This is a genomic window from Pseudomonas fluorescens group sp. (assembly GCF_020093335.1).
GTDB classification, from domain to species: Bacteria; Pseudomonadota; Gammaproteobacteria; order Pseudomonadales; family Pseudomonadaceae; genus Aquipseudomonas; species Aquipseudomonas petroselini.
Genome location: NZ_JAIOKW010000008.1, coordinates 1 through 57671 on the forward strand (window position 1 = coordinate 1; position 57671 = coordinate 57671).

The following is a 57671-nucleotide window of genomic DNA, read 5'->3' on the forward strand; positions in this document are numbered from 1 at the left end:
GCCCTGTCCCGCCCGCTGTATGAGTGCATCCTGACCGGCGTGCCTCCCATCCAGAGCGGCATCGTCCACAACAACGTCTCGCGCCTGTCCAACCAGCGCAGCATCTTCCATTACGCCACCGACGCCGGCCTTACCACGGCAGCGGCGGCCTACCATTGGGTCAGCGAGTTGTATAACCGCACGCCCTTTCTCGCCGCCCGCGACCGTCACACCGACGACACGGCGCTGGCGATCCAGCACGGGCATTTCTACTGGAATGACCACTACCCGGATTCCCACCTGTTTGCCGACGCCGAAAGCCTGCGCCTCAAGCACGCGCCGAACTTCCTGGTGGTGCACCCGATGAACATCGACGACGCCGGCCACAAGCACGGCCTCGATACGGCGCAATACCGCAACAGCGCACGCTCGGCCGACATCATCCTGGCCGATTACCTGCAAGCCTGGCTCGACGCCGGTTACCAAGTGCTGGTGACCGCCGACCACGGCATGAACAACGACCGCTCCCACAATGGCCTGCTGCCGGAAGAACGCGAAGTGCCGCTGTTTGTGCTCGGCGATGCCTTCAGCCTGGACACCCACGCTGCGCCGAAACAGACCGAGCTGTGCGGCACCGTCTGCGAACTGCTGGGCGCGCCCCACGACAAACCTGTGTGCCGGGAGCTGTTGAAATGATCCGTGGTAAATGGCTGGCACTGCTGTGCCTGGTGCCTTTCGCACTGTTCTTTATCGTGTTCGAAATCGCCCCGTTGGTGTGGGTACTGATCAACAGCCTGCAGACCGAGGAAGCCGGCTGGGGCCTGGAAAACTTCACGCGGATCTTCAGCTCGAAGTTCTACCTGCAAGCGATCCAGTTCAGCCTCGAGATCAGTTTCTACTCGAGTGTCTTCGGCATCATCATCGCCACCCTGGGCAGTTACTCCCTGCGCCGGGTGGATTCGCCGCTGCGCAATTTCGTCACCGCCTTCGCCAACATGACCAGCAACTTTGCCGGTGTGCCCCTGGCCTTTGCGTTCATCATCCTGCTGGGGTTCAACGGCAGCATCACCCTCATGCTCAAGCAGGCGGGGATCATCCAGGACTTCAACCTCTACTCCAAGACCGGGTTGATCATCCTTTACACCTACTTCCAGATTCCATTGGGCGTGCTGCTGCTGTACCCGGCCTTCGACGCGCTGCGCGAAGACTGGCGTGAGTCGGCGTCCCTGCTGGGTGCCAACGGCTGGCAGTTCTGGCGGCATATCGGCCTGCCGGTGCTCACCCCCGCCCTGCTCGGTACCTTCGTGATACTGCTGGCCAATGCCCTCGGCGCCTATGCCACCGTCTACGCCTTGACCACCGGCAACTTCAACGTGTTGCCGATCCGCATTGCCGGGCTGGTGTCCGGTGATGTGTCGCTCGACCCGAACCTGGCCAGCGCCCTGGCCGTGGTGCTGGTGGCGTTGATGACCGTGGTCACCGTGGTCCATCAACTGCTGCTCAAGAGGAGCTACCATGTCTCGCGCTGAAGCCGGCCCGGCCTCCCTCTACCACCGCGTGGTGGTGTACCTGCTGTTTGCGATCCTGGTGTTGCCGCTGATCGGCACCTTTGTCTATTCCATTGCCAGCAGTTGGTCGGCGACGATCCTGCCCGCCGGTTTCACCGTGAAATGGTACGTGCAGCTGTGGAGCGACCCGCGCTTCCTGATGGCCTTCGGGCAGTCATTGCTGGTGTGCGTGGGCGCGCTGATCCTCTCGGTAGTGTTGATTTTGCCGCTGCTGTTCGTGGTGCATTACCACTTCCCTCGGCTCGACGCGCTGATGAACATCCTCATCCTGCTGCCCTTCGCGGTGCCGCCGGTGGTGTCGTCGGTGGGCTTGCTGCAACTGTATGGCTCCGGGCCGATGGCGATGGTCGGCACGCCGTGGATCCTGATCGGCTGTTACTTCACCGTCGCACTGCCGTTCATGTACCGGGCGATCACTAACAACCTGCAGGCGATCAACCTGCGCGACCTGATGGACGCCTCGCAACTGCTCGGTGCCAGTACCTGGCAGGCGGCGATCCTGGTGGTGCTGCCGAACCTGCGCAAAGGCCTGATGGTGGCGCTGTTGCTGTCGTTCTCGTTCCTGTTCGGCGAGTTCGTGTTCGCCAACATCCTGGTGGGTACCCGCTACGAAACCCTGCAGGTGTACCTGAACAACATGCGCAACAGCAGCGGCCACTTCACCAGCGCCGTCGTGATTTCTTATTTCTTCTTTGTGCTGGTGCTGACCTGGGCCGCCAATATCTTGAACAAGGACAAAAGCCAATGAGCTTCGTCAGCGTCCAACACCTGCAAAAAGGCTACGCCGGCACCCCGGTGTTCAGTGATATCAACTGCGAGATCGCCAAGGGCGAATTCGTCACCTTGCTCGGCCCGTCCGGTTGCGGCAAGTCCACGCTGCTGCGCTGCATCGCCGGGCTGACCTCGGTCGACAGCGGGCAAATCCTGCTCGACGGCCAGGACATCGTCCCGCTGAGCCCGCAGAAACGCCATATCGGCATGGTGTTCCAGAGTTATGCGCTGTTTCCCAACATGACCGTGGAACAGAACGTCGCCTTTGGCCTGCGCATGCAAAAGGTCAACGCCGACGACAGCCACAAGCGCGTGCAGGAAGTGCTGCAATTGGTCGAACTCAAGGACCTCGCCGGCCGCTACCCGCACCAGATGTCCGGCGGCCAGTGCCAGCGCGTGGCCCTCGCGCGCTCCCTGGTGACCCGCCCGCGCCTGTTGCTGCTGGATGAGCCGCTGTCGGCGCTGGATGCACGGATCCGCAAGCACCTGCGCGAACAGATCCGCCAGATCCAGCGCGAACTAGGCCTGACCACCATCTTCGTGACCCACGATCAGGAAGAAGCCTTGACCATGTCCGACCGGATCTTCCTGATGAACCAAGGCAAGATCGTGCAAAGCGGCGATGCCGAGACCCTCTACACCGCACCGGTGGATGTATTCGCCGCCGGGTTTATCGGCAACTACAACCTGCTGGACGCCGACAAGGCCACCCAACTGCTGCAACGCCCGATCAACAGCCGTATCGCCATTCGCCCGGAGGCCATCGAGCTGAGCCGCAATGGCGAACTCGACGCCCTGGTGCGCAGCCACAGCCTGTTGGGCAACGTCATTCGCTACCGCATCGAAGCGCGCGGCGTGGAACTGGTGGTCGACGTGCTCAACCGCTCGGCCGACGACCTGCACCCGGACGGACAACGCCTGGCACTTTCCATCGACCCCAGTGCCCTGTGTGAAGTAGCCTGATGCAACGTTTTATTTGAGAGAGCATGACGGATGGCATTGGTAATTTTTGATCTGGACGACACCCTCATCCACGGCGACTGCGCCACCCTGTGGAGCGAGCAGATGGGCCGGCTGGGCTGGGTCGATCCCGAGTCGTTCATGCGCAAGAACCACGAATTGATGGATGCCTACAGCCGGGGCGAGCTGAAGATGGAAGACTTCATGGACTTCAGCCTGGAGCCGATGATCGGCCGCACACCGGCAGAAATCGAGCACTTGGTGGAGCCGTGGGTCGAGGATGTGATCGAGCCGTTGATCTACAGCGACGCCACCAAGACCATCGCCCGCCACCGTGCGAATGGCGACCGGATTCTGGTGATCTCCGCCTCGGGCACGCACTTGGTCACGCCGATTGCGGCGCGAATCGGCATCGATGAAGTGCTGGGGATTGAACTGGACGTCAGCCATGGCGTGTACAGCGGGCGTACCGTGGGTGTCCTGACGTATCGTGAAGGCAAGATCACGCGGTTGCTGGAATGGCTGGAGCAAGAAGGGGAAACATTGGAGGGCGCGTATTTCTATTCGGACTCGCGCAATGATTTGCCGTTGCTGAGTAAGGTGGAGTTTGCGCAAGTCGTTAACCCTGACCCGGTGCTACGCGCCCACGCCGAACAGGCAGGCTGGCCAATCCACCATTGGATCTGACTCTCTTGAAGTGAAATGCAATCAAATGCGGGAGGGGGCTTGCCCCCGATGGCGGTCTGTCAGATGAAACATTCTTCACTGACACACCGCTATCGGGGCAAGCCCCCTCCCACATTGTTCACCGCATCCCCATTCAGCTCAGGCTTTCGTCAATCACCAACACCAGCTTCCCGGAAATCTGATTCGTCGCCAGCGCTTCAAACGCCGCCTCAGCGTCCTGGATCGAGAAGGTCTTGGCCAATTGCGGGCTCAAGCGGCCCTCAACAAACAACGGCCACACGTGTTGGCTCAAATCACTGAACAGGTCCGCCTTGAACGAGTCGTCACGACTGCGCAGGGTCGAACCCAACAATTGAATGCGCTTGCCCAGCACCTGGGCCAAGTCCAACTGCGCGTCACGACCGCCCATCAAGCCGATCAATACCCAACGCCCATCCAGGGCCAGCAGCTTGAGGTCCAGCGCCGCATAGTTGCCGCCCACCGGGTCAAGAATCACATCGAACGGCCCGAAATCCCGTAGCCCTTCGATCCCGTCGGTCCGCACCACGCCGCCCTGGGCGCCGAGTTCCTCACAATAGGCCAGGCGCTCCGCCGAGCCGACACTGACCCAGCACGGGCTGCCAAATGCCTTGCACAACTGGATCGCCGCGGAACCCACGCCGCTGGCGCCAGCGTGCAACAGCACTTTTTCACCGGGTTTGAGGCCCGCCAGCTGGAACAGATTGAGCCACGCCGTGCTGTACACCTCAGGCAACGCGGCCGCTTCGATCAGCGACAGGCCTTCCGGTACCGGCAATACGTGGCGCGCATCCACCACCACTTCTTCGGCCATGCCGCCACCGGCGAGCAACGCGCAGACGCGGTCGCCGACTTGCCAGGATGAGCCCGCGCCCACTTCACTGATCACCCCGGAACACTCAAGGCCCAACACGTGACTGGCGCCCGGTGGCGGTGGATAGAGCCCCGCACGCTGTAATAAGTCGGCGCGATTGAGGCCCGCTGCCGCCACACGAATGCGAACTTGCCCTACATCGCAGGTAGGACTGGGTTCTTCCAACCACTCCACATGACCGTCAACGCCTTGCAATGCTTTCACAGTGCCTCCATAGTGAGTCTGGACTGAGCCCGTAGCTGTATCGCCGGGCTTTTTGCATTATGCGACCGGACCATATGGAACCGGCTCCCTCAAAGACGGCCTAATATGCGTTATCAATTGCCCCCGCGTCGAATCAGCATGAAGCATTTGTTCCCCAGCACCGCCCTCGCTCTTTTCATTGGTCTCGGCTTCGCGTCGATGTCGACCAATACGTTCGCAGCCAACAGCTGGGACAACCTTCAGCCGGATCGCGATGAGGTGATTGCGAGCCTTAACGTCGTCGAACTGCTCAAGCGTCATCACTACAGCAAGCCGCCGCTGGACGACGCTCGCTCGGTGATCATCTATGACAGCTACCTCAAGCTGCTGGATCCGTCGCGCAGCTACTTCCTGGCCAGCGATATCGCTGAGTTCGACAAGTGGAAAACCCAGTTCGACGACTTCCTCAAGAGCGGCGACCTGCAGCCCGGCTTCACCATTTACAAGCGTTACCTGGACCGCGTCAAAGCGCGTCTGGACTTCGCCTTGGCCGAGCTGAACAAGGGTGTCGACAAACTCGACTTCACCCAGAAGGAATCCCTTCTGGTGGACCGCAAGGACGCCCCTTGGCTGACCAGCACCGCCGCACTCGACGACCTGTGGCGCAAACGCGTCAAGGACGAAGTGCTGCGTTTGAAGATCGCCGGCAAAGACCCCAAGGCTATCCAGGAGCTGTTGACCAAGCGCTATAAGAATCAGCTGGCACGTCTGGACCAGACCCGTGCCGAAGATATCTTCCAGGCTTACATCAACACCTTTGCGATGTCCTACGATCCGCACACCAATTATCTGTCGCCAGATAACGCGGAAAATTTCGATATCAATATGAGTCTGTCGCTGGAAGGCATCGGTGCCGTCCTGCAAAGCGACAACGACCAGGTCAAGATCGTGCGCCTGGTGCCGGCGGGTCCGGCGGACAAGACCAAGCAAGTGGCGCCTGCCGACAAGATCATCGGTGTGGCCCAAGCCGACAAAGAGATGGTTGATGTCGTCGGCTGGCGCCTGGACGAAGTGGTCAAGCTGATCCGTGGGCCGAAAGGCAGCGTGGTGCGCCTGGAAGTGATTCCGCACACCAATGCACCGAACGACCAGACCAGCAAGATCGTGTCCATCACCCGTGAAGCGGTGAAGCTCGAAGACCAGGCCGTGCAGAAGAAAGTCCTCAACCTCAAGCAGGATGGCAAGGACTACAAGCTGGGCGTGATCGAGATTCCGGCCTTCTACCTGGACTTCAAGGCGTTCCGTGCCGGTGATCCGGACTACAAGTCCACCACCCGCGACGTTAAGAAAATCCTCACCGAGCTGCAGAAGGAAAAAGTCGACGGCGTGGTCATCGACCTGCGTAACAACGGCGGTGGTTCCCTTCAGGAAGCCACCGAGCTGACCAGCCTGTTTATCGACAAAGGCCCGACGGTGTTGGTACGCAACGCTGACGGCCGCGTGGATGTGCTGGAAGACGAGAACCCGGGCGCCTTCTACAAAGGCCCGATGGCATTGCTGGTCAACCGCCTCTCGGCCTCGGCTTCGGAGATTTTCGCCGGTGCCATGCAGGACTACCACCGCGCCTTGATCATCGGCGGCCAGACCTTCGGTAAAGGCACCGTGCAGACCATTCAGCCGCTGAACCATGGTGAACTGAAGCTGACGCTGGCCAAGTTCTACCGGGTTTCCGGGCAGAGCACCCAGCATCAGGGCGTACTGCCGGACATCGATTTCCCGTCGATCATCGACACCAAGGAAATCGGCGAAAGCGCCCTGCCGGAAGCCATGCCGTGGGACACCATCCGCCCTGCGATCAAGCCGGCGTCGGATCCGTTCAAGCCGTTCCTGGCGCAGTTGAAGGCTGATCACGACACCCGCTCCGCCAAGGACGCCGAGTTCGTGTTTATCCGCGACAAGCTGGCCCTGGCCAAGAAGCTGATGGAAGAAAAAACCGTCAGCCTCAACGAAGTCGACCGCCGCGCGCAGCACAGCGACATCGAAAACAAGCAACTTGCACTGGAAAACATCCGCCGCAAGGCCAAGGGTGAAGATCCACTCAAGGAGCTGAAGAAAGAAGATGAAGATGCGCTGCCGACCGAGGCCGACAAAACCAAGCCGGAAGACGACGCCTACTTGGCCGAGACTGGCCGGATTTTGCTGGACTACCTGAAAATCACCAAGCAGGTGGCCAAGCAGTAAATGATGGCGATTTAATGTGGTCGCTCCTCGGAGTGTCATCATATAGACATCATTCTGTCGTGAAATGAAGGACCGCTGGCTTCTCGCCTGCGGTCCTTTTTTTTCGATCGAGATCGCCATGACCATGACCGAACAGCTGAATGCACTGGGCTCTATCTTGGCTCAAGGCAGTTTGCACAGCCTGTTCCAACCGATCATCTGCCTCTCCGAACGACGAATCCTTGGCTACGAAGCCCTGAGCCGCGGCCCCTCCAACAGCCCCCTGCACTCCCCCGTCGCCCTCTTCTCGGTGGCCAGCCATGCGGGACGTCTCAGCGAACTGGAAATAGCTTGCCGCGAAAGCGCCTGCCGACGCTTCAGCGAACAGAAGCTGCCGGGCAAGCTGTTTCTGAACATCTCGCCGGAATCCTTGATGGAAACGGCGCACCAGCCGGGACGCACGCTGCAACTGCTGCGCGACTATGGCATTCCACCCAGCCAGGTCGTGATCGAACTCACCGAGCAAACACCCACTGACGACTTCGACCTGCTGCAAACCGCCCTGCATCACTACCGCGACATGGGCTTTGCCATCGCCCTCGATGACCTGGGCGCCGGCTATTCCAGCCTGCGGCTGTGGTCGGAGTTACGCCCGGATTACGTAAAGATCGACCGGCACTTCATCGACGGCATTCATCAGGATGCGCTCAAGCGCGAGTTTGTCGGCTCCATCCTGCAGATCGCCAAGGCTTCGCGTGCCCAGGTGATCGCCGAAGGCATCGAGTTGCCGGAGGAGTTGGCGGTGCTGACGGAGATGGGCGTGGACCTGGTCCAGGGCTACCTGCTCTGCCGCCCGCAGGAACACCCACCACAAGAAGCACGCAAGATGCTGCCCAAGCCCGACACAGCCAACATTACCCTCACGGAGGAAGGCAGCGACCTCAGCGCCTTGCTCAGCGAACACCCGGCGGTGGACCAGGACACCGCCACCGCCCAAGTGCTCGAAGCGTTTCGTCGACAGGCCAACCTCAACTCCCTGGCCGTGCTGGACGGACGCGGGCAGCCGATCGGTATCGTCCATCGGCACTTATTGTCGGATGCGCTGCTCAAGCCGTTCGCCACCGACCTGTTTGCGCGCAAGCCCATCAGCCGCCTGATGAGCACCGACTTCCTGGCGGTGGAGTTGAGCCAGTCGCTGCAACAAGTCAGCCGCCTGCTCACCAGCCGCGCGCGGCAACGTATCGAAGAAGATTTCATCATCACGCTCAATGGCGACTACCTGGGCCTGGGCCGGGTGATCGACGTGCTCAAGCTGATCACCGAGCTGAAGATCCAGCAGGCGCGCTACGCTAACCCGCTGACCCTGCTGCCGGGCAACGTGCCGATCCAGCAGTGCCTCACACGCCTGCTGCAACAACAACGGGAGTCGGTGATCTGCTACGTGGATATCGACAGTTTCAAGCCGTTCAATGACATCTACGGCTACGGGCGTGGGGATGAGGTGTTGCTGTGCCTGGCGCAGTGCCTGAATGACCGCGTCGATCCCACCCGTGACTTTGTCGGGCATATCGGTGGCGATGACTTTTTGTTGGTGCTGGGTCCGCAGGATTGGCGCAAACGGCTCAATCAATTGCTGGATGACTTTCACACCCAATGCCGGCGCTTCTACCGCGCCGAACACCTCGACGCCGGCTGTTTCGTGGCGTTGAACCGCCAGGGTGTGCGCCAGGAGTTTGCGCTGCTGTCGCTGTCCATCGGCGTGGTGCATTTATATCCACAGGCCTGTGGACAACTCGATGCCAGCCAGTTGGCGGAACTGGCCTCGCAAGCCAAGCACCATGCCAAGGACGTGGCCGGTTACAGTATCCATGTGATCGACAGCATGGACGCCCTGCCCCAGGCGCTTTAGGCCTCGGCGGATTCCGGGTATTCGTATTCGAATACCCGCACCACTTCCGAGGCATGCCAGGAGGCAGCGGCCACGCCATCGGAGGGTCCGCTGAAACGGCCAAGCCGCTCCACACATTCAAAAAAACCGGTACGCGGCAAGCGGCTGGCGCCCTGGCTGATCACCAGTGAGCTGCGCAACGGCTGCTCGGCCTTGGCATCCAGCGCCGCCAGGTGTTCTAGGGCCGCGGCCAGGGTTTGCATGGCCGGCGTAGGAAATTGCAGGCGTTCCAGCAAGGCGCGGTACGTCAGCAGATGGCGCTGGCGACGCGCCTGGTCCAGTTCGTTGAGTAACCCATCCCAATGTTGACGGCTGATACGTAGGCTCAAGATTCATCCCTCCAACCTGCAACGCCCAATTCCCAGGCCAGGCTGCGGCGGATCGCGGCATCCGGCTGGCGTTCACCACTTTCAATCAATCCAAGATATGACGGGCTGATGCCCACGGTGCGGGCCAGGGTCTCGATAGCCAGGCCCTTTGCTTCGCGCAGGCCGCGCAGGTCTGCGAGCGGGCGCAGATCCTGTTCGGGGGCGGCTTGGGCAGTCGATATAGAAGGAGGTAGCGTAGGTTGTTGCTGACCGGCAGCTTTTAGCAGCGCCTGGTACTGATCCCATGGCAACACCGCGTATTCGGGTTCGCCATTCCGTGAAATTATCTGAATATCCATGACTGCCCCGTAGGATAACAACACTTACTAAGTAAGCTCTTTCCTTAGGAGTGTAATCCTAACAGCCACAAAGGTCGCAGGGGGATAGCCCGTGTCATTGGTTTTTTTGCGGGTTTTCCTTGGACAGCAGCGCAGGCGTCGCAGGCAGGCGCTCAACCACGGCGAGCTTTTCCGGACGCTGGGCGTCACGCCAGGCGCGAAAGGCGCTCAGTTCGCCTTCCAGGGTCTTCATGACCCACGCTAACACAGCGATGTCGTCGAGCATGCCGAACATGGGGATAAAGTCCGGGATCGCATCGATCGGGCTCAGGAAATACATCAACCCCGCCACCACCGAGATCAGCGCTTTGGGACTGATCGCCCGGTATTCGCCGCGCCAGTACGCCAGGCACAACGCCTGAAGCAACTTGAGGTCATCCTTGAGCTTGCCCAGGCGATTCCCCTGGCTCGAGCCTTTGGCGGCGACCGCGAACAACAGCGTCGGCAGACGGCCGCGCCCCAGAAGACGCGCGGCCATGGGCAGGAAACGGGTGAAATTGAAGGGTGGTTTCATTTGTCACTCCAGTTCCAGGCGACATGAAAGGTTATCCACACAAATTGTGGATAACCTTGTGAACAGAGCCCATTTTCCGGGCTGAAAGCCACGGATTACATGGCTTTCAGTCAGATCGGGCGTTTTTTGCGCACTGAAGAAAAACCCAAGATTTCATTGACTTGGCGTTGATGTGCGGATAGCCATGCTCAGGTTTTATATCAGACTGTTGCCCGCTACAGACGTTCGTTCGGATCTGCAGAGGCTTCAATGTGGGAGGGGGCTTGCTCCCGATAGCAAGGGATCAGCCACTGCATAAGGTGACTGATCCACCGCCATCGGGGGCAAGCCCCCTCCCACAAACAACAACGCCCCGTCGAGACGGGGCGTTGTGTGTTCAGGCGCCGATTACTTCTTGGCGGCTGGTGCTGCAGGAGCTTCAGCCTTGGCTGGGTCCTTGATGGCCAGCAGTTCCAGGTCGAATACCAGCACGGAGTTGGCTGGAATCGCTGGGCTCGGGCTCTGTGCGCCGTAGGCCAGGTCGGAAGGAATGTACAACTCGACCTTCTCGCCGACGTGCATGAGCTGCAGGCCTTCGACCCAACCCGGGATCACGCCGCTGACCGGCAGGTCAATCGGGCTACCGCGATCTACGGAGCTGTCAAAGGTAGTGCCGTTGGTGAGCTTACCGGTGTAGTGCACAGTCACCACGTCAGTCGGCTTAGGCTGAGGGCCATCGGCTTTCTTGGTGATCTTGTACTGCAGACCGGAAGCAGTGGTGACGACGCCGTCTTTCTTGGCGTTGTCTTCGAGGAATTTCTTGCCGGCGGCTGCCGACTCTTCGCTCATCTTGGTCATGCGTTCTTCAGCACGCTTTTGCAAAGCGGCAAACGCTTCAACCAGCTCGTCATCTTTGAGCTTCTGTTCTTTCTTGCCGACGGCATCTTCGATGCCTTGGGCTACTGCTTTGGAATCCAGGTCATCCATGCCTTCTTGGGCAAGGCTCTTGCCCATGTTCAGGCCGATGCCATAGGAAGCTTTCTGCGCCGGGGTTTTCAGCTCTACGCTGGTCTGCGAATCACAACCCGCAAGTACCAGGCTAACCAGGGCCACCGCCGCCGCCAACCGATGCTGTTTCATGCTATTTCCTTGTTCATGCGCCAAAAGGGCAATCGAATAAAGTCGCGAGCTTATCAGGCGGCCACGACCAATGGCTACCGGCATCTGAGCAGGAAACTTCTGATAAGTTCACGTGTTTAAAAGCATTTTCATTCATGATGGGGTCCCGCGAAGGATCGTGGGACCGCCGACTACCAGGCTCATGGCCACTTGCCGCACTTGTGGCGTAGTGGCATAACAACGCGACCCGTCGACAAGACCGAGACAAGGATAGCCATCTTGCGCATTTTTTCCCGTGTTTTACTCCTGATACTCGCCGCACTCGGCCTGATTCTGGCCGTGGTGCTCTATTACACCCTCAACCCCAAGCTACCGGACTACGTGCCTGTGGAGCAGGTGCACTACCAGGACCAATGGAGTGCCGCCGACCGCCAGACCTATTACTTCACGCCCCAGGGCACTCAAGTAAAAGGCCTGCACTACGACTGGTTCACCGCCCTGGAACTGCCGTTTTCCGAACAACGCTTCGCCACGCCGGAGTATCTGGCACGCTTCGGTTTCCTGGTCGACCCCAAGCAGGTGCCCACCGCGCAAAACCCCGGCAATCTGCCTGTGGGTTTCGCCCGGCATAAAAACGCCGACAGCAACGTCGACTACCTGGATATCACCTGCGCCGCCTGCCATACCGGCGAATTGCATTTCAAAGGCCAGGCCCTGCGCATTGACGGCGGCTCGGCCCAGCATGTGCTGCCCTCCAGCGTCCCCACCCTGCGCGGCGGCAGTTTCGGCCAGGCCCTGGTCGCCAGCCTCGTCGCCACCTATTACAACCCGTGGAAGTTCGAACGCTTCGCCCGCCAGGTGCTGGGCGACCGCTACGACGCAGAGCACAAGCAACTGCGCCAGGACTTCAAGCAGTCACTGAACAAATTCCTCAAGGTGGCCTGGAACGACACCCACCGCGGCCTCTACCCCACCGAAGAAGGCCCCGGCCGCACGGACGCCTTTGGCCGTATCGCCAACGCCAGCTTTGGCGATGCCATTTCCCCGGACAATTATCGCGTCGCCAATGCGCCGGTGGACTACCCGCAATTGTGGGATATCTGGACCTTCGACTGGGTGCAATGGAACGGTTCGGCGCAGCAGCCCATGGCGCGCAATATCGGTGAAGCCCTGGGCGTGGGCGCGACCCTGACCTTTTTCGACGCTGCCGGCCAGCCGCTCCAGGGCGATGCACGCTACCCGTCGAGCGTACGCGTGCGCGACCTCAACCTGATTGAAGAAACCTTGCAGCGCCTCAAGCCGCCGACCTGGCCCGAGGACTTGTTCGGCGCCATCGATAAGCCGCTCGCCGCCCAAGGCCGTGCACTCTTCGCCGAAAACTGCGCCGGCTGCCACGTCCCCAGCGTCACCCAGGAAAACGGCCGCCCGGTGCAACAGCTGAAAATGCTGCCGGTGGACTACATCGGCACCGACCCCGGCACCGCCAGCAACATCGCCGACCAGCGCTATGACCTCAGCGCCCTGCAGTGGGACCCGGCGGAACTGGCCACACTCAACGTCGAACTGCACCCCACGCCGACCGAGCCGCTGGACCTGAAAAAGATGTCCGTGGCCAAGGGCCTCGCCTACGTCACTGCCTTCGTCGAAGCGCATGCCTACCGCGCCGCCGGCGTGACCCCGGACGAGCGCCCGCGCCTGGACGGTTACGGCCTGCCCATCGGCGTGCGCGAGCTGCGCGCCTACAAAGCGCGGCCACTGGCCGGCGTGTGGGCGACACCGCCGTTCCTGCATAACGGCTCGGTGCCGACGATCTACCAGTTGCTCTCGCCTCAGGACGAGCGCAGCGCCACCTTCTATAAAGGCACTTTCAACTACGACCCGCGCCATCTCGGCTTCGAGACCGCGGCATTCAAGAACGCCTTTCTGTTCGATACCAAAATCACCGGCAACCACAACAGCGGCCACGAATTCCGTGCAGGCGCTCGTGGCAATGGCGTCATCGGCCGTGGCCTGCTACCGCAGGAACGCTGGGCGCTGCTGGAATACCTCAAAGTGCTGGGCGGCCCGTTGGAGCAACAACTGCCATGATGATTCGATCCCGATACGACCAACCTTCCCTGCTCGCCCGTCTCTGGCTGCGCATCGGCAGGTTTCTCGGCAAGACCTTACTGTGGCTGGTTGGCCTCGGCCTGCTCGGTTGGCTGGGCGCCAGCGCCTGGTACGCCTGGCAGCACAGCGGCCCGGTGTCGCCGAACGAGCAGATCCCGCCCGGCGAAGCGGCGATGACCCAAGGCATCATCCAAACGGCCGTGCGCATCGTCGACCAGCATCGCGAAGGCACGCGCTACCTGCGTGATGCCCACGCCAAGGCCCATGGCTGCGTGAAGGCCGAAGTCAGCGTGCCGGCCGATCTGGACCCGACGCTGCGCCAAGGCGTGTTCGCCGAGCCGGGCAAGACCTGGCAGGCGCTGATGCGCCTGTCCAACGGCAACGCCTACCCGCAGTTCGACAGCATCCGTGACGCGCGCGGCATGGCGCTCAAGCTGCTGGACGTGCCGGGCAAGCAACTGCTGGCCGACCAGCAGACACGCACGGAACAGGACTTCGTGATGTTCAGCCACCCGAACTTCTTTGTCAGCGATGTGGCGGAATACGCGCAGAACATCGGTGCGCAGGCGGACGGCAAAAAAGTCCTGGCGTTTTTCCCCAAGGTCGACCCGCGCAGTTGGCAGGTGCGTCATTTGTTTATCGCACTGGCCACGCTGGCGCCAGCGCCGGCCAGCCCGACGCAGACCACCTACTTTTCAGTCTCGCCCTACAAGTTCGGCAGCGCCAACGCCAAGTTCCGCGTCGCACCCGACCCGCAGAGCTGCCCGGAATATCAACTGCCCAAACAGAACCAGGACCTGCCGAATTTCCTGCGTAGCGCGTTGAGCCAGCAGTTGTCCACCGATCGCAAGCCTGCGTGTTTCGTGTTGCAGATCCAGCGGCAGAACCCGCAGAAATTCATGCCGATCGAAGACACCAGCATCGAATGGAAGGAGAGCGATGCGCCGTATGAAACCGTGGCCAAGGTGCGTATCCCGGCGCAGGATTTCGACACGCCCGAGCAGAACCTGGCGTGCGACAACCAGTCGTTCAACCCTTGGTTCGGCATTGCGGACCACCGCCCCATCGGCGGCATCAACCGCTTGCGCAAAGCCGTGTATGAAGCGGTCAGCGATTACCGCCACAGCCGTAACGCCCCGTAAAGAGTGCATAACAATGGGCCCGACGGCGTAAGGATTGCGTCGGGTCTATTGAGCCGTTTTCACCCCGCCACTACCGTGAATACCTACCCATCACCCGTAGGAAATCACCGTGGAAAACTCAACCCTCGGCATGCTCGTACTCACCCTTATTGCGGTGTTCGGCACCGCGTCTTTTTGCTTTGAACACCTGGCGACACGCCAGACCAAGAAGAAAAAAACAGCTCAGCCTTGACCCTCAGTCAACGCGCCCCCCGCCTCAGCGGTCTGAGCCAGCAACCATTGACGAAAACTGCGCACCGCCAACGGCGGGTTGCGGTGGTGGGGTTGCATAAAATGCAGGCGGCCGCGGCTATGCATGGTGTGGGGCAAGGCCATTTGCAGGCGCCCGGAATCAAGGTCACTTTCCAGCAAGCTCTTCCAGCCCAGCGCGACGCCGTGCCCCATCACCGCCGATTGCATCAACAGTTGATAGCTGTTGGTACGCAAGGCATGGCGCGGGGTGTAGTAGTCGGCGCCGATGTCAGCGAACCAGTCGGTCCAGGTCAGCCAGTCGTGATAGTGGTCTTCCACGATCAGCAAGGTGTGGGCATGCAGCAGATGGTGCGCATCGCGAATCGGGCCGTGGCGCTCGATGTAGCCAGGGCTGCACACGGTGATGACCTGTTCGCTGTCGAACACCGGCGACAGTTCCAGGCCGTGGGGCGCCGGGAGTTCGTCCAGGTGATAGAACAAGCCCAGGTCATATTCACTCACATCCAGGCGGCTGGGGTTATCGCTGCACAGGATGCGGATATCCAGGTCCGGGTGTTCGCGCTGGAAGTCCGGCAATAAACCGGCAAGCCAGATAGAGCTGATGGTAGGCGTGCTGGCCAGGGTCAACTGACGATCGGCGCCGCGACGGCGCAGCTCGGCGGACTCACGGTCCAGTTCGCGCAACAGGCGCTGGATGGTGCGGAAGTAACGCACCCCGGCAGGGGTCAGGCTCAGGCCCTGGGCCAGCCGATAAAACAGCGGCCGGGCCAGGTCCTCCTCGAGTCGCTTGACCTGGCGGCTGACCGCGCTCTGGGTCAGGTTCAGTTCATGGGCGGCCTGGGTGAAGCTCAAATGACGGGCCGCCGCTTCGAAGGTCTGCAGGCAGTTGAGCGGGGGAAGATCGACGTTTCGGCGCGACATGAGCAATTCCATTGGCAATTACGGGCCTGGGTTTGCCCAGGCCCGCAGAGATCACGTTGGCAGGCATCCTGCCAGTTGCTCGCTCAGAGCGCGACCCTGGCCACACGTTTACTCCATTGCCGGCGGTGTTCCAGTTGGCCGTTTTCCCAGGCTGTCTGTTCTGCTTCGAGGTAGAACCACTCGGCATCGGCGTGCACGCTCAAGTGGCTTTCCACTTCCACCGTCCACTGGTCACGGCCGACACGGTAGTGCCATTCAATATCGGCACGGGTCGACAGCGGGTCCCAGGGCAAGGTGTGATATTGCTCGGTGCAACGTTGATCCACCCATAGGCCATGGTCGGTAAAGCGCATCGCGCCCAGGTCATCTTCGATCTTCACGCAGACTTCGCCACTGCCGACGTCTTCGATCAAGGTGCGTTTCGGCGCGGCGGCGCGCAGTACCTCCAGGTTCGCCGGGGTCGACGATTGTGGCACTTCGAACGGGCACTCCACCGCGTCGCCGGTGAACACCGGCAACTGCAGGCTGTGCAGGGTCGGCAGCAAGGTCAGCGTGGTCAGTTCGCGGCTCGGCCACAGCAGCGGGAAACTCGCGGTGCTCAGCGCCAGGCGCAAACGGTAGCCGGCGGGCAGGCGCATGCCGATGTGGTCGAGGTTCAGGTGCACGTCCATCGCTTCACCCGGCACGACCGGTGTTACCTGGGAAAGGTCCTCGCGAAGCGTGAGATTAAGCACACCGTAGCTGATCTGCGTGACCTGGCCGTCCGGCGCCACCGCATTCAGGCGCGCGACCAATTGCCCGCAGGCGGTGTCGCTGGCCAGACGCAGCGTGAGGCGCGCATCGCCAAGCAGCGCCAGGGGCTCGGTCAGCGGTTGGGAATCGAAGCACAGCGAGTTGGCGTCATCGCGGCGCTGGTCCGTCGGGCCATCGGGGCCAAACCAGATGGCACAGTATTCGCCCTGATGCAGGCCGGTGGTCAGCGGCGAGCAGATACTGCGCGGCGTGACCAAGGGCTGCGCGCCGGCAGTCAGGCCGTGCTCGCCGAGGCTGAAATCGGTCCATTGCACCTGCGGATCCGGCCAGCCCGACGTCTGCACCCAGATCCCCGGCCGCTCAGCGTAACTGCCCTTCGGCGGCAGAATATCCTGTAGGTAAAAGGTGCAAGATGCGTCATCCATCACCCCGTTATCGATGCCCTTTAACCAGTGATCCCACCAGCGTTTGGCTTCTTGCAGAAAGCCGATGGCCGGATTGGGCACGGCGAAATGCGGGTATTTGTGAATCCATGGGCCGATCATGGCTTTCTTCGGCCCTGGCAGGTTTTCCATCAGGCGCGAAACGGTATTGCGGTAGGCGTCCCCCCAACCGCCCACCGCGTAGACGGCGGCTTTGATCTGCGAGTAGTCCTCGCACACCGAGCCGTGGCGCCAGTAGTCATCACGGGTCTGGTGGTGCAGCCAGGTTTCGGCGAGCAGCGGCATGGCTTCCAGGCGTTGGTGCCAGAGGGTTTTCCAGTCGTCGCCAACCAACAGAGGATCAGGCACCGCCGCGCTGAAGTTGAGCATGGTGGCGGCCCAGCCGAAGTTCTCCATCAACAGGTTGCCGCCCTTGTAATGGATGTCGTCGGCGAAGCGGTCATCGGTGGAGCAGAGGGTAATGATTGCCTTCAGCGCCTCGGGCTGGCGCGCCGCGACTTGCAGGCCGTTGAAACCGCCCCAGGAGATACCCATCATGCCGACGTTGCCGTCGCACCAAGGCTGGCGGCACAGCCAATCGATCACCTCGAGGGCGTCCTCCTGCTCCTGCAGCAGGTACTCATCGGCCATCAGCCCTTGGGACTCGCCATTGCCGCGCATATCGACGCGCACGCACACATAGCCCTGCCCCGCCATCCACGGGTGGGTCAGCGCATCGCGCACTGCGGTGCCATCGCGTTTGCGGTACGGCAGGTACTCCAGAATCGCCGGGAAGGTTTGCGGGCCGGCGACTTCCGGCAGCCAGATGCGTGCGGCCAATTGCGTGCCGTCCTTCAAGGGGATCAGGCAGTGCTCGATTTCACGAATCTTGTAGGCAAACTCGGTAACGATTTCCATCGGTAACTCCAAACGCGTTTATTGCAAACAAACGGCTCCCCCGCGCCCGGAGGGGAGCGTACGGGGGAGACACACAGGTTGTCGGGCTTAGCGGGCGAATGCCGCGACGGGGCTGGCGCCACGCAGCTCGGGCTCGGTGGTCGGCCTGAGGTTTTTCACATCGAGCAGCGCCGGGTTCTTCAGCCAGAAGATCAGCGAGGTACTGGCCAGCAACACCAGGATCATCCCGGGCAAGCCACCGAGGTTGGAAAGCATCTTCACGCCATCGACACCGACAAACGCGACCATCACCCACGATACCGAGCCGATGATCAGGCCCCAGATGATCTTCAGCAGCGGGTTGCCGTCCAGGTCGGAATCGGCGGTCACGCCTTTGCTGCACAGGTTGGCGATCACATCGGTGCTGGAGTCTGCCGCGGTGACGAACGAGATAAACGCCACGAACAGCAGGAACGCGATCATCAAGCCGCTGGCCGGCAATTGCTGGAACATCTGGTACAGCACGTGCTCCACGCCCTGCTCGTTCAACACACGGTTGAGGCTGCCATCACCCAGCGCGTCGAAGTAGAGGCTGGTGCCGGAGAAGATGCAGATCCACACCGCCGTGAACAACGCCGGGTAGAGCATGTTGATGTGGATGAATTCGCGCACGGTGTAGCCGCGGCCGATCTTGCCGAGGAACAGCGCACTCACCGGGGCCCAGGCAAACCACACCGACCAATAGAACACGGTCCAGCTGTGCGGCCAGGTGTCGCCACTGGCGGCGCCGGTGAACAGGCTGCGGCTGAAGAAGGTGTCGAGGTACACGCCGAGGGACTCGACGCCCAAGCTGAACATGTAAAGGGTCGGCCCGCACAGCAGCACGAACAGCCCCAAGGCGAGCATGATCCAGGTGTTGAACGACGACAACATCACAATACCGCGCTGCAAGCCGCTGGCGGCCGAGGCGACAAAGGTGATGACGATGATCGTGATGATGATGGCCAGGCGCAATGGGGTGGTTTCACCGCCGATGTATTGGGCCATGCCACCGGCCAAGGTCAGCGCGCCGGTGCCCAGGGACGAGGCCATGCCGGCCACCAGCGCGAACATCGCCAGGGTGTCGATCAGCCCGGCATAGCGCTTGACTCGCGCTGCGCCCAGCAGCGGCTCGAGCATGGCGCCGATGGAGAAGTTGCTGCGGCGGTTATAGAACACCAGCGCAAACACCAGCGACGGCACCAGGTAGATGGCGTACGGAGTGATGGTCCAGTGCAGGAACATCGTCGACATGGCAAAGCTCTTGGCCGCCGAGCTGCCCGCTTCGATCGGCAGGCTGGTGGGTGGGCCGTACAGGTGGTAGAGCGGTTCGGCGGTGGTCCAGAACAGCACGCCCACTGCCAGCGTGGTGCAGAGCGCCACCATGAACCAGCGCCATTTGCTCAGCAAAGGCTGGGCGTCTTCACCGCCGATACGCACTTTGCCCAGCGCGGAGAAGTAGACGATAGCGGTCAGCACCACCATGGCAAACGAGCCGGCGCTGAACAGCCATGAGAAGTTTTTCAGGATCAGGTTGTTGAGCTGTTTGCTGACCGCAAGGAATGCATTCAGGTCGACGTAGCTGGCGATCACCGCCGCCAGCAGGATCAGGAAAGTTGGCCAGAACACCAACGGACGCAGTGGATATTTCATGTAGAGCCATTCCCCTTGCAGACTATTTTTTGTGTTAGAGAGCGGGCACCGCAGCATCCTGCTGCAGTGAGTCGCCTGGAAGTCTTTCGCGTGGCTATAGATAAACGTTTAACCGGCCAAGGGCGCAATCAACCAATGTGCATAGGGGTATTCCCCCACGTCATGACGCACCCGCACAGTTCAGGGCGAATAGGCAGTGCACAATGGCAAGGCACTAGGAGGATAAATCGCAGACGAAAAAAAGCCCGCTCAATGAGCGGGCTTCTTGTGGCGACCTGGCGTTCAGCGTTCCAGGTAACCGAATATGGCGCAGCGGACGGGATCATGACTCATCCTCTAACTCATTGAACGCTCTAAATTTTTAAAAATTTTCGAATCAACGATGGACTTGATTGTGTACTTATAATGAGCGTCTGGCAATCTAAGAATTCTTTTTTGGGCAGGACGACTCAAACTCTCTCCCAGGGCAGTGGTAGTAGAGGACTTGCACCTCCAAGTTTAGAAGGGATCGAGCATGACGTGCGTGTTGTCGGTCTGCACCCAGGTGCTACCAAGACCGAACGTAAAATCTCTCAACCCCAAGCACGTGTGGCGAAAGAGCTTGGGGATGCTGGTCGTTTGGGAGGAGTACGTCGCCAAGTAGTCATAAGGTCGACTGGTTGAATCACAGGAGATTGCCAATACTGCGGTGGTTCTCTGCTCCCCTACCCGACCTCTTCCCACATCAATGCTTTACCGTGGACGGGAGTTCTACTGACGGAATGGTGTAACCAGTAGATCCAACCAAGCCCCAGACTCGGGTTGAATCGGCGCCAAGGGAACAGCACTCACCGATGCGCTGAACCACAGCGCTCGAGCCCTTCGCTCAACGGGTGATCTGGCGTACGCCAAGTCCGATAAGAAGCACACCACAAATGCGGTCGACAGTTCTCTTGGCGTTTTGGTAGGCCTTGGCAATGGTCGCATGCGACAGGACGAGCGCGACCAGTCCGTACCAGCACAGAGCCGTGGCGCCGACTGCCGCAAGCATCGCCAAAAAAGTAGCCGTCGATACATGCGCAGGTGCCGCTGAGGAAAATATAGCGGCGAAGAATGCTATAGATTTTGGGTTCATGGTATTCATGGCGGCACCTTGAAAAAAGGCAGCACGAAGGCCGGTTGATTTAGGCTTCATCTGTGGTTTAGCACCCGCGGTACGCGAAGCAATGATGAGCCTCAATCCAAACCATACCAGGTAGGCGCCGCCGGCGATCTTTACTGCCGCTGCGAGCCATGGGAAGAGCTTGAACACCATGCCGATGCCGAAAATCGCACAAGTGGCCCAAATCAGGTTGACCGCGACGATGCCCATTACGAATGCGATTGCATCAGTACGGCAGCCCGACACAGCCTTATGAACAACGGCAACGAAACTCGGGCCAGGAATCATCACACCTACTGCAGAAACCGTTAACACCGTTACGACAGCCGAAATATCAAACATCGCCATCTCCATCGAAGAAAGCTTCACCCAAGCCAGCTGGTATCTAAACATCCAAGTGTATCGCTGCCAATGATCGTGTCGACCTTCTGCGATTCAACCTCCCCCAGAAGCGATGCTAACACTCCCGGCTGCACGACAGCCATGCTGCCCCACGCGAGACAGCTCCTAGAAGCTGGACAGTCTGTTGATCTCATTGCAGCCCCCCCCGAGGCGGGATCGTCACTTGGCAGCTTCTCATCTGCTGGAACAAAAAAGCTCGGTTACATGGCTTTCACCTTGGCCATCTCACCGTTCCACTCACCGGCGATCACTTCCGTACTGGCTTCCTTCTCGAACGGCGTGTAGACAGCCGTGATCTGAGCATCCTTACTCGCCCCGCCGTACGAGATAACGGTGACGCTTTGTGCCATCGCATTCCCCGCGATTAGCCGCAGCACAGGACACTGGGTTGTTACCGAAGGTATTGAGGTAGCGAGCGGTACGGCCGAACTCTTCGACGACATCAGAGCGCATGACCGCGGCGGCGATCGGCTGACCATTACCCATGGTCACGATATCGGGATCGACGCCGTTGCGCTGGAAGCCCCGAAGATGGGAGCCAGTGCGCCCGAAGCCGGATTGGACTTCGTCGGCGATGTACAGCAGGCCTCCACATCGCAGTCACCGTTATTCCTAAAGGCATCGTCCGGGAAATGATTCGTCGTGCACCAGAATTTGTGCCTAACCCTGAGAGGCTCTTACCAGCTTTATGCAACCGTCGATGATGAACTTCTGGTGCTGGGGTACGGAGGCATCAACGATGCCAGATTGCCCCGACGGTTCAGCGCCTGAGCCAGCTCTACGACTCGATAACAACAGGATAACCGCGAATGCCCCCTAGCCCTTCCAACTCACGAACACGTTGTTGGCATGGGCTCTCACTCAAGCGCACAAGTGAGGCGAGTTTTTAGGATACTAGGCACAAATTCAGGGCCGCATGGCTTCAGCCTCATTCCAGGCTTGAGATTTTTCCAAGGCAAGTCAGCGGGATCCGCCAACATTGGCCCAGGGGCCTTAGCCACTAATACCGCTCGTGCGATCCCTTGGAAGTCAGCCCGGAAATGCACTGAGCTTTTGTTGACCAAAATATCCATTGATTCTGGCTGCACACCCGCAATCCTGTAGAGGTTTCGCTCCAGCATCTGAGCTTTTGTAGAGCTCACTACGACAGTGATTTCGCCAATTCGCAGCGCCGCGACAGGGCCTAATTGAGCGATCATTCCATGCTTCATCGGGCCATCGTAGCGGCATGCGCCATCTGAGAGTGATACGACCTCAAACAATCCGGTCAAGGCATCATCACCTTGCACTCCGCTTTTCCCTCCGAATGACAACTCCAGCTTGGCCCCCACCCCTGCTTGGTGGGCTTGCATCGCAATATCCGGCTCGTACATCAGACCGATGGCTGCATTTTTTGCTCCTGCGCTTATCAGCGCACGCAACATCCCCGCTGTATTTGAATCAGCACCAGCCCCGGGATTGTCCTGAGTGTCAGCAATGACCACAGGCCCGTCCCCACCTCCAACGTCAAGAATACGCATAGCCTCCAGGACTGCTTCCTCGGGCTCCATAAACGGAACCTGCCAGTGAGCTTCATTCATGAGCATCTCGGCATACAATGCCTCCACAGCGCTCGATGCTTGCCTACCATACCCCCAGATAACGGGCCCACATTCACAGAAGTCCGCTGCAGGAAAACCTGCCGCGAAGGAGACTGAATGCACCTGTCCTGACTCATAGTGTGCCACCCGCTCGTACATAGATTTCGCCGGATCAAGCAGCGTGCACATACTATTGATCGGAATCAGGAAAGGAAGGCGGCACACGGTCAAATCGCACTCAGCCTTGGAAAAAAGCTTTTCCAAAAGGTCAGCGCATCGCTCACCAGTTTCGGCCATATCAACGTGTGGATAGGTTCTGAATGCAACAAGCGCATTTGCGGACTCAAGCATCTGTTCGGTGACGTTGGCATGGAGGTCTAGAGATGCAACGACCGGAATACAAGCGCCCACTACCTTGCGGATTCTGGCGAGAAGCTCCCCTTCCCCATCGTCGAAATGCTCAGTGACCATTGCGCCATGCAAATCTAGGTACACAGCATCAAATCCGCCGAGCGATACAGCCTCTAAGATTTCGTTTGCAATGCGCTCGAATGCATCCTCAGTGACATGAGCCGATGGGCTTGCTCCAGCCCACACTACGGGTATTACCGTCCAGCCTCGCTCCTCGGCGGACTTGATGAAACCTCCTGCAGGAATATTTACATCACGAAGCGCAAGAAACTCTTCACCGCGCGGTAACGCAGGGTGACCCTCTCCCCGCTCAAAATTCAGAAATGCAGCTTTAGAAGGCGCGAAGGTATTCGTCTCGTGTTGAAACCCGGCCACTAAAACTTTCTTAGGCTCAGCTGCACTAGTAGTCATGTGACCTCCACAGATAAAATCTTTGAGCGGTATATACAATAAGGTGAAAGTAGCGATCGCATTGAGCGCCACCTTACTTACACCAAGAGTGGTGCGCTGCCACTAAGCAATCACTTGCTTAGGGATGGGAGCTTAATCAGAGAGAGCAAAAGTGCTCCAACAGCTAACAGTCCGACCATCACGTAAAGCCCAGCATGAAGGCTTCCAGTCACTGAAGTTGCCCACCCTATAATCGTCGGGCTGAAAAAGCCGCCCAACAAACCGATGGTATTAACCAGTGCGATTCCACCAGCCGCCACATCCCCTTTTAGGTATTTGGACGGGATAGACCAGAATACTGTGTATGCTGCGTACATCATCATCGTCGCAACAATCATGAAGAGTACTGACGCGACGATGCTGCTAGATAAATAGGTCGCCACACCCAAGCAAATTGCCGCTACTACGGCAGGCACTGCGCTATGCCATCGCCGCTCTTGATGCTTATCGGAGCTTTTACCGACCAAGAACATGCTCGCGATCGCGCCCAAGTAAGGAATGCTGGTCAGCAGACCGATGTGCATGGTATTAGAGACACCATTTTCTTTCAAAATACTTGGCAGCCAGAAGTTGACAGTGTAGATACCACAGATAAGACAGAAGTAGGCGCCTGCCATTACATAGATTCGTGGATCACCAAGTACGTGTTTAAATGAGTGATGCTTCGCCCCTGGCTGGCGAGTATGAGTTTCAAGCAAATCTTTCTCGCTTGGGGAAAGCCATTTGGCAGTATCGGGGCGATCAGCAAGTACATTCCAAACTACGAAGCCCAAGAATACGCAAGGAATACCTTCATAGAAGAACATCCACTGCCACCCGCTGAGGCCCATCATTCCATCGCAAGCAGTCATCAGCAAAGCAGACAAAGGCCCTCCGAGTACGCCTGAAATCGGGCCGGCCATGAGAACAAGTGCCAAGGCTCGTGCCATACGAGCCTCACCATACCAGTAGGTGAGATAGAAAATCATGCCAGGAGCAAAGCCTGCTTCGAAGACGCCAAGCAAAAAACGCAAGCAGTAGAACATTCCAATGCTGTTTACAAACATCATTGCCGCAGAGGTCAACCCCCACAGTATGAGTATTCGAGCAATTGTTTTTCTTGCGCCAACTCTGGGTAACAGTAAATTGCTAGGAATCTCAAACAGTACGTAACCGATAAAAAATATTCCCGCCCCCAGACCGTAAACAGCATCCGAGATGGATAGATCAACTTGCATTTGAAGCTTAGCAAAACTAATATTTTGTCTGTCTAGGCATGCAAAGAAGTAGCAAGCCATCAAAAGAGGGATGATTCGCCAGCTAACCTTACGGTAAAGCTGTTCAGAGGGTATATTGCCTACCGCTATTTTGGCATCGGAGAGAATTGTCATGAAGCTATTCCCGTATGTTCTCCAGCAATGATCGACTGCCGGAAAATACTAATTGTTGTTGTGCCCGATCGTGCTCGGGATGCTTCCATCATGTTTCCCAATGCCCTTACCAGCAAGAGCAACTGCGAGCCGAGACCGTTGCCCAGAAGGCAACACGAGGTTGAAAATGCGTGAGATCAATCAGCGACGTTTGCGTTATTTCTATGAAGTCCTGACACAGGGATCGATTCGTGGCGCAGCGGACAGCTTGAACACCGCAGCGTCCGTCATCACGCGGCAGATCAAGCTCCTGGAGAGTGAGGTCGGAGCAGCATTGTTCGAACGCGTGGCACGAGGTGTCGTTCCGACTGACGCGGCGCAGCACTTGCTGGAGTACTGGCAGGCCTGCCAAGGCGAGCAAGAGCAATTCGAGATGAAGATCCAAGCATTGCAGGGTCTCGAGCACGGCGGTGTGAGAATCGCTGCGAGTGAGGGTTACATCGAGAGCCTTATAGGCGATGTGGTGAGTGATTTTTCTACCGATTACCCACGCTTGGACGTGTGGGTCGATATTCTTCCCGTTAACAGCGTTGTGAGTGATGTAATCGATGGACGCGCTCATATCGGGCTTGCTTACAATCCTCCGGCTCATCCCGACATCGAATATTGTGCAACCGCGCCGCGACCGTTATCAGTCGTTGTACATCCTACACATGAATTGGCCAGCCTCAACCGCCCACTAAAGGCGAAAGACCTTGTCAATCACAGACTGGCTACAATGCCGTCTTCGTACGGCCTTCGGCAACTGGTTCAAATGTTGGAATATTCGGAAAATATAAAATTGAAAACAGGACTCACCACAAACTCTTTGGCGGTACTTAAACAGTTCGTGAAGAAAAGTAATGAGTTCACGTTATTAGGTAAGTTTTCCGTTCAAACAGAGATATCTAATGGCGAACTCATCGCAATACCTATCGAAAATCACCTACTACAGTCTACAAAGGCGCGCATGATGGTGCGTCATGGCCGTCCTCTTACCGCTGCAGCTAACGAATTGAAGAAACGCATGATCGAACGCATGCGGATCTTCGCCTAGTAATGCAGAATGAATCGCCCCGGACTCTCTAAACACCTTGCAAGCTCATTGTGTAAAGCTTTTAAAACTCTATCGGTGAAAGCTGATTGTTAAAATCATGGCGGCGTTTTACGTTGTAGAACATCTCAATGTAAACGAACATATCGCTACGAGCATCTTTTCGCGTGCTATAGATTTTTCGCTTGATCCGTTCCCGCTTAAGAAGCTGAAAAAAAAATGTTGGGTTCATGGAGCGCTTATGAAGAAAGGTCGCGCAGGCAACAGCACTTTCGGTTGGCCAGTTCACTTTGCCGGCGCCGCGCGGGTACTGGATTTCAACGCAGATATTTGATGATGCTGCGTGCGAATTTGCTACGGCCAGCTGCATGGGTAACTGAATGAATGCAGGTAGCAGCGCCGTGCTTTTCTGCACTTTCCTACGAATCCATTTGTGTACGAAGTTTGCGTTGAGGCTATGGCTGAGCGCGATGCTGGCAATTGAAGCTCCGGGCTCAACACACTCTTGAATGACCTGGGCTTTTAAGAACTTGGAGTAGAAACGGCGTTGTGGAATGCATGAAATACCCGCTTAAAAGGCTAGAACTGGTGTCCACTTAATTTTAAGTGCACACCATGTCCTGGCCTTGCGGGGCTGGGTAGATGACTTGGCCGGACGCATACATCAAAACGACAAACCAAGCTATTCAAAACAAGCAAACCTTAGGAACTTACCCATTAATCGCTTCAGAGCCGACACTTAAGCTAGCGGACTTGCGCCGATTTCGAGAGTAAAGACCCGCTAAAAGCAAGAACCAAATTGGCATTATAGATAGAGCCTGAGCCGTATCTGGTTCAAGCGCTAATAAGATTAGGATGAAGACGAAGAACAACAGGCACAACCAACTCATGACAATTCCGCAGGGCATCTTAAAATCAGAGCTTTTGTGCAGCTCAGGATTACGCTTACGGTAGATGAGGTACGCAACTACGATCATAGACCATACAAAAATAAACAAGATCGCGGAAATTGTAGTAAGGATAGTGAATGCGGTCATCACTTCAGGGATGATGAACAATAAGCCTAAACCGATGAGCATACACAGGCAGGAAAAAATCAAACCGAAGACAGGCACTGAAGACTTGGAAAGCTTCTGGAATAACTTTGCACCTCGCCCGTTAGCTGACAGACTAAAGAGCATACGGCTTGTGGCGAAAACACCGCTATTTGCCGCTGACATAGCTGACGTGATCACAACCAGATTTATGATCCCAGCAGCTGCTGGAAGACCAGCAAGTATAAACAGCTGAACAAATGGACTTTTATCTGCGGCAATTTCCCCCCAGGACGAGACTGATATAATGCAAGTGAGAGAAAGCACATAGAAGAACAAGACTCGCGCGGGTACCGAGTTGATCGCACGAGGCAGGGTGACCTTCGGATTTTTTGTTTCTGCAGCAGTGGTTCCGATCAACTCAATACCAGCGAATGAAAATACTGCAATTTGAAAACCTGCAAAAAATCCAGTTATCCCATGAGGGAATACAGCACCTTCTTCTAACAAGTGAGAGAGCGATGCGGTAACACCGACGGGTGATACGAAAGATATACTGACCATGATAAAGCCGGTTACGATTAACGCACCGATTGCGACAACTTTAATCAGCGCAAACCAAAACTCCATTTCGCCAAAAAGTCGAACTGCAACCAAATTGATTGACAGTAGGACGGCTAATACACCGAGCGCTGGTATCCAGGTTGGGAGTTCAGGATACCAAAAGCGAAGGTAACCGCCGATAACGGTGCAGTCTGCAATAGCGACGACCACCCAGGTCAACCAATACGACCAACCAATAAAATAACCTGCCCATGGGCCAATGTAGTCGCTACAAAAATCAGTGAACGAGTTGTATTTTAGATTTGAGAGTAGCAACTCCCCCATAGCTCTCATCACAAAAAATAGAAAAAAACCGATAACCGTATACGTCAGTATGATCGAAGTCCCTGAAACACCAATAGTCTTTCCGGAACCCATAAACAGTCCTGTCCCGATAGCGCCGCCTATCGATATTAACTGTATATGACGGTTGCTCAGCCCACGTCGAAGTTCGTCGCCACCTTCAATTTCTACAGTTTTCATAGCTTCGCCTTACGATAGTTGTATTTGTTAGAATTCAGCTTGGCAGTCTTATGCTTTCTTGTGCCCAGACACATGAGTGCCGAGCACGACTCTAATCCGTGAACTCCATGGCGCTTCAATATTTATAGCAATAACAACATCAAGAGAACCAACTGCTCCTTGGATCATAAAAAAGCACTGGACGGGGTGACCAAACCATATCCAATGCTAAAGACCTAACCAGATTATATTTACCCGCTCAATTAAGCTTATTTATACAAATCACCTTTGGTTGCGTCATATCTTCATATGCGAAGCGGACACCCTCTCGCCCTAAGCTCCCATATTTGAAACCACCAAAAGGCATTGCATCAAATCGATAGTCGGATGAGTCGTTAATCATGATTCCACCCGCCTCAATTCGGCGAGCAGCGGACAAGGCTTTGTTCAGGTCGTTGGTGAAAATTCCTGCATGCAAACTGTAGTCTGGCTCATTTGCAAATGCGATGGCTTCATCTAAACCTGTAACAGGCTCCAAAACTACTACCGGAGCAAAAACTTCGTTACACCACAGTAGCGAATTGTGACTTACATTTTCAAGCACTGTAGCAGCGTAACAGGCACCTTCCCGAAGATGTCCACACAACAGTTTTGCACCCTGCTGTAAAGCTTCACCTACTACTTTTTCTGCGTTCATCGCGGCTTGAGCACTGATCATTGGGCCAACATCTGTACTCTCCAACGCTGGGTTGCCAACTACCAGTTTCGAAGATAACGCAACGAAACGTTCGCGAAACTCTTCATAAATGGTCTCCTGGATCAGCAACCTCTGTGCGCCAATGCAGTTTTGTCCAGCAGCCCAGAAGGCACCCGAGACGCATGATTCGACTGCTGCCTCAAGATCGCAATCCTCCAATACGATCACTGGCGCGTTACCGCCCAGATCCATTGCTAGTTTCTTCAAACCGGCACCACGCGCAATGTGCTCGCCTGTTACGAAACCGCCAGTAAAAGAGATCATCCGAACCTCACGGGAGGCAACCAGTGCTTTCCCCAGTTCAGCGCCACCTGTTGCTACTGTGACCACCGATTGTGGCAGCCCGGCCTCAAACAAGTAATCCACCAACTTGATCGCAGATAATGGGGCAAGCTCAGACGGTTTTAGAATCACGGCATTCCCACCCGCGATTGCGGGGCCCAGCTTATGTGCGACCAGGTTCAGCGGATCGTTGTAGGGTGTAATTGCGACAATCAATCCCAACGGTTCCCTGGAAAACCAGCCTTGACGGGATTCGGAACCTTCGTATGCGTCAAAAGGCAGCACCTCACCAGCGTTGCGCCTAGCCTCGTCAGCAGAGAGCCTGAGAGTGTTGACGCATCTTTTGACTTCTTTTTCTGCCTGTTTAACTGTCTTGCCAGCTTCTTGAGTAATCAACTTGGCAAACGATTTTGCATCTCGCTCAATATTTTGCGCAGCCAGCTCAAGTATTTGCGAACGACGATAACGAGGCAGGGCTGCACAGATCTGCACGCCGATTCTGGCCTGTTCAAGAAGCATTTTTACGTCTGCTGCGTGAACCTCTTTTACTGTACCTATAATGCTTCCATCAAAAGGATTGAATACTTCAATTTGGTCACAGACATTTGCAATAGCAAGGTTTGAATTAGCCATCTCTAGTCCTTCCTATTTCTTGTAAGCTGTATGAATATTGATGATATCGGAAAGGAGTGCAAACGCTGTTTCGATTCTTCCTGCGCCTGGCCCCGAGACAGTGACTGCACCCAAGAGCTCGGTATTGAACGAAATTGCGTTAGTGGCACCAGAAATTCCAGCTAGTGGATGTTCGCTGCTCAAAAGCTTCGGCTCAACGGTGCCAGAAACCGAGCCATCAGCGTTGCGTTTAGCAGAGCCAATAAGTTTCCAGTGCGAATTATTTTGACGTGCGTCATCAATATCGTTGGCAGTCAGACCGGAGATTCCGACGCAGCTAACGTCACTAATACTTAGTTTTGCACCAAGCAGTTCGTTCGCGAGAATTACCACCTTCAAACGAACATCGTAGCCTTCAACATCTGCCGTAGGATCCGCTTCGGCATATCCCAGTTTTTGGGCTTCAGCTACAGCTTCAGAAAATGCTAGCCCACTTTCCATACGCGTCAGAACGTAATTAGAGGTGCCGTTGAGAATGCCTTCGAAGCCTACGATTTCACTTCCAGCCAACGACTGCTTAGCGAGCCGAATGACAGGAGTACCGCTCATTACTGATCCTTCATACTCAAAGGCCATATTATTCTTAAGCGATAGCTCTTTGATTGTGGCAGCATGAATGGCGATTGGCCCTTTGTTAGTGGTTACGACATGTTTGCCACCCTCCAGTGCCCAGCGACAGAAGGTGGTCGCAGGCTCACCATCGATAGGGTTGGTAAAAGTCGCTTCCGCAATGATGTCTGCACCCGAATTTTTGATGACCGTTTCGTTAAACGCTTCGACGGTACCACCTGGGATTTGCGCTAGTGCTCCTTTAGTTGCTGGCAAGCTCACCAGCGCACCAGCGTCCAACCCGTCGCGATTGATTACAGAGCCGAGGAAAAGGTCAGTGACACCGACAATTTTCAGGGTAAAACCCAGACTCTCTTTCCAAGACGTATTGCGCTCTGAAATGAGTTGAGCCAAAGCCCGGTTAACACCACCAAAACCTACCAGTGCTATTTTGTATTCCGTCATTTCTTGTTATCTCCGATCCGTTAGGTTAGCTATGGCCCCTAGCTTAGGACGGAGGTGCCGGCAGTAAAATATGCCGAAAAGCATTATTTTTTGAGCGTTTTGACTGTTCCGTCGCCAAAATGGCCAGCCGCAAAGAGCCAGATCCATCGGCTCTTTAGGGTATTCACATCCTTAGATAACGTTCAGCAGAACGAAAGAAGTTATTGTGTTTTCCACGCCTGGCATCGCAGAAATTTCGTTCCAAACTTTGTGTACGCGCTCTGGGCTGGAAGCACCGACACGTACCATCAAGTCATACTCACCACTCATGACTTCACACTGAAGGACTTCCGGCATTTTTCTCAATGCTTCCAGTACTTCTGTCCCACGCATGCGGTCATAGCGATAGACAAACATGACAGCGTTTATGAGTGAAGATGGTGTCTGCCCCTCCGGTCTACGTAAGGTATATCCTTGTATCGCGCCGTCGCGCTCCAGCCTTTCAATGCGTTGGCGTACAGCATTTCTCGATAGGTTAACTTTTATAGCAAGCTCTGCATGGGTAGCCCTGCCATTCAGAGTCAGCTCTGCGATTATGCGTTCATCGAGTGAGTCAAGAACTCGTTTCACTTATTCACCCGCTTATCTACTTTGTTATTTTTCAGATGCTGCTGAGCACTTGATTTATAGTGCCAACGTCGTCTGGGTTTATTCGATACAATCTTAGTGAGCAGCTACTCTGTACAGGCGTTACCTTCGGTATAGGTACGATGCCAAGCTTAGCAAGTAGTATAGCCGACTTTATTGGTGAAACCTCCCCGAGAGTGACCATCGGAGCCACCATGCTGCGTCTATAGAGTCTAGCGGCGAGCACCCCCGTCGCCGTGTGCGGGTCAATTATATAGCCAGTATCGTGATGCATGCTCTTTATCTCCGCTAAGGTTTCTTCATCGCTTACGGAGTAAGAGTCAATAATCATTCGTGCTTGCAGCCATAGCTTATTGTCTATGACCATTTCTCCGTTTTCCTCAAACTCCTCCATCAGCTTACTCACAGCAACGGAATCCTTACCATAGAGCTCCCATAGTAATCGTTCCAGATTTGAAAAAACCGAAAGATCCATTGCAGGAGATAAACTCCTATCAGACTTGATTCTGGAATAATGATTTTTCAAAAACAATTGATGCAAAGCATCATTACGATTGGTAGCAACAATCATTTGAGTGATCGGCAACCCCATTTTCTGCGCAATGTACCCTGCATAAACTTCAGAAAAGCTTGATGCCGGAACACTGAACCCAATAGTTCTTTGCCCCCCACTGAGTTGAAGTGTGGCATAGAAGTAGAAAACCAACTGCGCCATGACATTAACCCAATTACTCGAATTAAAGCTAACTGCCGTGTAATTTGACTGCCAATTTCTAAACAGTTTCGAGACAATCATTTGACAGTCATCAAAGCTCCCATTTACTGCGAAGCGATAAAGGTTAGGATGGTCTGACGCATGCAATCGCATAATCTGCTCATCTGGAGAACCCGATTCTGGAAAAAATGCAACAACAACCGAACTTTGACTATTCTTAAAAGCTTCAATGGCGGCAAGTCCAGTGTCTCCATTCGTCGCCCCTACAATCAGTGCCCGGCGCTTCCGTTTTGCAAGGAAGTACTCCACAAAACGGACTTGCAACTGGGCTGAAAAATCTTTCGAAGAGCGAGTCGGCCCGTGAAACAACTCAAGTACCCATTCATTCCTATCGACCTGTTGTAAGGGCGCAATAGTGCGATGATCGAATTCACTATAAGCATCTTTAAGAAGCTGCTTTAGATCCTCTTCTGGGATCGTCTGACCAACGAATGGCTTTATAACTCGAAAAGCCAGTTCGTCATAGGTGAGCATCGACCAATTCGCTATCTCCTGAGCACTAAACTCCGGTGGAGCACTTGGCATATACAATCCACCATCCTCAGCGACTCCAGATAGTACAACCGTTTCAAAGTCAGCCTTGGTAGCAGAATTGCGGCTACTTACGTATTGCATTATTAACTCCACCTACTGTTTTTGAATGCTAACCTATCTGATTTTGGGCTTATCTTGAGGGAGCATTTCGTCCGCTTCGATCGCCTTAGCCGACCCGCTGCTAGTAGCTTACCCCAACGTTCCAAAGACTCACTACGATGCAGGGAAGATGCTGGACAGAAGCGATTCCTCCGCACTGTACCCTTTGGAACCTGGCGCTTGAATACTAGATTAGGACGTGTCTCAAACTTAACAAATATAGCGCTTCGCTTTATTTTATGGTCGATCTGACCAATTTTGATCGATTTGACATAAAAAACTTCAAATACTAGTGCAAATTGTAATTATGGGATTAGCTGTCTGATCCAATATATCTCATTTATCAGCACCAGCTCGTAAGCTTAGCCAGCTGGTCATGCTGGCAGCCATGTAATGAAAAAAATCCCTTGAACAGACTGTGTGAAAACGCACTTGAGACCAGCACAACAAACGCCCCTACTAGTGCGGGGCGTTTGTTTTTGTGCGGACGACAAACGAAAACGCCCTTCAGTCTATTAGCGCCATCAATTGGCGGGCCCCGATTACACTAATTGCACGTTTTAGGTTGTAGGCATTCACTGCCAAGGCGATTTCCGCTCTCGCTCCCTCCAGTTGACGCAACAGGAAGCGAGAGTCGCCAAACACCCATTCAGGTTGCCGAAGGGGTGCTCAACGTTGGATCTTCGGTTGGCCATTATATGCGGCTGGGCCAGCACTATTGCTCCATTCGCTCAACGCTTCCTCATTGGCATGGTGTGAGACGTAGCTGCGCTGAGCGCCAGTGATTGAGATTTGAGTGGGCAGGTAGCACAGTCGTTGCATCTGCCTGTTAGATCCGATCGCCCTTGTCGCGCTGTTTGAGCTATCACCACTTGCACTGCGGTAAAACCGGACGAAGGCCCGGCACGTCGCCTCAAAGGCGAGTTTATTGTTTTTACGAAAGTCGGCGATGTTCTTGACGTCGGGCTTAAGCCGGTTAATCAATCACATCACTTCGATGTTGCGCAGGCACTCGGCTTTGAGACGCTGCGATGAGCGAATCCGGCGAAACTAGCCGTAGAGGCAGAGTTTGAGCTGGTCGGCACGATCATAAGAGGGGTGCCCCGTGCTTTTGGCCAGCGTTTTATCAAAGCCCAGTTGAACCAGATCCAACTTTGATGTGTAGATCGTTTGGCGTCTGCCGTGAAGCGGTGCTGGCTCAGCAGGTCATCCACGCCGATGAACGCCGGTGCAGATGCTGGCACCTGGCAAGCAGAAAACGCTGAGAGCTTGTGTCTTTGCCTACTGCAACATGCCGCTCTCGGCGTTCAAAGCCGTGGTCTATGACTTCAGCCCCAGCCTTGCTGGTGAGCACGCGCCCAATTATATAGGCTTGTGGAACGGCAAGTTGGTGTGAGACGACCATCGGGGCTCTACTTGCCAAGCTGCGAGAGTTGATCAAGACCAACAAAACAATACGGCAGGCTAACTTGATAGGTTTGTTCAACCCGGTTCTACGAGGCTGGGCGAACTATCACAGTCATGTCGTCACCAAGAAGATCTTCAACCCTGGGGCTTGGGACTAGTAGCCGGCGCACTGATCGCACGACAGGTCGCAAAGCGGCTGCCCAAGGTTCATTTTGGCTACCTCATCGCCTCCGGATACATGGGCTACTTGTTATGGACCCAGGGCTTGTCCAGCTCCATCGCCCTGGCTAACACCGATACCAACAGCCCTATTAACGTCATTTATCAACTGACCGGCATGACGTTCCCTTTCAGCCTCACGATTTTCCAGCCCTACAGCTGGATTTCCGCTGCTTCACGCATTGCGGAGTGTCTAAACATTATCACGGCGCCCACGCCCGAGCTAAAACCATGAGGCATGAACCAGCGCCTCGCCTGATAAGAAACCAGGAAGATTCGCAACGTTAGGTTACAATATCGGCTCCAGCCTGCCCCCCAGGGGCCGATATCACTGTTGGCAAGGAACTTTTCGCGTGTCTGCTTGCGTCTGTTGGATGCTGCGGCAGTGTTGTTCGACAAGGCGTTCCGATATCTGACCCGTATCCCGGCTCAACGCGTTCATCAACAGATCTGCGAATATTTCTCTGTCCCTTCCGCTGAAGACTGTCCCGGTATCCGAATCCCATGGGGTGATGAATTCGGTCCGATGATTGAGGACGGCGTTCGTTGTGCGGAGAGCTGGCTTGACGATTCATCACTACCGCTATGGTGGGCACTGGCGCAGAACCGAAAACGTCATTGTCTAGGGGACTCTCTGGAAGCTTTTGAGGCCGGTTTTCTGCTGTGTTTGCAGCAGAGTCTGATCAACTTTCGTGAAGCCGCTGCATCCCGACCAACCAGTTTTGATGCTTAAGGTTGTATTTGACGTTTGAGATCTGAATTAACCGCTCAGGCCACTAGACGTTGATTGTTCGGGTGTATGCATCGCGGGATGCCACCTGCAGATTTAACAGCAGGCACCAAGGCCGAAAACACTGGGCATCTCGCCCGCAGCGGCCGGAAAGGCGAGAAACATCGGTGCTCAGCGAGCTACCATCCCAGCGGCTTGTTCGGTAGCCTCCGTAGTACGCGTTGCGAGTTTACGAACCTCGTCAGCCACGACAGCGAAACCGCGCCCAGCCTCTCCTGCGCGCGCAGCCTCAATAGCCGCATTTAGGGCCAGGAGATTTGTCTGACTTGCGATGCCCTGTATCGTACCTACAATTTGCGACAACTGGGCGATGTTGGTTTCCAAAGTCCGCTGATGCCTAACCTCTGCGTCTCTCAACTCTTTCTGCTCGTGCTGCAGATGGACGTCCACGAGAGCGCCAACCACGTGAAGTGGAGAGCCAAGCGGATCGCGCCGGGTCTGACCGCGACCCCTGAACCAACGATAATCGCCACTTTTCATCTTCAACCGATACTCGATGTCGAATGGAGTCTTTCCTGACTTATCATTCAAGTGAGCAACGAAAGCGTTGAGGCTTCGGTCTTTATCATCCGGATGCAGCCTAGAAACCCAGCTATCCAAAACATCTGGAAACTCTTCAACAGTTTCAAAGCCGAGCAGTCTTCGGAACTGAGGCGACCACCAGAAGGGGTTTTGTGCATTCACAGGATCTCCGGCGATCACTTCCATATCCCACAATCCATCGGAGAGCATTTCTCTAGCAAGTTCAAACCTGGTGATGATGACGTCGTGTTCCTGATCACGTTCCAACTGATCATGAATATCCCTTAGCGAGCCAGCTACTCGGATCGGAGTTCCTCGCTCGTCACGAAGTGTTTCACCTTGAGCGTGGAACCATCGATAGGAACCGTTCTTCATTGCGAGCCGGTACCTTATCTTATATGGCGTGTTCCCGGACTTGTCGTTGAGATGACGAGCAAAGGCGTCGAGTGTACCCTGCTTGTCCTGTGGATGAATGCGATCCGCCCAACTGGCCAAGACATTTGGGAAATCACGTTCGTCACTAAACCCCAAAAGGTTTCGAAATTGCGACGACCACCAAAAGCTGTTCTTCGGATTAACGGGGTCGCCAGCAACAACATCCATGTCCCAAAGGCCCTCACTAGCAGCCCGATTCACTAAGTCGAATCTGATTTCATGGGCTAAGGCAGAAGCTGTTGACTCGCGAAGTAATTCACGAGCAGCTTCAAGCTCGTATTCAAGTTGGCTAATGCGCGATTGGGACTCACGATTTGATGATTCGAGAAACTCCCAGGCATCAAGGATTGATGGGGCCTCTTTGCAACCGTTGACCTGAGGTACCTTCCCGCTCCTGATAGCAGCTATTAACTGCTGAAGGGCAAAACGGTCACGACGCAAGAATGGAAAAGGGGGCATGGTATGAGACTCAATAAACGTTACGGGCACATTGATAAGGGGCAAGGTAAAACAAAACGATCGCAGCCTATGGCTGTTCCTACGTTGGAACGCGTACGCCTGAGGCTGCCGAAGGCTGCGATCTTTTCAGGGTTTAGAAGTAATACCCAATGTTCATGTACAACTGGTTTTCCCACTGGTTGCTGCCACCTGCCCCCAGACTCTGGGTGTAGCTGCTGCCACCGATGTACGGATCGTTCTTACCGTATAGCCACTCCGTGGCGATCCACAGTTTGCTGACGGAGAACGATGTGCCGAAAATCATCCGCTGCGAGGTCTTGAAGTCGTCGTCGGATTTGTCGAAGGCGCTGTAGTTGGCGTACAGCTTCACGCCGCTGATCTGATCGAACAGGTACTTGCCGCCAACGTCGTAGCTCACGTCCGCCACGTAAAGGTTGCCGCGACTGGCGACGTTGAAGGTGCCGTCGAAGCCGCCGAGGGTCACCAGTTCATCGGTGCCGGGATTGCGCGGGGACATCTGCTGCCGCGCCGCTTGCAGTTGCACGCCCCATGGACCGTTCTTGCCGATGTAGTGCACGGCCACGGCATTGCGCCGGCCGTCGTTGTTGGTGTCCTGGTTCTCCAGGGTCGAGGTCAGGCCGGAGATCCCGACTTCGGATTTCCACGGCCCCAGGTCCAGCGCCTTGGCCACCCGCAGCACCACCGTATTGCGCTCCTGGTTGTTGCTGCCATCGGCGACGTAGCTGTCGGCTTCAGACACCACGCTGGAGTAAGTATCACCCTTGCTGGTGCCTTTACCCTGCCATGCAGGGCGCAGGTAGTAGCCGGCCTGGATGTTCCAGTCGCCACTTTGCTGAATGTACTTGGCACCGATTTCTGACAGGTCTTCCAAGCCCACGACGTTGCCGAGGGTCTCGAAGAAGGTGCTGCCGAAGTATGGCTGCAAACCGAACGGCACCTGATTCAGGCCGACCTGGACCTGCTGGTCGGGGTTGAACTTGTAGCCGATCCACGCCGATTCGGCGAACTGGATGTCACCGACATTCTTTGTGTACTGATAAGGATAGGCCCGCCCATAGAAGCGATATTTGGCCGCTCCGATCCAGGTGTCAGAATTAAACTTGGCGCTGAGAAACGCGGTGTCGAAGTTGAACTTCTGGATGTCACGATCCGGGTCATAATCCCAGCGCGCACGGACCGCGCCGCCGAGGTCAAGGTTGTCGGTCACCTGAACCGCCATGGCCGGTGCCGCAAAAGCGCCGAGCAGCGGAATTAGAGCAATGGAACGGATAGCACGAGGGGTGGTTGTGCGCACAGTGATACTCCCGATTTTCTGATTATTGTTGGGAACAGCAGCCCGGGCCGCAGCGAACGCTGCGACATGAGTAAAGGGTTATAGAGTCATTTGGCTTGAGGTCGGATCAGCCTTCCAATGCCCGCCTTCCATTGTTGGAGCCGGTTGGTCTGGAAGGTATTACTGCAAAATCCTACTCTGCCGACTTCAACCGTAACCGGCTTCGATGGGACAAGCCTGCCTGCAATGCAAATGCAACGATCACAGTCGAGGGTGCGGAAAAGCTGCTCAGGCCAGGGCCGGAGAACATCAGTGCCAGTCCCAATGCGGTGGCGCCAAACCAGGCGCTCAAGCCCGCCGAATTGAACGCTTTCACCCGTTCGAGCGCCGCCACTTCACTGCGTCCGTAAAGAATCTGCGCCAACGCCACACCCACCCAGGCCACCACGAAAATCCCCTGATAGGCCAACGCTTTAAGTAAGTAAGTAAACACGTCCGCGAGCATCAGGCCGTACACGATCACCCCAACCGTCAGCGCCCACATCAAGTACGAACCGCGGATGCCAAAGCGGGCAAAGAACGCCTGCATGTTCATCGTCGCCAGATAGTAATTGGCCGTGTTGATCCGGGTTTGCGTGGCCCAGACAAACAGCAACCCCCACAAGCCCATCAACTGTAAAATTGCCATCACCACCGAGACTTCGTTCAGCGCGCCTTCGTGGGGAATGCTGCTGACCAGGTAGATGCCCGCCGCGCCGTTAAGTAGAAACGTCACCGCGTAGAACGGCATGCCGAAGTTCCAGCGGCCGTGATACTCGGCGTCTTTAGGCTTGCCGAAACGGGCGTAGTCGAAGGTGAACAGCATCAACACCCAGATGCCCATGTACGCAACAAAGCAATCCCACCAACCGAAGGCACTGGGGGTTGCCGGGCCGAAATCCAGCCATTGCGGCTGGTAGCCATAACGACTGATCGACAGCCCCACCGCCACCAGCAAGCCACCCAGGTACACCGGCAGCAACACGCCGTTGAGCTTGTCCAGCCAGTGCTGCACGCTGCCCAGGATCATCGGCACGCTGTACAGCACCACCAGCAACGCGGCCAGCGGGAAGACCAACTGCGGATACAGGTGATTGAGCGCCACGGCGATCACCGAGCCTTCGAATACTGCGTAATAGATGGCCGTCGAGAAGAAGATCAAAGTCGCCAGGCACGCCCCGGTGCTGCCGAACAGCAACCGTGAAAACAACGCCACCGACAAACCGCTGCGGATGGCGAAGCGACTGAGCACCGAGTTGACCAGGCCGTAGCTGATCACCGACAGCACCATGCCGATCAGGGCATTGCGGGCGCCGTACGACAACGCCAGCGATGCGCCGACCACGATGTAGAACATTGCACTGCAGACCGCCCACCAGGCCATGGTCAGGGACAGCCGCCCCATGCGTGCGTCGGCGGGAACGGGGTGATTGGCCGGGTCTTGCCCGGTTTGACTCGATTGCGATAAAGCAGCCATATGCGTGAACTCCAAAACCAGTCAAAGGTTGAAGCGCGGGCAGCCGTCACCGCACTGAAGTGCGACGTTGGCTTGCCGTTTAGCATTACCCGCGCGATGCGGCGGGCAGAATCAGGAAGGGAACAGCTTGCTCAGGCAGCTGAGTTTTTTCTTATAGGAACGTCGCGCTTCCAGCGCCTCTTCGAGGGTCACCGCGACAAAGCGGGCCTTCTGGTTGGGTTGCATCTGGCCGATCAGGTCGAGGTCGGCGCTGATCACCGTGCCAATCATCGCGTAGCCGCCACCGGACACGGCGTCGCGGTGCAACACAATCGGTTCGAGCCCGGCCGGGACCTGAATCGAGCCGATCGGGTAGCAACTGTCGACGATGTTCGATGGATCGGAACCGGCGCCGAACGGTTGCTCTCGCGGCTTAAAATTCAGCGCGCTGCCGCCCTTGAAGCGATAGCCGATACGGTCGGCTTCAGAGCCGACCGTCCACGGCTCGGCGAAAAAGCTTTTCGCCGCCGATTCGGTCAAGCGGTGGTAGTACAGACCGGGCACCACCCGCAGGGTGATTTCGCCACCCAGCGCCTGGCGCAATGCCATGGGCAAACTGGCCCCTGCGCGGCTCTTGCCCCTGGCGATACCGATCGGCAATTCGTCGCCCGCGATCAACCGACGCCCCTGAAAACCGCCCAGCGCGCCGAGCGCATAGGTCGAGCGACTGCCAAGTACGATCGGCACATCAATGCCACCGGCCACCGCCAAATAAGCTCGGGCACCGGCCTTCGGAAAGTCAAAGCGCAACACTTGCCCGGCCTTCACCGCGAACGCGGTGTCGTGGTGCATTTCCACGCCATCGACCCGTGCCGTCATGAGCGCGCCGCAGACCGCCACCAGTGCATCCTGCTGAAACTCCAGCTCCGGTCCAAGCAACGTGCATTCCAGCGCCGCCGAACCAGCCGGGTTACCAACCAGTTGATTGGCCGCGCTCAAGGCGTATTGATCGAGCGCACCGGAAGGTGGAATGCCCAAGTGGTAATAACCTTCGCGGCCCAGGTCCTGCACCGAAGTCGCGAGGCCGGGTTTGAGGATCTTGATCATGCCAACACCTCCTGTAGCGACTTGGGATAGCCGACGGGATCGGCCAGAAAGGCATCCAGGGAAAATTCTACCGGCCGGATCCGCAGATCGAAGCGCCCGGCTTCCACGTCGGCCACCGCCTGGTCATAGGCCTCACGGTCCATCGGTTTGAATTGCACGATGTCGCCCGGACGGAAAAACACCATGTGCTCCTTGAGGTACGCCAGGTTCTGCTGCGGGTCGTAGATCGGTGCCGGCGTGACGCCGAACATCTGGTAGCCGCCGGCACCGCGCACCGAGTAGATGCAGCCGAAGCAACCGCCATGCCCCAGGGTCAACTTCGGCGTGTCGGTGCGCGGTCGCAGGTATTTGGGCACCTGTAACTGACGCTCGCGCTCGACCATCTGGAACATGAACGGCAGACCCGCGACGAAGCCGACCATAGAGACAAACCACGGCGCACCACTGTGGGCGGCGATGAACGCATCGACGTCTGCCAGGCCGTTAATTCGCGCGGCGTATTCCAGGTCCGTGGCGCTCGGGTCTTGATGACGGTCGCGAAAACGCATCAAGATTTCGTGGGTCCAGGGGTCGTTATAGAGCACCGGAATCTCGATGATCCGCGTCTGCAACGTGCGCTCGGCGACGGCCCCGGCCTCGGCGATTTTTACCGCTTCGAGCAAGCTGTGTGGGGCGATGCGATCCGGGTCAAAACGGATCTGAAATGACGCGTTGGCCAAACACACATCGAGCACACCATCGAGCGCCAGACGTTCGACTGCGCGGGTAACCGCCATGCCTTTGAAGAAGGCTTCAAGGGACATGCTGTCGCTGACTTCGGCAAACAAATGTTCATCGGCGCCGAAGCTGTAGCGGATTGGAGTGCTCATGCTTGACCTCCACGGCCACGCTCGGCCAACCAGGTTTCCAGGGTGCCGGTGTGGAAGTCGGCGCTGTGCAACCACGGTTGTTCCAGCAATTCGCCGTGCAGCGACAAGGTGGTGGCCATGCCGGAGAGCGTGGTGTGCTTCACTGCCAGCCGTGCGCGAGTCAAGGCCTCGGCACGATCACGACCATGGACAATCAGCTTGGCCAGCAGCGAGTCATAGTACGGCGGCACGCGGTAGCCTTGATAGAGATGGGTGTCGACCCGAACGCCCTCGCCTTGCGGCCAGATCAACGATTCGACCAGACCGGGGCTGGGGAAGAAATCCCGCTCCGGGTCTTCGGCGTTCAGGCGCATTTGCAGGGCGGCACCATTGAGCTGGATGTCGCTTTGCTTGAAGCCCAGCGGCTCGCCACCGGCAATGCGCAACATCGCCTGAACTAGGTCGATGCCGGTTATCAGTTCACTGACCGGATGCTCGACCTGAATCCGCGTGTTCATCTCGATAAAAAAGAACTCGCCGGTCACGTCATCATATAGGTATTCCAGTGTGCCGGCGCCCTTGTAGCCCAGGGACTCGGTGAGGCGCACGGCGCTGGTGCAGAGCGTCTCGCGTTGCTGCGGGTTGAGGGCCGGCGATGGCGCTTCCTCGAAAATCTTCTGCCGACGACGTTGCAACGAACACTCACGCTCAAACAAGTGCACCGCGTGCTGACCGTCGCCCAACACTTGAACTTCGATGTGCCGTGCGCGGCTGATGAAGCGCTCCAGGTACACCGCGCCGTTGCCGAACGCAGCCTGGGCTTCGCGCTGGGATCGGGGGAACTCTTCAGCCAGTTGTTCGGCGTTTTCCGCCAGGCGAATACCCCGCCCGCCACCGCCGGCCGAGGCTTTGATCAACAGTGGAAAGCCAACGGCTTCGGCGGCCTTGAGCGCCGATTCGACATCGAACAGTTCACCGGGCGAACCGGGCACCACGGGCACGCCCGCTTCCTGCGCGGTGCGCCGGGCTTCGGCCTTGTCGCCCATGCGCCGGATCGTCTCCGGGCTCGGGCCGACGAAAATGGCCCCGGCCGCCAGCACCGCCTCGGCGAAGTCGGCGTTTTCCGAGAGAAAGCCATAACCCGGATGGACCGCGTTGGCGCCCGTGGCTTTCAGGGCGCCGAGCAATGCCTCGACGTTCAGGTAACTCTTGTCAGCGCGGGCCGGACCGAGAAGGTGCACCTCGTCGGCCATGCGCGCCGCCCGGGAATCGACGTCCGCTTCGCTGCACGCGGCAACCGTGGGAATCCCCAGTGCTTTGGCAGCACGGATAATCCGCACAGCGATCTCGCCACGGTTGGCGACCAGCAATTTTTGAATGGCTTGCGTCATGATCGCGCCCTCACTCGTCGTCGAGTGTTGCGACGACTTGACCCGGTTCCACCGGATCACCGTCTTCCGCCAGGAATGCGCTGAGGCGACCGGCCGTCCCGGCGGTCAGTTCGGAAAACTGCTTCATAACCTCGATCAAGCCAATCACCGTGTCGGCGCTGACCTGCGCGCCGACCTCGACGAAGTTCGCCGATTCAGGGGTGGCTTTGCGGTAGAAGGTCCCCGGCAACGGGGTGATTACAGTGTGTTCGGCCATGTCTGTTCCTCTTGGAATAGTTGTAGAAAGGCAGGCAAAAATGAATCGGTGTGCAAACCTGGCGTCTGCGTGCCAGGCGTTTTCGTCTAATATCAGCGCGGCGCGCGAACCTTGATCCCGGCGCCATCGAGCGCATTGCGGGTGGCTTCGACCAACGCCAGCGCGCCCGGTGTGTCGCTGTGCAAACAGATGGAATCGAATGCGATCGCCAGGTCTTCGCCCTCGACGGTGCGCACCACGCCTTCCTGACAGGCCCGCAGGACCCGCGCCGCGACCTGCGCTGGATCGTAGGCACGCACGTTGCGGGTAAAGACGATGGAGCCGCTGAGGTCGTATTCGCGGTCGGCGTAGAACTCGCGGATCACTGGTTGGCCGAGTTCCGTAGCAACCCGCCAAATTACCGAATCAGGCATGCAATACAGCAGCAGCTCAGGCTCCAGGCGCTGCAGGTTTTCCACCAGCAAGCGCGCCGCTTCTTCGTCCCGAGCCAGGTGCATATAGAGCGCGCCGTGGGGTTTGATGTGTTGCAAGGCCACGCCCTGGACCCTGGCGAGTTCACGCAAGGCGCCGAGTTGATAAAGCATGTCGTCCACCAACTCCTGCGCCGGTGCATTGATGTGCCGGCGGCCGAAACCGACCAGGTCGCGGAATCCCGGATGGGCGCCGATGGCGACGCCCAGGCGCTTGGCCTGCTCGACCGTGCGACGCATAGTGCCGGGATCGCCGGCATGGAAACCGGTGGCGATATTGGCCGAGCTGATAAAACTCATCAGTTCATTGTCAACGCCATCACCGATGGTCCATGGGCCAAAGCCTTCACCCATGTCCGAGTTAAAATCTACTGCCTGCATGACGCTTGCTCCCGACGCTTGTGACTTCATGCAGGTCAAGCTAGATTACCGCGAACCCCTTGGGAAGATCTATTATCAGATAGGCCATCTTCTGAAAAACAGATACCTAATCGCCCGGAGTGCTCATGTCCCTAACCCTGCGCCAGATCCGCTATTTCGTCGCCACGGCCGAAGTCGGGCAAATCTCTCAAGCTGCGATTCATCTGAATATTTCCCAGTCGGCCGTGACTACGGCGATCAAGGAACTGGAAGGCATCATTGGCGCGCTGCTGTTCCAACGCTCGGCCCAGGGCATGAGCCTGACAGACGCCGGGCGGCACTTTCTGAATCGGGCCTATGTGATTTTGCGCAGCGTCGATGACGCGTTGAACAGCCCGTTGCCGGACATCCGCGCTAGCGGCGTGTTGCGGTTGGCGGCGAGCTACACGGTGATTGGTTACTTCCTGCCGCACCATTTGCAGCGGCTGGAGCATTGGCATCCGGATGTGACCATCGAAGTCCACGAACAAGAACGGACGGCCATCGAAGAAGGTCTGCTCGAAGGTCGCTTCGACATGGCAGTGGTGCTGACCGCAAACCTCACGCTCCCGGACATCGTTTCGGAAACTCTCTTCAGCTCCGAGCGGCGGTTGTGGCTGCCCAGCCACCACCCCCTGTGCGAACGCTCAGCCGTAAGCCTCGCTGACGTGGTGAAAGAGCCCTACATCCTGCTGACAGTCGACGAGGCCGAACAAAGTGCGATGCGTTACTGGGAACACGCACATCAACAACCGAACGTCAAGGTGCGCACCAGTTCCGTCGAGGCGGTGCGCAGCATGGTCGCCAATGGCAGCGGCGTAGCGATCCTCTCTGATCTAGTGCACCGTCCCTGGTCACTGGAAGGCAAACGCATAGAAACACTGACCATCACCGAACAGGTGACACCGATGAGCGTCGGACTGGCGTGGCATCGCGAACGTGAATTCAGCCCGGCGATGCACGCATTTCGAAATTATTTCCACGATGCATTTTTGGCACCCCAACAGCATTCCGCACGACGCTGAAAGATACGTAAAAGTAATCCACCGGCTTGACCTCATAAACGGTCATATCAGGGATTGAAAAAATGCAGTTAACTGAAAATTGGCGAGTTGCATCCGATGATAAAGGCGCCCTTCAAGCAAGTCTTTCCAAGTAGCGAGGCACTTCAGGCTCCGGAAGTACGGATAGCACCTTCAGGCGCTGCAAGGTTCGCTCGCGGGCTTTGGATATGTGGTCTCGAAGGCAGGAGCAGGCTGAGTCAACTGTTCCGTAAAGCAGTGCCTCAAAAACTAGCCTGTGCTCTACCAGCATGGCCTCATCGTTGCTTGTGTTCAGAGACTCGTGCAGAACACGTCCGACATTCAACGGAATCTGACACTGGCGAATGACTGCAGCCATTCGAGCGTTACTCAACCCTGCTAGGCAAGTGACGTGCAGATCCTGTTCGAGCTGTTCTATGTCTACTCGTTGGACACCTCGCCCAGCTTCTTGCGCCCTGATTATTCGCCCCAACATATTTTCAAGGTCGCCGCGTGGGACATGCTCTACACCTTGGCGAAGTGCATCAGGCTCAAGAAGCATGCGCAGCTCATAGTCCTGTTTGACTGCCTCTGCAGTTAACGGCCCTGCCAACCATTGAGAGTAAGGCTCCTTTTCTACCAAGCCTTTATCCCTGAGACGCATCAGAGCTTCCCTGACCACGTTTCTGCTGACGTTCAATTCTTCAGATGCGCTTTGCTCATCTATTCGGTAGTGCCCAAAGACCATAAAGCGAATAACCGTTTCCGCCAAGTGATCGTAAATGCGCTCACCTAGAGGTCGATAATCGATCAAATCTTCCTGAGGTTCTAGTCCGAGCAACTCACGTGTCAGCGGGACGCGTATTGGGGCTTTGCTCCGACCATCAGGATCAATGAGAAATCCACGGCCTTCAAAGCGACGGATCAAGCCCTCCTCATGCAAGAGATTGAGTGCCTGGCGCACCGGTACGCGGCTAGTACCGAAGAGTTCGGCTAGAGGTGCTTCTACCAATACAAGTCCAGCAGTCGCTTGCCCGCTAAGAATCGCTTCACGCAGCGCGTTGCGGATGGTTTCGTAGCGTGAGGCCGGTCGATCTTCGGTCGGTAGTGCTGCAGGCATCAAGACTGTTCTCAAGAAACGGGGGGTGGGTGAGTTTCTCACACGATAAGCGAGATGTGATCGCGATCGGTAACACCTCATTGATCAGTTTTAGGGCGAGCGTGTTACCAAAAACCCCAAAATGGATCATTTTATTAAAAATACAATTTTCAAGCCATGGCCTGACAGGATGCTGTGTCCCTCTACCAACCTCCCGGCGCTGAGCCATCTGCCGCATTATGTGTTGAGCAAATACGCGACTTGGCACGGTCGATGCTTTTGGTAATGTATGTATTAATAAAATATACATTTTAGAGGTCTACCATGCTTGCCGATGCCTTTTCCTTGGCTCAGAAATTTGCCGACGGAACGTCCGACCCTGTCACGGCCCTTAAAGATGCGTTGAAACTCAGCGCAGACGCGCCTGCTGCATTCATCACATTTTGTGAGGATCGAGCGCAGCGTGAAGCTGCAGCTGCACAGGCACGCTGGAAAGCCGGGCAGCCCTTGTCTCGATTCGACGGCGTCCCGGTAGCTTGGAAAGATCTATACGACCTGGCCGGATATGTGACTACCGCAGGCGCGAAAGTACTTTTACATACCCCCCCTGCTTCACACGACTGCGCGCTGGCTGTGGCACTTAGCCGCGCAGGTCTTGTGAGCATAGGGAAAACCAACCTGAGCGAATTGGCATACTCAGGCCTGGGACTCAATCCCCACTTTGGCACGCCGGTCAATGCCGCGTCGAAAGATGAAGTGCGCGTACCTGGTGGATCCTCATCAGGATCTGCTATCGCTGTGGCGCGAGGCATCGTACCTATCGCCATGAGCACCGATACAGCGGGATCAATACGAGTGCCGGCAGCTTTCAATGGCTTGGTTGGCTATCGAAGCAGCTCGCGCCGTTACTCGTTTGCTGGGGTCATGCCCCTTGCACGCACGCTTGACTCATTGGGGCCTATCACTCACAGCGTTCGCGACGCTATTGCGGTCGATAACCTTTTGCTGGGCGATCGACGAGGGCTGTCCTTCGAGACTACAGGCCTTCCAGTAGCAGGGCTTAGGCTCCGTGTGGACATCAAGGTGCTCAATGACACACGTATTCAGCCAGCAGTGAGATCTAACCTTCTTACCGCAGTTGAGAAGCTGGCTCTGGCAGGAGCAGTAATCGAAGAAACGCCGGTTCTCGCGTTCCATCAAGCGCTGGAACTCATAGAGCAGGTGGGGTGGCTTGGAAGTGCTGAGGCCTTCGCACTCCATCAAGAGCTCCTAGATAGCCCAGCGGCAGAGCAACTTGATCCAAGGGTTCGAAAGAGGCTTGAGACCGCCCGAACATTTCCTGCCAGCAAGCAGGTGCGCTTGTACCAGGCCGCTGAGGCGCTGAAAAAGCAAATTACGAGCGAATTGGACGGCGCCTTCTTGATCACTCCTACCGTCGCGCATGTTGCCCCCCTACTTACGCCTCTTGAAGAAGATGCCAGCATCTTTGCTGCCACCAACCTGGCGACGCTACGGCTAACGATGCCGGGAAGCATGTTGGACATGCCTGGCGTTGCGCTGCCCAGCGGGATCGGTGATGCCGGGATGCCTACCAGCCTGCTTCTTTCGAGCTTCAGCGGAAATGACGAAGAGCTGCTCCGAGCCGCTTTAACCGTCGAGTCATACATTCGAGTCACTGAATAAATACGCATGGGATGCGGGGCTCTTACACCTGCATTCAATTGAATAACAAAGAGGTATGAATCATGGCGAAGGAAATATTTGTATCAATCGGCGTTGACGTAGATGCGGTCGCAGGGTGGCTGGGCTCGTATGGTGGCGAGGACTCCCCTGACGATATTTCCCGTGGTCTTTTCGCTGGTGAAGTGGGTTCACCAAGGCTTTTAAAACTGTTCGAAAAGTACGACCTGCGTACTACTTGGTTCATTCCAGGACATTCCGTAGAAACCTTTCCCAAGCAGATGAGGGCGGTTGTTCAGGCCGGTCACGAAATCGGGGTGCACGGATATAGCCATGAGAACCCTATTGCGATGACTCCAGAACAAGAAGAAATAGTTCTGGATAAATCGATTGAAATTATCACCAAGCTGGCTGGCAAGCGACCCACTGGCTACGTGGCGCCATGGTGGGAATTCAGCAACGTTACAAACGAACTTCTTCTGAAGAAAGGTATCAAGTACGACCACAGTTTGATGCACAACGATTTTCACCCTTACTACGTTCGTGTGAAGGACAGCTGGAACAAGATTGACTATAGCCAACACCCAGATACCTGGATGAAGCCGCTGGTGCGCGGTGAAGAGACCGATTTGGTTGAAATTCCGGCCAACTGGTACCTCGACGATCTACCTCCGATGATGTTCATCAAGAAGTCGCCTAATAGCCACGGCTTCGTAAATCCACGCCATTTAGAAGAGATGTGGCGTGATCAGTTTGACTGGGTATACCGCGAACACGACTACGCGGTGTTTCCAATCACCATTCACCCGGACGTTTCGGGTCGCCCTCAAGTGTTGCTGATGCTCGAGCGACTCATTGAGCACATGAAAAGTCATGAAGGCGTGAAGTTCGTCACGATGGACGAAATAGCCGATGACTTTATTCGTCGTCAGCCTCGAAACGGCTGAGTGTTTTGCTGCGGGTAACTCCTCCATCACGAGTTCTACAAAAACAAGAGAAATGCCAATATGACCACTACACAGACAATATCAACGACGCAAGTAAATGAGTCCGGTGCTTGGAAGCCCGTACAGCTTGAATCCAAGGATGTTACTTACGCCACATGGATCGCATTCTTCGCGTGGGTATTTGCTGTCTATGACTTCATCTTGTTTGGCACGCTGCTGCCAGTCATGGGTGGTCATTTCACATGGAGTGAGGCTGAGCAGGCGCAAATCGCCACTTATGTAGCTGTAGGCGGTGCAGTCATCGCTTTTATCGTTGGCCCGCTGGTAGACCGAATCGGACGCCGCGGGGGAATCATCTTGACCATTGGCGGCACCGCAATTTGCTCGGCGCTGACTGCGGTCTGTGCGGGTATGGGCAAAGCGCCGCTGATTGCAGTTCGTTCAGTTGCCGGTCTGGGCTACGCCGAGGAAGGGGTCAACGCGACGTACCTTACCGAGGTTTATGCCGCGTCTACTGATCCGAAGATAATCAAGCGCCGGGGTTTTGTGTACAGCCTGGTGCAGAGTGGCTGGCCGGTTGGTGCACTCATTGCTGCGGGCCTGACCGCTCTGCTGCTTCCGCATATTGGTTGGCAAGGTTGCTTCATCTTTGCAGCAATACCCGCACTCGTGGTAGCGATCCTCGCTCGCAAGCTGAAAGAAAGCCCACAGTTCCAGGTTCATCAGCGCATTCACCAACTGCGTAAAGCTGGAGATGAATCTGGGGCGCGCAGCTTGGCTCTGGAATACCATGTCGATTATGACGAGCACTCCAAAGCCGGAGTTGCGGCAGCCTTCCGGGGTGCAGCACTCCGTCCAACGCTGGTGTTGAGCCTGGCGATTCTTCTCAACTGGTCTGCCATTCAAGTCTTCAGCGTTTTGGGGACATCAGTAATCGTGAGCGTCCACCAGCTTTCGTTCCAGAATTCATTGTGGATCCTGGTTCTGTCCAACCTAGTTGGTTTCATCGGCTATCTGTTTCACGGTTGGCTGGGTGACCGATTTGGTCGCCGAAACACTGTTGCATTTGGGTGGATGTGTGGAGGGCTGGCGTTTTACGCCATGCTCCAGGCACCTAGTGAGCTGACGACCGTTGTTGCGTTGTACAGCCTGGGACTGTTCTTCCTCACTGGCCCCTATTCAGCAATGTTGTTCTTTATGGGCGAAAGCTTCCCCACCAGCATCCGCGCAACAGGCGGAGCAATTGTTCATGCCATGGGCCCAATTGGCGCCATCGTCGCCGGCCTAGGGATTACCAGCGTGTTAACGACAGGTGGTCAGTGGCATAGCGCAGCGCTTTGGTTCGGCGCGCTGCCCTGTTTCTTGTCCGGCTTAGTGATGCTGGCAGCCCGACACGTAGAACCTCATTCCGTAAAATAAGAAGGAGCTGGAATCATGTCTAAACCTGTAGCTTTGATCACGGGAGCCGCCAGCGGCATTGGCGAAGCCGTTGCCCTTGCGTATGCGAAGAAGGGCGTACGTGTGGTAGGTGGATACTTAGCAAGTGCTCCTCATGATCCACTTCATACTCAGCGACTCGTCGAAGAGGCAGGCAGTGAGTGCTTGATGATCCCTATGGATGTCACTGACAGCGCCTCACTGGACGCCATCGCCGCCGCCGCTGTGGAGCGCTTCGGGCGACTCGACTATGCCGTGGCAAACGCGGGTCTCCTGCGTAAAGCGTCACTACTAGAGATGTCGGATGAACAATGGAATGAGATGCTCGATGTCGACCTCACAGGCGTGATGCGTACCTTCCGTAGCGCGAGCCGCTATATCGGTGAAGGCGGTGCATTGGTCGCAATCTCGTCAATTGCCGGTGGTGTATATGGGTGGCAAGACCACTCGCATTACGCAGCTGCGAAGGCGGGTGTACCTGGGCTTTGTCGCTCGCTGGCAGTAGAACTTGCCGCCAAGGGGATTCGTTGCAACGCGGTCATTCCTGGTTTGATTGAAACCCCTCAGTCGCTTGATGCGAAAAACTCTCTGGGAGCAGATGGGCTGGCGAAAGCAGGTAAAAGCATTCCACTGGGCCGGGTAGGCCGTGCAAGCGAAGTTGCGGATTTAGTGTGCTATTTGACAGGCCCTGACTCCAGCTACATCACCGGGCAAAGCATCATCATCGACGGTGGTCTGACTGTGCGTTGGCCTGAATAAAATTAAATGTGCCGCATGTCCTGGGGTGCGGCATTGAGGACAACAAAAATGAAGCCATTGCAAAACCGCCGAGCTGTTATCACAGGTGCTGGAAGTGGTATCGGCGCCGCCATTGCTTATGCGTATGCAGACGCCGGCGCGAAGCTCGTGTTATGTGACCGCGATGCAGAGCGCCTGTCTCTTGTGTCGAACAAGTGCCGCGATCAAGGCGCTTTGGTGATCGAATGCATCGCCGATGTGGGCAGCAGAGAGGGAGCTCAAGCAGGTGTCGATGCTTGCGTAAACGCGCTTGGTGGCATCGATATCCTAGTAAACAATGCAGGCATGCTGACGCAGGCTCCTTGCGTGGACATCACCCAGGAAATGTGGGACGACATGCTCCGCGTTGATCTGACCAGTGTTTTTGTTGCCAGCCAGCGCGCGTTGCCACACATGGTGGATCAGAAGTGGGGGCGCATCATCAACGTCTCGTCACAGCTGGGTATCAAGGGAGGCGCTCAGCTCACTCACTATGCCGCCGCTAAAGCCGGCGTCATCGGGTTCACAAAGTCCCTTGCGCTGGAGGTAAGCAAAGATAATGTTCTGGTCAACTCAGTCGCCCCTGGGCCCATTGAAACGCCACTTGTAGAAGGTATCAGCCAAGAGTGGAAAGCAGCGAAAGCCAAAGAGCTTCCCCTCGGTAGATTTGGCAGAGCTGAAGAGGTAGCGCCCATCGTGGTATTACTAGCCTCAGAGCCCGGTGGTAACCTGTTTGTAGGTCAGACCCTTAATCCCAATTCAGGCGACGTAATGCCTTGAGGTGAAACATGTGTGGACTTTGTGGCCTGATAGGAGAGGATGCTCACTGGAGCGATCCATTAGAGAAAAGCATCCCCGGCCGACGTGAACGTTTGCGTAGAATAGCTTCGATCAATCGGGTGATTGCTCCGCTCAGGCTCAAGGTCAGCGATTTTCAAGGCTCCTCTTATCTCATCCAAGGGGCTACAGGGAAACAGGGATTAGCTTCAGGACTTGATCAGCTTTGGCAGGTGGCTGAAGAGCTCGTGAGCCATAAGCTCGATCCTCTGGACCCTAGGATTCTAGATCATCTTGAGGAAATGCTATGAGCTTGCAGATCAATGTCTTGACCGGTTTTCTGGGGAGTGGCAAGACCACCCTCCTACAACGGGTTCTGGCAAATGAAGACATGGGGCAGACGGCCCTACTGATCAACGAATTCGGTGAAGTAGGTATCGATAATCTGCTTGTACAGGAAATTGCCCCCAACACCATATTGCTGCCAAGTGGATGTGTCTGCTGCTCGGTGCGCGGGGACTTGAAACAGGCTCTCATTGATCTGCATGGAAAGCGTAATCGTGGCGAAATTCCGGCGTTCCGTCGAGTGCTCCTGGAAACCACCGGCTTGGCGGATCCGGCCCCGATCCTGTCTACCTTGCAGCGTGATCCACAGCTTCGGGGTCGTTACCATCTTGGCCTGCTCGTAACAGTCGTTGACGCTCAGCATGCTTCGCTACAAGAGCGCCTTCATCCTGAATGGATCGGGCAGGTCACCGCAGCCGATCGCCTTCTAGTGAGTAAGGCGGATCTTGTTACTCCTGAGTCACTTGACAAAGTATTTGCCCATTTGAAAACGCTCAACCCAACAGCGTCAGTGGCGCTCACCAGCTCTGTGCTGGAGGGTGATGAGCAGCTTTTGGGGGAAGGACTAAGGAGCATGGTGCCGGATGAAGAAGTCGCTGGGTGGCAGCTCTTTGCCCCCACGAAACAACCTCAACACGGTAATGCGCAAGTGTGCGCGCTTGAGTACGAAAAACCGCTCGACTGGTTGGCCTTCGGGATTTGGCTATCGATGCTGCTAAGATGCCATGGCGAGCGCATTCTCCGAGTCAAAGGGATTTTGAATGTGATCGATACAGAGCAACCAATAGTCATTCATGGCGTCCAGCACTGCCTTCACCCACCGGTACACCTCACCAGTTGGCCAAATGGACAGCGACGTTCACGATTGGTGATCATTGTGCGTGACCTTGATATTCGGATATTACGCAGATCTTTTGACACGTTCTTGCACAGTCTGGGGCGTGCAGCATGAGTGGCCCGGTAACATTGCGCGTGCTCGGGACTTCGGTAACGCTGCTTGAGTCAATTCGATTGCGAGCCGAGCAGGAACTAGGCATTCGGATCGAATACCAGGTTCACGACGTGCAGACAGTGCAGCGCATTGCCCTAATGAATCCTGAAAGCTATGACCTTTATGATCAGTGGTTTCATAGCATGGATTTCGTGTGGCCTGCTGGCGCGATTCAGCCCATCGATGTACGCCGTATTGCGCTTTGGGATGAAATAAATGATCTGCCCAAGCGAGGCAGACTCCATCCTGACCATCCACTGTCTGGAGGTAGCCTGCCTTGTGACCGACTCTACGTTCAGCACGATGGTAGCTTGGCCAACCGTCCAACTCATCTGATCAGTATGTTGCCCTTAACGCATAACGCAGACAGTTTTGCTTACCGGCCAGACCTGCTGCCACCTGGTTTTTCGGCGGAAAATGAAAGCTGGTCATGGCTTGTAGATCCTCATTGGTGTGGTCATGTTGCGTTGCAAAGTGACGCTGCCATCGGCGCGCTCGATGCAGCCCTAGCAGTTCAAGCCAAGGGGCTCGCTTGTTTCGATGTCATTGGAAATTTGAGGTTGGATGAGATCGATGATCTGGCCAATGTCCTCGTTAAACTCCAGCGACAAGGGCACTTTGCTGCGTTTTGGTCTGATGATCGTGAGGCAGGCAAACTCATGCTGGGCCCTGATGTATACATTGAGAGCGTCTGGTCGCCGGCACTCATGCAGCTTCATCGTGAAGGGATTCAGTATCGGCAAGCAGTCCCCAAAGAAGGGTATAGGGGCTGGTTCGGAGGACTATCCCTGTCACGAGCTGTGGACGGAGCCGTCAAAGACGCAGCCTACGCTTATCTCAACTGGTGGCTGGCAGGCTGGCCCGGAGCGATGATGGCGCGCCAGGGTTTTTACATTTCCAACCCACTCCGTGCCCGTGATCATCTATCAGTTGCGGAATGGAATTATTGGTACGAGGGTCAACCCGCCTCGGAACGACTTCTAGGCAGTGATGGGGAGCCACTCATCGAACCCGGCGAAATTAGGGAAGGAGGTTCATATGCTGAGCGAGTAAGTCACATCAGCGTCTGGAACTCTGTGATGGATGAGCACAATTACCTTGTGCGCAAATGGGCCGCTTTTCTGAAAGCAGGCCGGTCTCAAGGTGCATGACCTGGATCTAATTCAACTGCGCAGCCACCCTCTGGTGCAATTAAAATCTGGCCTAGCTTATCGAGGAACGCTTTAACTCGGTATGGCACCTGTTGTCGCGTTGGGAGCAAGGCAGTAATGGTGAGGTGTTCAGGCAATGCGTCAGTTAGCTTGATCTCCTGCAGGCTTCCGTCGGCTAGGTCTGACCGAACATCCCAGTAAGAGAGCATCACCACACCTAAGCCCAACTTTCCAGCCGCCCTTACTGCTTCCACGCTGTTGGCGCTAAACGGTGCGTCGGCCTTGACTGAAAATCGCTCACCACCTTTTATGAGTGGCCAGTACGGCATTGAATGCAGGCCGATGCAATCATGCATCCTGAGTTTTTCCAGGGTATTTGGTACTCCTCTACGCCGCAGATAGGAAGGGCTTGCACAGATGACGCGAGGGTTAGGAGCTAGGTGGCGAGCGATCAAAGCGGAGTCTCGGAGTGTGGCAATTCGGATGGCCACGTCGATACCCAATCCGACGATATCTATGATGCTGTCCGACAGGATCAGATCTACTTTTAGAGACGGGTTTTCTTCAAGGAGGGCCGGAATCATAGGCAAGATAACCGTCTGGCCGAACACAGTTGGAGCCGTTACTTTTAGGACGCCACTGGCGGCCCCAGCAAATGTGAGTATCGCAGCCCTCGCGGCTTCATCTGCTTCGAGCATAGCCTTCGCATAGGGCAGGTATAACTCCCCCTCGGGAGTCAGTGACACAGACCTGGTTGTTCTGTGGACGAGCCTTACTCCCAATTGTTCTTCCAGCGACGCGAGCCGTCTAGAGATCGTCATCGGCAGGACGCTAAGTCTACGTGCCGCTCCCGACAAGCTGTCACTGGCCGCGATGGCGACAAATGCTTCCACTTCGGCGACTTGCATCTTCATATCCTATAACGATAAGCCGCCTTATCGGACGGCACGGCTTCTGCTAGCCCCGCAAGGAGGATACCTTCGTCAGCAACCCAGCTTTCTATCCTAACTGACGGGAACATGAGATGACTATCAGCAGCGACCAGATTTTAACTCCTTTCGATATTGGCCAGGTGAGCCTGAAGAACCGATTTGCGGTAGCACCTATGACTCGCATCAGTGCGAGCGAAAAAGGCCTAGCCTCCCAGCGCCAAGTTGACTACTACGAGCGCTTTGCTAAAGGTGGTTTCGGTCTCACTGTGACCGAGGGTATCTACACCGATCAAAAGTTCTCGCAAGGTTACTTGTTCCAGCCGGGGATTACTGATCTAGAGCAGGCTGAGGCATGGCGAGCCGTGACGAGCGCTGTTCACAAGCATGACGGCAAGATTTTCGCGCAGTTGATGCACGCCGGCGCTCTCAGTCAGGGCAACCGATTTTCGCAAATCACCGCTGGTCCATCAGCTGTACGCCCCAGGGGTGAGCAAATGGGCTTCTACTACGGCACCGGCCAATACCCCACACCCTCGGCAATGACCGAGGAAGATATCGCTGATGCAATCGATGGCTTTGCAAAATCAGCCCTACGCGCTGTCGAAATTTCTGGCTTTGATGGTATTGAGATCCACGGTGCCAACGGTTACTTACTTGACCAGTTCCTTACCGATGTCTCCAATCAAAGGACTGACAAATGGGGCGGTGAGGTGAAGAACCGTATTCGTCTCATCCTGGAGGTTTATAGCGCAGTACGGAAAGCGGCTGGTAACGCTACCGTCGGTGTTCGTATTTCTCAGGGTAAGGTGAACGACTTCTTCCACAAGTGGGCCGAAGGCGAAGCCGGGGCGGAAATGGTATTCGGGTCTCTGGCAGATGCCGGCGTGGACTTCATCCACGTTACTGAGTTTGAAGCATGGAAACCTGCTTTTGCGCAAGGTAGCGATAGCTTTGTAAAGCTGGCTCGTCGCTATGCCCCTAACCAAGTGATCATCACCAACGGCAGTTTGCATCAAGTAGATCACATACAAGATGTAATTAACGACGGGGCAAATATCATCGCATTGGGCAAAGGCGCCCTAGCGAACCCAGACTTCCCAAATCGCTTTGCGAATGGTGATTCCTTGGTTGAGTTTGATCCCTCGATCCTTGGTCCGGTTGCTGACATCAAAGACAGTGAGTTTGGCTAAGTTATTACCCAACTAGGCAGACCAGCGGCACGTATACGTCGTGCGTGCCGTTGTCTTCACTCCCAATAAATATGCCTCGATTATCCATATTCTAGCGTCTTGACGGCGAATTTCATACAGGTGATATATGAAGCTAATTGATGACACTCTGCGCAAAAATGAAACCCTCAAAATAAAAGTCTGGATCGACTTTGTATGTCCTTATTGCCTGCTCGGAAAAAAGGTCTTGGAAGAGGCAGCAAGCGGACTGGATGTCAATATAGAGATGATGCCCTTTGAACTCCGCGCTTATCCAGCACCCACCTTACGACCAGAAGATGAATATCTCCCATCTGTCTGGAAACATGGTGTGTATCCTGCGGCAGAGAAGTTGGATATCGCTATCAAGCTTCCAAGCGTGTCACCCCAACCTTATACCCGTGACGCATTTTTAGTTCTTCAATATGCTAAAGACCAAGGCGTTGGGAATGAATATGCTGACGCAATGCTGCGAGCGTTTTTTCAGCAAGACCGTGATATAGGTGACCTTACAGTAATCAAAGATGTCGCGGCTTCAGTCGGACTGCCAATCGAGCCTTTGGAAGAAATCCCGAAATCCCCTCTCCACTCACTACGTCACGATAACGAGCTAAAATACGCTTCTAGAATTGATATTCGTGCTGTCCCTAGCATAGCTATCGGCAATAAAATTTATTCCGGAATGCTTGACTCTCAAGAGCTTAGAGAAGTTATCCTCGCAAATATGCCGGCCGGGAAGGTTTGTACAAGCCTCGCTGAGTGACGCCTCATCTACCCATAAAATTTATTATCGTCACGACAACTGCTCTCGCACGTCGAGGAAGACTCTAGCTGACGAATTAAAAAAAGAATCCTCAGCATAGAGGGAGGTTCATTCAAAATCAGAGCAATGACTTCGAGTAATAGTCAAAAATGGAATGACCTCATTGAGCTAAAAACATGAGCAAAGAGCCACTATCATTAGTTAGGCTCGTATAAAGGTATTTAGCGAGAGGCCTACCCAATAGGAATGGAGGTCCGTCGTTATTATGTCTTTTCCATGTTTTAATCCACACGCCAAAACCTTCTATCGTCCAATCGACGCAGCGCTGCGTTGGTGTAACCTCATTCGTTACGAGGCACAAATAGTCGAAGCTGCATGGTCTCGTCCCGAGGAGCTTGCCTACCTATTTCCACAATGGCCATTCTTGCATGCTGCTATAGAAAAAATCTAC

The 57671-nt window shown here is 56.0% G+C and carries 52 protein-coding genes and 7 pseudogenes (1 of these 59 running past the window's edge); 27 read left to right on the plus strand and 32 right to left on the minus strand.

All coding sequences use genetic code 11. From position 1 onward, the window contains the following. The 5 genes from K7431_RS11150 to K7431_RS11170 form a co-directional block, all read left to right on the plus strand. A partial coding sequence (locus K7431_RS11150; RefSeq protein WP_224316742.1) for an alkaline phosphatase family protein occupies positions 1 to 675 on the plus strand: 675 nt, incomplete at its 5' end. After that, a complete protein-coding gene (locus K7431_RS11155) occupies positions 672 to 1508 on the plus strand; it encodes an ABC transporter permease (RefSeq protein WP_012723283.1) in 837 nt (278 codons plus the stop codon). The genes K7431_RS11150 and K7431_RS11155, both read left to right, overlap by 4 nt. After that, complete coding sequence (locus tag K7431_RS11160; RefSeq protein WP_012723282.1) at positions 1495 to 2295, plus strand: ABC transporter permease; 801 nt, start codon at positions 1495 to 1497, stop codon at positions 2293 to 2295. Before K7431_RS11155 ends, K7431_RS11160 begins: the two co-directional genes overlap by 14 nt. After that, positions 2292 to 3281 (plus strand): ABC transporter ATP-binding protein, encoded by a 990-nt coding sequence (locus tag K7431_RS11165; protein WP_012723281.1) that lies wholly within the window; start codon positions 2292 to 2294, stop codon positions 3279 to 3281. Before K7431_RS11160 ends, K7431_RS11165 begins: the two co-directional genes overlap by 4 nt. A 30-nt stretch (positions 3282 to 3311) precedes the next feature. Beyond that, the gene (locus K7431_RS11170) at positions 3312 to 3965 is read left to right on the plus strand and encodes an HAD family hydrolase (RefSeq protein WP_012723280.1); all 654 of its coding nucleotides are present in this window, start codon (positions 3312 to 3314) and stop codon (positions 3963 to 3965) included. Positions 3966 to 4098: 133 nt separating this feature from the next. Here K7431_RS11170 and K7431_RS11175 read toward each other — a convergent pair whose 3' ends face one another. Beyond that, the gene (locus tag K7431_RS11175) at positions 4099 to 5061 is read right to left on the minus strand and encodes a zinc-binding dehydrogenase (protein ID WP_012723279.1); all 963 of its coding nucleotides are present in this window, start codon (positions 5059 to 5061) and stop codon (positions 4099 to 4101) included. A 138-nt stretch (positions 5062 to 5199) separates the two neighbouring features. On the opposite strand from K7431_RS11175, the gene K7431_RS11180 reads away from it, so the two are divergent. After that, a complete protein-coding gene (locus K7431_RS11180; RefSeq protein ID WP_012723278.1) occupies positions 5200 to 7281 on the plus strand; it encodes a carboxy terminal-processing peptidase in 2082 nt (693 codons plus the stop codon). 118 nt (positions 7282 to 7399) lie between these two features. Next, a complete protein-coding gene (locus tag K7431_RS11185; RefSeq protein WP_012723277.1) occupies positions 7400 to 9169 on the plus strand; it encodes a bifunctional diguanylate cyclase/phosphodiesterase in 1770 nt (589 codons plus the stop codon). Here K7431_RS11185 and K7431_RS11190 read toward each other — a convergent pair. The 4 genes from K7431_RS11190 to K7431_RS11205 all read right to left on the minus strand — a co-directional run bounded on the left by K7431_RS11190 (position 9166) and on the right by K7431_RS11205 (position 11547). Further along, a complete protein-coding gene (locus tag K7431_RS11190) occupies positions 9166 to 9537 on the minus strand; it encodes a hypothetical protein (protein ID WP_005786715.1) in 372 nt (123 codons plus the stop codon). The genes K7431_RS11185 and K7431_RS11190 overlap by 4 nt on opposite strands. After that, positions 9534 to 9875, minus strand: coding sequence for a helix-turn-helix domain-containing protein (locus tag K7431_RS11195; protein WP_012723276.1), 342 nt, complete (start codon positions 9873 to 9875; stop codon positions 9534 to 9536). The genes K7431_RS11190 and K7431_RS11195 overlap by 4 nt, the downstream gene beginning before the upstream one ends. 94 nt (positions 9876 to 9969) lie before the next feature. Then, a complete protein-coding gene (locus tag K7431_RS11200) occupies positions 9970 to 10428 on the minus strand; it encodes a YkvA family protein (protein WP_012723275.1) in 459 nt (152 codons plus the stop codon). A gap of 387 nt (positions 10429 to 10815) precedes the next feature. Further along, positions 10816 to 11547, minus strand: coding sequence for an FKBP-type peptidyl-prolyl cis-trans isomerase (locus tag K7431_RS11205; protein WP_012723274.1), 732 nt, complete (start codon positions 11545 to 11547; stop codon positions 10816 to 10818). Positions 11548 to 11805: 258 nt separating this feature from the next. Here K7431_RS11205 and K7431_RS11210 point away from each other — a divergent pair, with 258 nt between their 5' ends. From K7431_RS11210 to K7431_RS30875, 3 genes are all read left to right on the plus strand, one after another. Continuing rightward, the gene (locus tag K7431_RS11210) at positions 11806 to 13614 is read left to right on the plus strand and encodes a di-heme-cytochrome C peroxidase (protein WP_012723273.1); all 1809 of its coding nucleotides are present in this window, start codon (positions 11806 to 11808) and stop codon (positions 13612 to 13614) included. Further along, positions 13611 to 14777 carry a catalase family protein gene (locus tag K7431_RS11215; protein ID WP_012723272.1) on the plus strand — a complete coding sequence of 389 codons (1167 nt, stop codon included), beginning with the start codon at positions 13611 to 13613 and terminating at the stop codon, positions 14775 to 14777. Before K7431_RS11210 ends, K7431_RS11215 begins: the two co-directional genes overlap by 4 nt. A gap of 109 nt (positions 14778 to 14886) precedes the next feature. After that, positions 14887 to 15009: a hypothetical protein gene (locus tag K7431_RS30875; protein ID WP_012723271.1), complete on the plus strand. Its 123-nt coding sequence runs from the start codon at positions 14887 to 14889 to the stop codon at positions 15007 to 15009. Here the strand turns inward: K7431_RS30875 and K7431_RS11220 are convergent. The 8 genes and pseudogenes from K7431_RS11220 to K7431_RS11255 all read right to left on the minus strand — a co-directional run bounded on the left by K7431_RS11220 (position 15000) and on the right by K7431_RS11255 (position 25068). Further along, positions 15000 to 15950: a LysR substrate-binding domain-containing protein gene (locus K7431_RS11220; protein ID WP_043205106.1), complete on the minus strand. Its 951-nt coding sequence runs from the start codon at positions 15948 to 15950 to the stop codon at positions 15000 to 15002. The genes K7431_RS30875 and K7431_RS11220 overlap by 10 nt on opposite strands. Positions 15951 to 16033: 83 nt before the next feature. Continuing rightward, positions 16034 to 18043, minus strand: coding sequence for a CocE/NonD family hydrolase (locus K7431_RS11225; RefSeq protein ID WP_012723269.1), 2010 nt, complete (start codon positions 18041 to 18043; stop codon positions 16034 to 16036). Between the two features lie 87 nt (positions 18044 to 18130). Continuing rightward, positions 18131 to 19714 (minus strand): BCCT family transporter, encoded by a 1584-nt coding sequence (locus K7431_RS11230; protein WP_043205103.1) that lies wholly within the window; start codon positions 19712 to 19714, stop codon positions 18131 to 18133. Positions 19715 to 20579: 865 nt separating this feature from the next. Then, complete coding sequence (locus K7431_RS11235; protein ID WP_012723266.1) at positions 20580 to 21197, minus strand: LysE family translocator; 618 nt, start codon at positions 21195 to 21197, stop codon at positions 20580 to 20582. A gap of 260 nt (positions 21198 to 21457) precedes the next feature. Next, positions 21458 to 21607: a hypothetical protein gene (locus K7431_RS31100; protein WP_158309469.1), complete on the minus strand. Its 150-nt coding sequence runs from the start codon at positions 21605 to 21607 to the stop codon at positions 21458 to 21460. A gap of 19 nt (positions 21608 to 21626) precedes the next feature. Continuing rightward, positions 21627 to 21845, minus strand: a pseudogene (locus K7431_RS11245) (aminotransferase class III-fold pyridoxal phosphate-dependent enzyme); the annotation flags it as partial. 269 nt (positions 21846 to 22114) lie between these two features. After that, entirely contained in the window at positions 22115 to 23731 is a 1617-nt protein-coding gene (locus tag K7431_RS11250; protein ID WP_224265903.1) for a M81 family metallopeptidase, read from the minus strand. Between the two features lie 38 nt (positions 23732 to 23769). Beyond that, the gene (locus K7431_RS11255; protein ID WP_012723264.1) at positions 23770 to 25068 is read right to left on the minus strand and encodes an MFS transporter; all 1299 of its coding nucleotides are present in this window, start codon (positions 25066 to 25068) and stop codon (positions 23770 to 23772) included. Between the two features lie 166 nt (positions 25069 to 25234). On the opposite strand from K7431_RS11255, the gene K7431_RS11260 reads away from it, so the two are divergent. Next, a complete protein-coding gene (locus K7431_RS11260) occupies positions 25235 to 26143 on the plus strand; it encodes a LysR family transcriptional regulator (protein WP_043205098.1) in 909 nt (302 codons plus the stop codon). Positions 26144 to 26204: 61 nt separating this feature from the next. On the opposite strand, the pseudogene K7431_RS11265 reads toward K7431_RS11260, so the two are convergent. The 8 genes and pseudogenes from K7431_RS11265 to K7431_RS11300 form a co-directional block, all read right to left on the minus strand. Next, positions 26205 to 26357 (minus strand): annotated as a pseudogene (locus K7431_RS11265) (IS3 family transposase); the annotation flags it as partial. A 258-nt stretch (positions 26358 to 26615) separates the two neighbouring features. Further along, positions 26616 to 26705 (minus strand): annotated as a pseudogene (locus K7431_RS31105) (hypothetical protein); the annotation flags it as partial. 145 nt (positions 26706 to 26850) lie between these two features. Next, a complete protein-coding gene (locus K7431_RS11275; RefSeq protein WP_012723262.1) occupies positions 26851 to 28260 on the minus strand; it encodes an amino acid permease in 1410 nt (469 codons plus the stop codon). A gap of 238 nt (positions 28261 to 28498) precedes the next feature. Continuing rightward, on the minus strand, positions 28499 to 29911 hold the full coding sequence (locus K7431_RS11280; protein WP_012723261.1) for an aldehyde dehydrogenase family protein: 1413 nt from the start codon (positions 29909 to 29911) through the stop codon (positions 28499 to 28501). 12 nt (positions 29912 to 29923) lie between these two features. Further along, positions 29924 to 30964 (minus strand): homoserine dehydrogenase, encoded by a 1041-nt coding sequence (locus K7431_RS11285; protein WP_012723260.1) that lies wholly within the window; start codon positions 30962 to 30964, stop codon positions 29924 to 29926. 171 nt (positions 30965 to 31135) lie between these two features. Continuing rightward, positions 31136 to 31573 carry an Lrp/AsnC family transcriptional regulator gene (locus K7431_RS11290; protein ID WP_012723259.1) on the minus strand — a complete coding sequence of 146 codons (438 nt, stop codon included), beginning with the start codon at positions 31571 to 31573 and terminating at the stop codon, positions 31136 to 31138. Between the two features lie 31 nt (positions 31574 to 31604). Then, entirely contained in the window at positions 31605 to 32981 is a 1377-nt protein-coding gene (gene thrC, locus K7431_RS11295) for a threonine synthase (protein ID WP_012723258.1), read from the minus strand. Between the two features lie 525 nt (positions 32982 to 33506). Further along, positions 33507 to 34166, minus strand: a pseudogene (locus tag K7431_RS11300) (transposase); the annotation flags it as partial. Positions 34167 to 34180: 14 nt separating this feature from the next. Between K7431_RS11300 and K7431_RS11305 the strand changes: the two are divergent. The 4 genes and pseudogenes from K7431_RS11305 to K7431_RS11320 form a co-directional block, all read left to right on the plus strand. After that, a pseudogene (locus K7431_RS11305) lies at positions 34181 to 34392 on the plus strand (IS66 family transposase); the annotation flags it as partial. Positions 34393 to 34402: 10 nt separating this feature from the next. Further along, complete coding sequence (locus K7431_RS11310) at positions 34403 to 34564, plus strand: group II intron maturase-specific domain-containing protein (protein WP_224299424.1); 162 nt, start codon at positions 34403 to 34405, stop codon at positions 34562 to 34564. Further along, the gene (locus tag K7431_RS11315) at positions 34555 to 34860 is read left to right on the plus strand and encodes a TIGR00366 family protein (protein ID WP_043205095.1); all 306 of its coding nucleotides are present in this window, start codon (positions 34555 to 34557) and stop codon (positions 34858 to 34860) included. The genes K7431_RS11310 and K7431_RS11315 overlap by 10 nt, the downstream gene beginning before the upstream one ends. 126 nt (positions 34861 to 34986) lie before the next feature. After that, positions 34987 to 35358 carry a LasR-specific antiactivator QslA gene (locus tag K7431_RS11320; protein ID WP_158309468.1) on the plus strand — a complete coding sequence of 124 codons (372 nt, stop codon included), beginning with the start codon at positions 34987 to 34989 and terminating at the stop codon, positions 35356 to 35358. A 177-nt stretch (positions 35359 to 35535) separates the two neighbouring features. On the opposite strand, the pseudogene K7431_RS11325 reads toward K7431_RS11320, so the two are convergent. The 9 genes and pseudogenes from K7431_RS11325 to K7431_RS11365 form a co-directional block, all read right to left on the minus strand. Next, positions 35536 to 35820: pseudogene (locus K7431_RS11325) on the minus strand (methyl-accepting chemotaxis protein); the annotation flags it as partial. After that, positions 35821 to 36831, minus strand: a pseudogene (locus tag K7431_RS11330) (PAS domain-containing protein); the annotation flags it as partial. Between the two features lie 133 nt (positions 36832 to 36964). Continuing rightward, the gene (locus K7431_RS11335; protein WP_012723254.1) at positions 36965 to 38146 is read right to left on the minus strand and encodes a hypothetical protein; all 1182 of its coding nucleotides are present in this window, start codon (positions 38144 to 38146) and stop codon (positions 36965 to 36967) included. 172 nt (positions 38147 to 38318) lie between these two features. Further along, entirely contained in the window at positions 38319 to 39641 is a 1323-nt protein-coding gene (locus K7431_RS11340; RefSeq protein ID WP_012723253.1) for a purine-cytosine permease family protein, read from the minus strand. 111 nt (positions 39642 to 39752) lie between these two features. Continuing rightward, positions 39753 to 40727 carry a biotin-dependent carboxyltransferase family protein gene (locus tag K7431_RS11345; RefSeq protein WP_012723252.1) on the minus strand — a complete coding sequence of 325 codons (975 nt, stop codon included), beginning with the start codon at positions 40725 to 40727 and terminating at the stop codon, positions 39753 to 39755. Beyond that, a complete protein-coding gene (locus K7431_RS11350; protein WP_012723251.1) occupies positions 40724 to 41596 on the minus strand; it encodes a 5-oxoprolinase subunit B family protein in 873 nt (290 codons plus the stop codon). Before K7431_RS11350 ends, K7431_RS11345 begins: the two co-directional genes overlap by 4 nt. Then, positions 41593 to 42966 (minus strand): acetyl-CoA carboxylase biotin carboxylase subunit, encoded by a 1374-nt coding sequence (locus tag K7431_RS11355; RefSeq protein WP_012723250.1) that lies wholly within the window; start codon positions 42964 to 42966, stop codon positions 41593 to 41595. Before K7431_RS11355 ends, K7431_RS11350 begins: the two co-directional genes overlap by 4 nt. Before the next feature lie 10 nt (positions 42967 to 42976). Further along, positions 42977 to 43222: an acetyl-CoA carboxylase gene (locus tag K7431_RS11360; RefSeq protein ID WP_012723249.1), complete on the minus strand. Its 246-nt coding sequence runs from the start codon at positions 43220 to 43222 to the stop codon at positions 42977 to 42979. Positions 43223 to 43314: 92 nt separating this feature from the next. Then, positions 43315 to 44073, minus strand: a complete 759-nt coding sequence (locus K7431_RS11365) for a 5-oxoprolinase subunit PxpA (RefSeq protein WP_012723248.1) — start codon at positions 44071 to 44073, stop codon at positions 43315 to 43317. Between the two features lie 125 nt (positions 44074 to 44198). Between K7431_RS11365 and K7431_RS11370 the strand changes: the two genes are divergently transcribed. Continuing rightward, the gene (locus tag K7431_RS11370) at positions 44199 to 45116 is read left to right on the plus strand and encodes a LysR family transcriptional regulator (protein WP_012723247.1); all 918 of its coding nucleotides are present in this window, start codon (positions 44199 to 44201) and stop codon (positions 45114 to 45116) included. A gap of 112 nt (positions 45117 to 45228) precedes the next feature. Here K7431_RS11370 and K7431_RS11375 read toward each other — a convergent pair whose 3' ends face one another. Further along, positions 45229 to 46233 carry a GntR family transcriptional regulator gene (locus K7431_RS11375; RefSeq protein ID WP_012723246.1) on the minus strand — a complete coding sequence of 335 codons (1005 nt, stop codon included), beginning with the start codon at positions 46231 to 46233 and terminating at the stop codon, positions 45229 to 45231. Positions 46234 to 46536: 303 nt separating this feature from the next. Here K7431_RS11375 and K7431_RS11380 point away from each other — a divergent pair, with 303 nt between their 5' ends. The 8 genes from K7431_RS11380 (at position 46537) to K7431_RS11415 (ending at position 54317) form a co-directional block, all read left to right on the plus strand. After that, positions 46537 to 47895, plus strand: a complete 1359-nt coding sequence (locus K7431_RS11380) for an amidase (RefSeq protein ID WP_012723245.1) — start codon at positions 46537 to 46539, stop codon at positions 47893 to 47895. 62 nt (positions 47896 to 47957) lie between these two features. Beyond that, positions 47958 to 48839 (plus strand): polysaccharide deacetylase family protein, encoded by an 882-nt coding sequence (locus tag K7431_RS11385; protein ID WP_012723244.1) that lies wholly within the window; start codon positions 47958 to 47960, stop codon positions 48837 to 48839. A 60-nt stretch (positions 48840 to 48899) separates the two neighbouring features. Continuing rightward, positions 48900 to 50258: an MFS transporter gene (locus K7431_RS11390; protein WP_012723243.1), complete on the plus strand. Its 1359-nt coding sequence runs from the start codon at positions 48900 to 48902 to the stop codon at positions 50256 to 50258. Positions 50259 to 50273: 15 nt separating this feature from the next. Further along, positions 50274 to 51035: an SDR family NAD(P)-dependent oxidoreductase gene (locus K7431_RS11395; RefSeq protein WP_012723242.1), complete on the plus strand. Its 762-nt coding sequence runs from the start codon at positions 50274 to 50276 to the stop codon at positions 51033 to 51035. A 48-nt stretch (positions 51036 to 51083) separates the two neighbouring features. Beyond that, positions 51084 to 51833 carry an SDR family NAD(P)-dependent oxidoreductase gene (locus K7431_RS11400; protein WP_012723241.1) on the plus strand — a complete coding sequence of 250 codons (750 nt, stop codon included), beginning with the start codon at positions 51084 to 51086 and terminating at the stop codon, positions 51831 to 51833. A gap of 8 nt (positions 51834 to 51841) precedes the next feature. Further along, positions 51842 to 52141 (plus strand): hypothetical protein, encoded by a 300-nt coding sequence (locus K7431_RS11405; protein ID WP_012723240.1) that lies wholly within the window; start codon positions 51842 to 51844, stop codon positions 52139 to 52141. After that, the gene (locus K7431_RS11410; RefSeq protein WP_012723239.1) at positions 52138 to 53127 is read left to right on the plus strand and encodes a CobW family GTP-binding protein; all 990 of its coding nucleotides are present in this window, start codon (positions 52138 to 52140) and stop codon (positions 53125 to 53127) included. The genes K7431_RS11405 and K7431_RS11410 overlap by 4 nt, the downstream gene beginning before the upstream one ends. Next, positions 53124 to 54317: an ABC transporter substrate-binding protein gene (locus K7431_RS11415; RefSeq protein WP_012723238.1), complete on the plus strand. Its 1194-nt coding sequence runs from the start codon at positions 53124 to 53126 to the stop codon at positions 54315 to 54317. Before K7431_RS11410 ends, K7431_RS11415 begins: the two co-directional genes overlap by 4 nt. Here the strand turns inward: K7431_RS11415 and K7431_RS11420 are convergent. Next, positions 54305 to 55225, minus strand: coding sequence for a LysR family transcriptional regulator (locus K7431_RS11420; protein WP_012723237.1), 921 nt, complete (start codon positions 55223 to 55225; stop codon positions 54305 to 54307). The two genes, K7431_RS11415 and K7431_RS11420, sit on opposite strands and share 13 nt — an antisense overlap. A 116-nt stretch (positions 55226 to 55341) precedes the next feature. Here K7431_RS11420 and K7431_RS11425 point away from each other — a divergent pair, with 116 nt between their 5' ends. From K7431_RS11425 to K7431_RS11435, 3 genes are all read left to right on the plus strand, one after another. Beyond that, positions 55342 to 56439 (plus strand): oxidoreductase, encoded by a 1098-nt coding sequence (locus tag K7431_RS11425; RefSeq protein ID WP_012723236.1) that lies wholly within the window; start codon positions 55342 to 55344, stop codon positions 56437 to 56439. A gap of 127 nt (positions 56440 to 56566) precedes the next feature. Beyond that, the gene (locus K7431_RS11430) at positions 56567 to 57220 is read left to right on the plus strand and encodes a DsbA family oxidoreductase (RefSeq protein WP_012723235.1); all 654 of its coding nucleotides are present in this window, start codon (positions 56567 to 56569) and stop codon (positions 57218 to 57220) included. Between the two features lie 265 nt (positions 57221 to 57485). Beyond that, positions 57486 to 57671 carry the start of a hypothetical protein gene (locus K7431_RS11435; protein WP_012723234.1) on the plus strand. It continues 570 nt past the right edge of the window, so only the first 186 of its 756 coding nucleotides appear in the window; it begins with the start codon at positions 57486 to 57488; the stop codon falls past the right edge of the window.

Bases quoted from the DNA above. Each gene is read 5' to 3' on its own strand.
- K7431_RS11195 (WP_012723276.1), bottom strand. From the start codon at position 9,875: ATGGATATTCAGATAATTTCACGGAATGGCGAACCCGAATACGCGGTG.
- K7431_RS11170 (WP_012723280.1), top strand. From the start codon at position 3,312: ATGGCATTGGTAATTTTTGATCTGGACGACACCCTCATCCACGGCGAC.
- K7431_RS11260 (WP_043205098.1), top strand. From the start codon at position 25,235: ATGCGTGAGATCAATCAGCGACGTTTGCGTTATTTCTATGAAGTCCTG.
- K7431_RS11160 (WP_012723282.1), top strand. From the start codon at position 1,495: ATGTCTCGCGCTGAAGCCGGCCCGGCCTCCCTCTACCACCGCGTGGTG.
- K7431_RS11275 (WP_012723262.1), bottom strand. From the start codon at position 28,260: ATGAAAACTGTAGAAATTGAAGGTGGCGACGAACTTCGACGTGGGCTG.
- K7431_RS11220 (WP_043205106.1), bottom strand. From the start codon at position 15,950: ATGTCGCGCCGAAACGTCGATCTTCCCCCGCTCAACTGCCTGCAGACC.
- K7431_RS11405 (WP_012723240.1), top strand. From the start codon at position 51,842: ATGTGTGGACTTTGTGGCCTGATAGGAGAGGATGCTCACTGGAGCGAT.
- K7431_RS11205 (WP_012723274.1), bottom strand. From the start codon at position 11,547: ATGAAACAGCATCGGTTGGCGGCGGCGGTGGCCCTGGTTAGCCTGGTA.
- K7431_RS11340 (WP_012723253.1), bottom strand. From the start codon at position 39,641: ATGGCTGCTTTATCGCAATCGAGTCAAACCGGGCAAGACCCGGCCAAT.
- K7431_RS11385 (WP_012723244.1), top strand. From the start codon at position 47,958: ATGGCGAAGGAAATATTTGTATCAATCGGCGTTGACGTAGATGCGGTC.
- K7431_RS11215 (WP_012723272.1), top strand. From the start codon at position 13,611: ATGATGATTCGATCCCGATACGACCAACCTTCCCTGCTCGCCCGTCTC.
- K7431_RS11410 (WP_012723239.1), top strand. From the start codon at position 52,138: ATGAGCTTGCAGATCAATGTCTTGACCGGTTTTCTGGGGAGTGGCAAG.
- K7431_RS11375 (WP_012723246.1), bottom strand. From the start codon at position 46,233: ATGCCTGCAGCACTACCGACCGAAGATCGACCGGCCTCACGCTACGAA.
- K7431_RS11420 (WP_012723237.1), bottom strand. From the start codon at position 55,225: ATGCAAGTCGCCGAAGTGGAAGCATTTGTCGCCATCGCGGCCAGTGAC.
- K7431_RS11235 (WP_012723266.1), bottom strand. From the start codon at position 21,197: ATGTTTGATATTTCGGCTGTCGTAACGGTGTTAACGGTTTCTGCAGTA.
- K7431_RS31100 (WP_158309469.1), bottom strand. From the start codon at position 21,607: ATGGCACAAAGCGTCACCGTTATCTCGTACGGCGGGGCGAGTAAGGAT.
- K7431_RS11350 (WP_012723251.1), bottom strand. From the start codon at position 41,596: ATGAGCACTCCAATCCGCTACAGCTTCGGCGCCGATGAACATTTGTTT.
- K7431_RS11200 (WP_012723275.1), bottom strand. From the start codon at position 10,428: ATGAAACCACCCTTCAATTTCACCCGTTTCCTGCCCATGGCCGCGCGT.
- K7431_RS11165 (WP_012723281.1), top strand. From the start codon at position 2,292: ATGAGCTTCGTCAGCGTCCAACACCTGCAAAAAGGCTACGCCGGCACC.
- thrC (WP_012723258.1), bottom strand. From the start codon at position 32,981: ATGCAATACGTAAGTAGCCGCAATTCTGCTACCAAGGCTGACTTTGAA.
- K7431_RS11255 (WP_012723264.1), bottom strand. From the start codon at position 25,068: ATGACAATTCTCTCCGATGCCAAAATAGCGGTAGGCAATATACCCTCT.
- K7431_RS11345 (WP_012723252.1), bottom strand. From the start codon at position 40,727: ATGATCAAGATCCTCAAACCCGGCCTCGCGACTTCGGTGCAGGACCTG.
- K7431_RS11390 (WP_012723243.1), top strand. From the start codon at position 48,900: ATGACCACTACACAGACAATATCAACGACGCAAGTAAATGAGTCCGGT.
- K7431_RS11225 (WP_012723269.1), bottom strand. From the start codon at position 18,043: ATGGAAATCGTTACCGAGTTTGCCTACAAGATTCGTGAAATCGAGCAC.
- K7431_RS11395 (WP_012723242.1), top strand. From the start codon at position 50,274: ATGTCTAAACCTGTAGCTTTGATCACGGGAGCCGCCAGCGGCATTGGC.
- K7431_RS11180 (WP_012723278.1), top strand. From the start codon at position 5,200: ATGAAGCATTTGTTCCCCAGCACCGCCCTCGCTCTTTTCATTGGTCTC.
- K7431_RS11370 (WP_012723247.1), top strand. From the start codon at position 44,199: ATGTCCCTAACCCTGCGCCAGATCCGCTATTTCGTCGCCACGGCCGAA.
- K7431_RS11280 (WP_012723261.1), bottom strand. From the start codon at position 29,911: ATGGCTAATTCAAACCTTGCTATTGCAAATGTCTGTGACCAAATTGAA.
- K7431_RS11365 (WP_012723248.1), bottom strand. From the start codon at position 44,073: ATGCAGGCAGTAGATTTTAACTCGGACATGGGTGAAGGCTTTGGCCCA.
- K7431_RS11355 (WP_012723250.1), bottom strand. From the start codon at position 42,966: ATGACGCAAGCCATTCAAAAATTGCTGGTCGCCAACCGTGGCGAGATC.
- K7431_RS11415 (WP_012723238.1), top strand. From the start codon at position 53,124: ATGAGTGGCCCGGTAACATTGCGCGTGCTCGGGACTTCGGTAACGCTG.
- K7431_RS11430 (WP_012723235.1), top strand. From the start codon at position 56,567: ATGAAGCTAATTGATGACACTCTGCGCAAAAATGAAACCCTCAAAATA.
- K7431_RS11425 (WP_012723236.1), top strand. From the start codon at position 55,342: ATGACTATCAGCAGCGACCAGATTTTAACTCCTTTCGATATTGGCCAG.
- K7431_RS11400 (WP_012723241.1), top strand. From the start codon at position 51,084: ATGAAGCCATTGCAAAACCGCCGAGCTGTTATCACAGGTGCTGGAAGT.
- K7431_RS11230 (WP_043205103.1), bottom strand. From the start codon at position 19,714: ATGAAATATCCACTGCGTCCGTTGGTGTTCTGGCCAACTTTCCTGATC.
- K7431_RS11185 (WP_012723277.1), top strand. From the start codon at position 7,400: ATGACCATGACCGAACAGCTGAATGCACTGGGCTCTATCTTGGCTCAA.
- K7431_RS11285 (WP_012723260.1), bottom strand. From the start codon at position 30,964: ATGACGGAATACAAAATAGCACTGGTAGGTTTTGGTGGTGTTAACCGG.
- K7431_RS11380 (WP_012723245.1), top strand. From the start codon at position 46,537: ATGCTTGCCGATGCCTTTTCCTTGGCTCAGAAATTTGCCGACGGAACG.
- K7431_RS11155 (WP_012723283.1), top strand. From the start codon at position 672: ATGATCCGTGGTAAATGGCTGGCACTGCTGTGCCTGGTGCCTTTCGCA.
- K7431_RS11360 (WP_012723249.1), bottom strand. From the start codon at position 43,222: ATGGCCGAACACACTGTAATCACCCCGTTGCCGGGGACCTTCTACCGC.